This window comes from Aliikangiella coralliicola (assembly GCF_007004725.1).
GTDB lineage: Bacteria > Pseudomonadota > Gammaproteobacteria > Enterobacterales > Kangiellaceae > Aliikangiella > Aliikangiella coralliicola.
In genome coordinates this window covers 638,820-696,490 of sequence record NZ_ML660161.1, presented here as the reverse complement: position 1 = coordinate 696,490, position 57,671 = coordinate 638,820, and the positions used below count along the sequence as shown (strand labels likewise).

Genomic DNA, 57,671 nt, shown 5'->3' with positions numbered 1-57,671 from the left:
CAAACAACATGAGAAAGAACTAAAGCGGCTTAGCCATATCGATAAGCTCACCAATATAGCTAATCGGCGCTCGCTGGATGAGTATCTAAAAAAGGAATGGCAACGAGCAACGAGGTGTAAAACGGAGATTTCGATTCTTTTTGTCGACATTGATTATTTCAAGAAATACAACGATCACTATGGGCATAAAGCTGGCGACGAATGTCTGAAACGTGTTGCTCGAGTTCTCAATAAAACGGTTTCACGCCCAACAGACATTGTGGCGCGCTATGGCGGGGAAGAATTTGTTGTCGTATTACCAGAAACCAATCAGCCAGGTGCGGAGAAAGTCGCAGAAGACTTAAGGTGTGAAATTGAGCAGTTAGCAATAGAACACATTCACTCTAGCTTAAGTCAATATGTGACTGTCAGTATTGGAGTCAGTAACGTATTACCAGAACAAGATATGACAAGCGAGCAACTACTCGTTGCCGCTGACAAAGCACTGTACAAAGCCAAGCAAACCGGCCGCAATACTATCGCAAGCGAACCGGTAACAGATTGAAAGTAAAGCCATACAACTAATGATGATGCCCGGCGTGAGAAGAATGAGCTTTCATAAATTTATGATTGAGCATTTTGCTCACCATTGGGTCAGACTCGCTATCACCAACATCGGCATAGTCAATCGTTTGATATTTCTCCCTCAATGTAAACGCTTTTTTAATCAAAGTTGAATCTGTAATGATTTTTTTAGCTTCCCAGGTAACAACAATATTATTAGCAGAAGTTTTGATTTTTTTAGGAAGTTGATAACTACTCAGCCATTCTAGTGCTGCCTGATACTTTGCCTTCTTTGATTCAGTTTCTGTTTGCTTAACTTTGTCCTGTTTATAACGCACGACTTTGTCACAACCAAAACCGAATGCTCGCCCCTTAACTAACTTATCACGAAAAGAATTACTGACAATATTATTTTTCGCACTCCAGTCACGATCACTATTCATTTCCATCGGTTGATACTCAATACCGTGTTGATACTCATCAAAATAACGTACTGGTCGCATTTGTCCGTTGGACACCAGATTCCATATTTCGGTCACTTGTCTTTCGGCATATTCATAAGCCACTTGATCATTTAGACGCCAGAAATTGAGTGCCTCCTGAGAAATGACTTCACCGCTTAACGCATTTTTTTTGCTAACGACATAGTTAACACCCACAATATTAGCAGAATGGCTGCATTCATTAGCGATTGTGAAAGTTGGCCATAATGACAGGATAGACAAGATAATTTTTTTCACTCCGTACTCCCAAAAAAACGAATATAACTTAGTTAATCTAAACGCCATAACCTTACAATATTTAGGGTTATGAATGTTTAGTTTTGCTAGTCTACATTCGTTTAATGACAGTTTTTTAACATTAGGAAAACATCCCTGTTTATTTTTCCCTATTTATTTTAGAACCACATTCGCCTTAGCAACCAGGTCACCGGCAAAGTCCATCACATGAAAGATCAGACTTTGCTCATTGGTGCCGGAAACCAGGTGCGCTCCGGGACCAGAAGCATAAATACCAACGTCCTCCCCCGCATGAGTTTCACCCCATTTAAATGGCACCAATGCTTCCTGGTGAAAACCAGGTGCCGTGGTATCCACATTAGTCAGGTCAACTCGGCCCGTCACTGAAGTCCCATAAGATACGTCTGCATCAGTTTCCAAACCTAAATCTCGAAACCCTGGACCGTTGGTATAACCAACCGTGGTATAAGGCATACCATCAGAAGCTAGCGAGTAGTCCGGCGCAGACTTTCCAACAGCAACGACTTTCCCGAGAATTGGATTGCCACGTTTAGGATAACCTGCGATGGTAAATACGTGACTGTGGTCAGCAGTTACAATAATTAGTGTTTCTTCAGGATTGGTCATCTCTAGTGCTTTTTGAACCGCTTCTGAGAACTCAATGGTGTCAGTTAATGCATTGTATGCACTACCTGCATGATGGCCATGGTCGATACGCCCCGACTCCACCATCAGGAAGAAACCTTCTTGATTATTATCAAGTACCTGAATCGCTTTTTCGGTCATTTCAGTCAGTGAAGGTTCACCTGCCACATCATTCGCTCTGTCTGCTTCATACTGCATGTGAGATTCGTTGAACAAACCGAAAACACGTTCTGTAGATTCTGGGTCGATGGCGTCAAAACCGTTCTGGTCGTAAACGTATACACCGTTTGCGTATTTTGCTTCCCATTCGGTAATCAAGTTACGATTGTCAGTGCGATCTCCTTCAATGGCACTGACTGCATCCGGGCTATTAGCTGCGGGATCATTAGGAAGGAAATGACGACGCCCTCCTCCCATCACCACTTCAATTCCGTCGACATCCAAACCGGCGTAGCGCGCTTCGAGATTGTCTTCAAAATTAACCAATTGGTCGGCAATATCTTTACAACCACCGGTCACGTCTTTCATGTCGGAAACATCTTCCCAGTTTCGGTGCGCAGATTTCGCGTAAGTTGCAGCGGGAGTCGCGTGCGTGATCCGCGCTGTTGAAATTATTCCGGTAGACTTGCCTGCAATTTCAGCCAATTCTAAAGCAGTCGCCAGTTCAATTCCTGAAGCACTGCCACAATCGCCTCTAACCACTGCTTCATTCAAACCAACCACACCAACATCAGTTTTAATGCCAGACATCATCGCCGTCATAGTACCTGCAGAGTCAGGCGTTTGTGCATCGACGTTATAAGTTTTAGCTAAACCTGAAAATGGAAAAGCGTCAAAACTCAAATTATTTTCTTCGCCCTGCATGCCTTTATTCTGACCATCCAGAATTCTCGCAGCAGTAACCGTTGACGCACCCATTCCGTCGCCGACAAATAAAATAATGTTTTTCGCCCCACCACGCTGTTTAATCACTTCCTGTAAACTTTCTTCAGCCAACTCAACTTTTTGCGCAGAATCGATATACCAGGAATTGTTGGTATTATTTAATACTTCCTGTTGAGACAATTGGGTAATCGGCGGATTACAAACCAGATTCGTGTCATCAATTTCGGTCGCATCCAGTTGATTATTGTTGTTATCATCAAGGCCAGAATCAATTTTAAGGCCTCCGTTCCGGCAATCAGCATCGCCGATCGCTAGTACAGTTTGTGACACCAAACTATTCAAACCGTTTACACCATTAGTGCCATCGTCACCATCATCAACACAACCACCCAGGCTTAGCGCAGCAGATACAGCAACTACTGAAGTCATTAACTTATTCATTTTTAAATTCCTCTTTACTCTGCAATTAGCCCGAGAGCTCGGTTAATTACGTGGAAAACAACACTTTGCTCAACGACACCTTGAACACGGTGCGCCCCGGGACCAATCGCGTGAATGGTAATATCTTCACCGGCATGAGTTTCAGATCCTTTTGGAACTGTTGTTTCCTGGTGAAATCCAGGTTGCTGAGTATCAACACCGGTCAAATCAACTCGACCTGCAACAGGATCTTCACTGTAGCTAGCATCACCATTGGTCTCTGCACCAAGGTCTCGAAAACCACGGCCATTGGTGTAACCCAAAGTCGTGTAGGGCAGTCCATCATCAGCTAATGACGGCTCTGTTTTCCCAACCGCAACTACTTTACCCAAAATAGGGTTGCCGCGTTTTGGATAACCACCGATCGTCATTACGTGGCTGTGATCCGCAGTGACGATAATGAGTGTTTCTTCTGGGTTGGTGTTATCAACTGCAGTCTGAACCGCTTTGGCAAATTCAATCGTATCGGTTAGCGCAGTTGACGCACTACCAGCATGGTGTCCATGGTCAATACGACCGCTCTCAACCATCAAGAAAAAACCTTTTTCATTGTTATCGAGAAGCTTAACCGCTTTTTCAGTCATTTCGCTAAGAGAAGGCTCACCAGCAACGTCGTTGGCACGATCCGCTTCGTATTGCATGTGAGACTCATTAAACAAGCCGAAAACTCTTTCTGTGGTTTCCGGGTCGATTGCATCAAAGCCCGTTTGATCAATGATATAAACGCCATTTTCATATTTTTCTTGCCACTCAGCAGTCAGGTCTCTCTCATCCGTTCTGTCACCTTCGGTACTACTGACCGCATCGGCTGAGTTAAAAGCGGGATCTTTAGGTAAGAAATTACGGCGTCCGCCACCCATAGCAACTTCTATTCCGTCGACATCGATACCAACAAAACGCGCTTCCAGATTGGCTTCAAAATTAACAAACTGATCGGCAATATCTTTACAACCTCCTGTCACATCTTGCATGTCGTCATTGTCTTCCCAACCACGCTCAACGCTCTTGGCGTAAGTAGCAGCCGGCGTCGCATGAGTAAGGCGAGCAGTTGATATGATGCCTGTGGACAGCCCTTTAATTTCGGCCAGCTCAAGCGCAGTCACAACTTCGTTTCCGGCAGATGTGGAACAGTCACGACGCACCACATCTTCATCGACACCGATAACACCAACATCGGTTTTAATACCAGACATCATCGCTGTCATAGTTCCTGCAGAATCAGGCGTTTGGGCATCAACATTGTATGTTTTTACCAGTGCTGTGTAGGGGAATTTTTCAAAACTTAATAAATTTTCTTCACCTGAATTTCCGGCTAATTGGCCTTCTAATATTCGTGAGGCAGTTAAAGTTGAAATCCCCATTCCGTCCCCGACAAACAAGATGACATTCTTAGCACGGTTGGATGGTTGTTGCTGCTGTTTTTGGTTAATAATATTTTGCGAATCAACATACCAATTACTCTGCTGTTGATAGTCAGGCAAAACACTCGCGTATGAACCGGATGCAACAGCAAATGTCACAAGACCAGACATAACGGTTCTAGTAAATTTCATGGGTTCACTCCAATGTGAATGATTAAAGTTAGGAAATCGAACAACCGAACAAGGACTCCGCAATTGAGCTTTGTAATAATTTTAATTGTGGAAGTTCGATGATTTATTTGTGAACGAAGAGCAGGATAGTTGAGATTTGTTTCGACAATATGTCGATTTTTTTACAGTAATATTTCAAATTGGAATAGGAGATAATAGGTAATTAAGGCTCGTTGAAATTATTTGGATTAACACGCCCTGAATATTTTTAAAAGTCCAACTTTATGCAAAGTTGATCAGGTTACGTTTAACATTATTTAACTTGAATTCGATATTCAACAACCCTATCAACTTCCTCAAAGCCAAGCATGCTATAAAACTTTTGAGCCTTGGTGTTGGTTAATTCGGTATCAGTGGCTAACTCTGAAAAACCATTTGATTTACTCCACTGAAGAACAAGCTGAATCACTTGTCGACCGATTCCTTTCGCTCGATATTCTGGCAGTAAGTACAAACCTTCAAGGTAGGCAACAGGGCTACTTAAACATCCATCAACAACATTTCGAGAAGATAACTCGACCATTCCAATCATTTCTCCATAGACGTCTTTGATCAGATAACAAAACCAGTCTGAACGCTGGTTAATTTTAATGAGTTCATCTTCAAGAAAATCTTCATCACAACTTTGATATAACGCTTTGCGCATATCTTGCCAAATTTTAAAGTCGTCGGGTTCAATAGGTGAAAGTATCATAGTTTAGCCCTCAAAATAGAAAATTCATGTGGCATAAGAATAGTTTATTTTCGAAACATCCTATTTTTCACTTCATTGTATTGTCAAAAACAAAATCCTTCAAACTACTGCCAGTCGTAAAAAACTATTCAAAATAATTTTAGAACTTTAGATGATCTTACAACTTAAAATATGGGCGTATGATTTATGAAAACTTCGAACAGAAAAGATGAAGGAGTCAATTGACTCCTTCATAATGAACAACGTCTGTCAATTAAGGCAACCTAAAGTAGGCTAATTACTTGGGACATCATCAGAACAGTTTGAAGTTCCTGCTTCGCACACTTTGAACGTAGAGTTAACAGTTCCGATCCGCCACTCGGACCATGCTCCATCATTAGCCGTCGTGGTATATAAAGAGCCATTTTCATAGATATCAATGTTTGTTCCAGTCGCCCCATTCCAATTTAAACTGACCTGAGTAAATATCCAGATAGAAACCGTTGAAACCGTCAAATTAATGTTTGCTGGAGGCGCAGTCACAGTCACTTGTTGGCTCGTTGAACTTTGAGCACCATCATCGTCGGTAACAGTTAACGTCACGGTATAAGTTCCGGCAGTAGCATAGGAATGATTTGGGTTTTGAGAAGAAGCGTTGTTACTGTCACCAAAATCCCAGCTCCATCCAACAATGTTTCCATCGGCGTCAGAACTTTGATCAGTAAACGATATGTCAAGGTTATTAGCGCTGTAAGTAAACGCTGCTTGAGGTGGTTGGTTGCTTGAATCACTGACCGTCACATTTTGCGTGGTTGAATCTTGCGCACCTTCATTATCAGTGACGGTTAACGTGACGCTATAAGTACCGGCACTGGCATAGCTGTGCACCGGGTTTTGGGTTGACGCGCTGTTTGTATCGCCAAAATCCCAACTCCAGCTAACGATACTTCCGTCAGAATCCGAACTACCATCTGTAAAACTGACACTGAGCAAGTTGGCTGCAAAACTGAAAGCAGCATTCGGTGGCTGATTGGTTCCATTTAATGACGCAAGCGCTGCGGCCGCGTCGATAATTCCTGCGCCGCAACCGCTACAACTAGCGGGGAAGCTTCGCGCAGTATCAATGAGTGTTTGATTAACCTGGGCAGGTGTTATCGTCGATTGATGACTATATAAAAGTGCCGCGACACCTGCGGCATGAGGCGATGCCATACTGGTTCCCTGGTAAAACTCATAGTTATCATTTTCAGGTGTTTGCGTACCAGTATTGAGTGTTGATAAAACGCCATTGGAAGCGCCGGAAGCTGTTTCTCCGCCTGGAGCAGCCACTTCTACGACACTACCGAAATTGGAATAGCTGGCACGACCGCCACTTCGATTAGTGGCCGCGATGGTCACCACATTATTACAGCTGGCGGGGGTAAATCCCGAAGCATCAGCACTACTATTACCCGCAGCTGCTACCACGGTTGTTCCTGCTGCAACAACCTGGTTAACCACGTCCTGCATTGAAGCATCACAGGCAGACTGTCCACCTAAACTCAAATTGATAACCTGTGCAGGATTGGGATTGGCGGGAATTCCTGGTACCGAGAGCCCTGCAGCCCAAAGCATTCCGTCTTGAATATCATCCAGTGTCCCGCCACACTTGCCCAAAACACGCACGGGCAAAACTTTTGCTTTCGGCGCAATTCCTGCCACACCAAGACTGTTATTAGTGACTGCGCTGATTGTTCCTGCTACGTGAGTGCCATGCCAACTACTATCCATCTGGAAAAATAGTGCTCCGGGGCACTCAAAAAGCCCAAACCAATCACCTTCGTCACTGGCGTCGGAATCTCTACCATCACCATCTCTTGCAGTGCCGCTATCTGAAATAAAATCGTAGCCGCCGACGATATTGGCCACCAGATCAACGTGTGGGCGGTAACCAGTATCAATAACTGCCACAATGACTCCGTTACCCTCGTTAATATCCCATGCAGGTGGCATATTAATGCCACCGGTTGCCTCATAATAATGCCACTGTTCGTTATAACGGGTGTCATTTGGCGTTGCCATCGTGTACAGCCGGATGTTGGGCACGGCGTATTCTATGTCACTACGCTTCGAGAGCTGAGTAATGACATTATCCATACTAATATTATTTATTGAACTTGTGTCTAAGGTAAATAATTGCGCACCAGATCCCATGGTTCGTTTTAATTCTAAAGAAATACTCAGCTCCTGGTTAATGGCTTGAACCCTGTTAAGGATTTGGGCCTGGCTGAATGTCCCAGAGTTTGCGTTGTTTTTAAACTTAACAATCAACTGATTGGCGTTTGATAATTGAGAGAATGCAGCTGGTTGAAAATTGATTGGCGTTTCTTTTACATCTGCACTAACGGTTAAAACGTGAGCGAATAGTAATATTGCTAACGAAACCCATCTGCTTAATTGGCGGTACAACCTACTGCTATAACGTGCTGTCGTTTTCATTATAATCTCCTGTGTAGGTAACCTGAGTTCGGGATAAGAACAGCCATCCAGCACAAGGATTTAATCGGCTCTCAGCGTTGAGTTTGCTGCCAATAGCTCGCTATTACCACGCAACCTCACCTTGATATCCGCTCAGCTCCTCGCACTGACCGAATTTTTTAGATTGTTCTACCAACAATATTGAGCGGTATTTTAATGATGCTTTAAAATTTAAAGACTTTCTGGCTTTTCTTATCCCGAACTCAGGTTAGGTATATTTTCCATTTGAAGTTAACTGGTCAAAAAAACAGCAACCAGTAAATTTATTATGCAAAGAAAACTTTCTTTGGGAAGATTGATCAGCGAGATTTTCGATTAAAATCGCAACATGCGAAGAGAAGCAATTTTTGTACAAGTGTACTTAATTATTTGAGATTTTATTTTTGAAATATCTCAAAAATTCATAAGCATTAGGCGATTGTAAATCGAATTTTTTAGCAGGCAAAAATAGCAACAGAATTCAAACGCCATGAAGAAGGTAAATAGAGAGTCAGCCCGGGGGATATAACTATCCCCCGTGGAAAAGCGATAATCTACGAATCAATAAATGTATTTGGAGACACGTTAAATCTTTTAGATAGTTCGCGCACATGACGTAAAGTCAAAGAGCGTTTACCATTCAGGATTTCAGAGACAACGCCCTGACTACCAATTTCCTTCAAGTCCGACTGTTTAATATTGTGCAACTTAATCAAATATCTCAGTGCAAGCAGTGCTCCACCCTGTTGCTCATACAGAAATGATCCTTCATATTCTTGTGCTGCTCGTGACATTGCCTTAATCAGTCCAGCCAATGGACTATTCGGGCGATTTTCTACTAATTCCATTGTTGACTTAAGATTAGACAATAGTGTTTCATAATCTTCGGGGGTTTTTGGAGTGTCAACCACTGGAGCAACCATATTCCAGTGTTGTACTGCTCTTTCCAGTGCTTCTTGCATTTCGATATTCCTCTAATGGTTTCCGGGCTTTATCGTTTCGATAAAGGCGACTTGTGATTCAAAATTAATAAGTGTATGGACGAGTAACGTTGTTCCTGGAACGGGAAACTTGTACTGATAGCTGAATCCACGCATGTCTCCAAATGTTGCTCGTAAAGCTCGGTCTGAGTAAAAATTCCCCTCGTGGAGAATTTGATACCAGCCTTCAAGTTGCTTATGAGCAGCCGGGTAACGCAGCTGAGCATCCTTAATCTTATTGGTGGCGACAACTTTCAACTTAATCCTCCAACCGTGTTTGTGCTTTAAAAAAGTGAATAAAGTGTTCTTTCATCGCCTCTCTAGATGAGAATTGGCGAGAACAGTATCGACAATACCGCTTGGGATACCGGAAATCGAATAAATTGAGATAAATTCGACTAACCTATTGATATTAAAGGATATAAATCCACATAAATATTTGAGATTTCGCTCATAAAATTAGGTAAAAATCTTTTTTGCGTGAATTTAACGCAGGATTTCACATTGGATTCATAAATGGGGATTACAGTTTGGGGAGATTTTATTTACTAGTGGGAATTCGGCTAGACTACTCCTGTGGTCGGGCCAGCACCATACTGGAGCATTTAACACAAACAATTGGCAGGTATTGTCAAAACAGATGTAAAGTTAGTGGTGATAAAGATTCCAAAAGTGATAGCAAGAAGGTCTGATAACATCGGTTATCAGACCTTGTGAAATAGGCTTTACTACATTTGATAAATTTATTTACTTCGTTCTTATTCAGGGTTGTTAGTATTCTTATCTCGGTCTTCTTCTGAATCTGAATAGCTTTCGGCTTCGTGAGTTTTTTCTAAACTATAATCTTCTGCCTCAGTCGTATTACTACAGTGGGGATAATTCGGACAACCGTAGGTGGTTTCATCAAACAGTTTCTCAAGTAAACTTCTATCTATAGTTTCAGGTAATTCTTCAGATGCCTCTTCATTAGCTGAGACCGAAGTAGACAATGAAATCGATAGCGCCAATACAGCAAACAATTTATACATGATTTATTCCTCTTACTTAAATTAGTGTTTTTGCAAAGTCACTTTAATAATGAATAGTAAGAAGGAAAAAAACGAATAAATACGTAATAAATATTCATAAACCTCATATAAATATCAAATCCGTTCATTTTTTAACTAATTTATTATTTAGGACTCAGCGTGAATAGATATTTTTACACACAATTTAAGCTAAAATCACAATAATTTATTTACTAGTTTCGCTTAATATGATAACCACAAAAACTCCTTAAGAGATTTTTTAAAGAATTTCCTATGTTAGCATTCAAGTTAATTTTTACAGACTCTATATAAAAGTCCTTGGCTCATCTAACGATTGAAATACATAATATCAATGTTGCCTTCAGACACTATATTTGTATATATAAGTTTTTTAACTTTATCAAAACTAAAATTTTTAACTTTCGACTCTAATAGAATAACCTTATCTCCTGATTGAATATTAAGTTTTATGATTCGATTAATTGATTCATTTTTTTCAAGATAAAGTATATGGTTTTCATCATAAACATCCCATTCATCAACCTTTCTTAATGCACCAACATTAGCTACTTGAATGCTAGAATTATTTTTTGGGATATATTTATAAATATAAGGGTCTCTTTCTTTAAAGTAAAAAAGACAGTCTTCATTGATACAAGGTCTAGCGGCAATTCCCTTAAATAAAGTAGCTCGCTCTCCTAGAGAACTTAACTTTCTAGATTCAATACTCCATTCACCTTCATATTGAATCGAATATATAAAACGGTCGTTTTTCACATCAAAAACAGGGTTATTGTGAACTTGGCTCGAATAGTTTTCAGAATTGAAAATCACGTTACCCAACTTATCAATAATATTAGTCGTCCCGCTCTTGTTATACATAATCAGATCACCATTAGGTGAAGCAGACAACCACTTAATCTCAAATGAGTCGTCGTATTGTGTCAGTTGAATATCACTACCTTTAGCATTCCTCATCCATATTTGAGGCTCGCCAGAACGATTCGAAATAAAAGTAACGAAATCATTGCCACCAGCAGCTAAATAATCATTAAAGCTAGAGCTAATTAATGTCTCACTTGTTCCGGCTTCAATATCAAAAACACCGACATCTATGACGAAATACTCACCAATAACAACTCCTATTTTGTCTTCACTAACTAAAAATGGCGTATAAATATTTAATAAAAATTTGGTTAATATTTTCTCGCTGGATCCATCTGCAGATATTTTCGAAATCTCTTTATTACCAGACTGAAAAAATAACGCACCATCCGCGTCCCAATCCAAACCATCCAAAAGCCAGGGCATGGACTTTATTATCTTGTGAGTTCCAGTTGATACGTCATAGATCCAAATTTCTGAAGATGACCAGCCTATATCTCGAATATAAGCCAACTTATTAAACTTTTTAGAATATTTAAAAGCATAATCACCAAAGCCTTTTGAATCTGGTTTCGAAATAAGGGATTGTTGTTTGTTATTCAGGTTATAGTGGTAAATACTCGCGGGAGAATCCATATCTTCATTGATTGCGATAAAAATTTCATCTTCATCTTTCCATTCAGCTCTTAGTCTTTGAGCTCCACCTCGACATAGCTTGATTGGAGTTTCTTCCCCAAGTTTAACAGCTTCGAGATCAATATCTCTGATATATAATCCGCACTTATCCGCACCGTATAAATAATAAATTAGTTTTGTACCACTCGGAGAAAGTACAGGAAACATCTCATTCTGCTCAGAGTTAACTACCGCATAATATGACTCTTGATTAAGCGGTTTCAAATAAATATCCCACGAACTTCTATTTTTATGGCTAAATAAAAGAAACTTATTATCAGAAGATACTTCGGGATGATGTTCCAAACCTTTTAGTGTTGTTAAAGGATAAAGCTCTCTTATTGTCTGTTGTTCACTTTCCTTGTTCGCCAGATAAATAGCAGTACCGATCAATACAAAAATTAGTAAAACATAAAAATAATTAACTTTAAGGTTTAAAGCCTGTCCACCAAATGGCACAGCCTTATACTCCTCGGAATTCGCAACAAACCGAAACCCTTCCCCGGTAACTGTCTCAATGTACTTAGGATCAGAAGCTGAATCTCCTAACGTATCTCTTAACTTTTTAATATTTTGATTAACATTCGCATCAACAACCGTTTTTCCTTTCCAGACATGAGTAATAATCATGTCTTTGGTTAAAACACTGTTTTGATGATCGATAAAGAATTTTAATAATGTGTACAAGGTAGGAGACAACGAAACTTCTTTGTTTTCGCTGTCAAATAGTTTACGGCTGCTGGTGTTGAGAACAAAATCCCCAACTTTCAACAAATGAGCGCCTGTTTCCACTTACAACCCTTACCCTTAATAAAAGTAATTTCGAATATTATTTATAGTTTATTTGCGATAGTTTATCGTTATTATTTTGTTAACGCGTTATTTAAGTTTTGTATCCAATAATAGCAATAATTAATCTCGATCAGCCCCTAAAACACGTAAACCACCCAGCCTATCGCCTATTTATACCAATGACAAGCGCCTGATAGTTCTTATCGAAATATTAAATATTGAATCTTTCTACTTACTGATGAAACTCAAGGCTTCTGCCTAATTTAATTTCATTAACGGAAATATCGGTATTATAAACAAGCACCTCAACCCCGGCGCTTATCGCTTCGGCCAATACTTGAGAATAATCAGGGTCAATATGTGCCGCTGCAGACACACTATTAATACCGGTATGCTGCACCAGGAAAAATAAAACTGCGCGATGACCTTGTTTAACACAATGCATTAATTCACGCAGATGCTTTTGCCCCCTGGTGGTGACTGCATCAGGAAAATAGCCTTTGTCATCATCTTCCAGCAATGTAACGCTTTTAACTTCAACAAATGTTTTTTGATCACTTTCGTCGGTCAACAATATGTCAATTCGGCTATTCTCTTCACCATATTTCACTTCTTTTTTTACATCGGCAAATCCAACCAGTTCTTTAACTTTGCCTGCAACTATCGCCTCATAGACAATATTGTTAGCAAAATGGGTATTAATGCCGATTAAATCGCCTTTGTCATTTTCTGACAGCACCCAAGTATACTGGTATTTCCGTTTAGGATTTTGACTATCTAAAATCCACGCGGTCCAACCAGGTTGCCAACAGTTTTTCATAGAACCGGTATTCGGACAATGAACCGTCATTTCTCCCTCATTCGGGTGAATAACGTCAGTAAGAAATCGTTTGTAGCGCTTAACCAGCTGTGTTGGTTCAAGCGATTGATGAAATTCCATACAAGAATTTGATAATAATAGAGCAAGATTAATCTGGAGCAGAACTTTACCATTCTTGGGGCAAAATGAGAATCACTCAATTATCTCATATAGTATTAGGTAATAAGGCTTATCTCATTTCCTTCCTACGCCATAACCTACATTCAATCCACTAATTACGTTCGAAATTTTTTCGGCGCTCAACCGTTAAACAAGAAACTAACATGAAAAAGAACTCGAATGAAAAATTACCGGCTTGTCTATTCCGACTTTTCTAACAAGATTATCGACTTAAACTACGCGATTCGAAGTATCTGGATTTGTTTCGCCGGGTTATGCCTAATCATTATCAATGCAACGGAAACAGGCTCAGGATTTAGCGGCCGCTTATCCCTTGAGGGTTACCTTATCTTTTCAACTATTAGCACATTCTTTTTTGTAAACTACCTGACACGCAATCATCCCCTGATGGAGCTAGTACTTGGATTTCTCACGATAATAAGTAGTGGGGTTAGCGGATGGTTAATAATGATGGCATACTCGAATGCCAAAAACATCAGTCACTCTTTAACATTTTTGATGGTTTATTCACTGGGAACAGTCATTATTTTACTCGTGCTAAAACCAACAAAAGCATTAAATTAGTCATACAAAACCAAGTCTTTACCGGCTTCCTGTGCTCGACTAATTAACTCGTCACAATCCTCCAACATCTGCCGTAATGTTAGCTCTCCCGAATGAGAAAGCCCTACACTCACACTTAAATATTGTTCGCCGCTATCGGTGTCGATAGACAACTCTTTAATCCTTTCACGCAAATCATTCATATGATGATGACAATCGTCTAACGAAATCCCCCATAAAAATGCCACTAACTGACTACCATTTAACCTCGCCGTAATAAACTGCGAAAACTTCTCATGTAGTTCCTTGGCAAATTTAATTAATACGGTATCTCCATATTCGCTAAATACATTATTAAATTCTCTGAAATCATCAATTTCAATAATTGCCATCGAATACTCATCGCCAGACTCCTGACATCGACCGATTTTTGCGTTGGCCAGTTGATAAAAATGCTGTCGATTATAAAGGCCGGTTAAGTAATCACGATTGGCTGCATCCTTGATGGTTTCAATTGCCTCCAGCGACTCAATATTATGCATAACTCGGCAATAAAACTCTTCCTGGTTAAACGGTTTCCTCAAAAAATCATTGGCGCCATTTTTGATAAATCTGGCAGATAGCGATGCGTCACCTTCTCCTGAAAGCCCAATAATTGTCAGATCGTGTTTATCGTACTTTCCTCTTAGCAATTTAACCAACTCAAAGCCATCCACATCAGGCATATGATAGTCAGTAATCACTAACTTAATATCGGGCTCATCAATTAGCGCCCTTATAGCTTGCTTAGCTCCGTCCGCCTCAACCACTTGAAACAGGTATTTTTTTAGCAAGTTCGACGCTTGCTTGCGAGCAACCAGAGAGTCATCAACAACCATCACTTTAATGGCATGGTTTCGGCTCAGCCTGATAATCAGCTTCATCGCATAATCGTATGAATAGCGATTTTCTTTGACAACATAATCGACAATGCCTTTTTTGTAGAGCTCGTTTCTTTTGTTTTCATCATAGGTCGCGGTCAATACCAAGGTAGGTATTTTGTTGCTTAAAACCAGGTCAACAACCTCCCCCTTAGGCGCATCTGGCAAGTTTAAATCAACCACAGCGGCAAAATATTGCTGAGGATTATTACCGATAAATGTCTCTGCCTGAGCATAGGATTCTGCAAAATCGGCCTTAAATTCCGCTGCATTAACAACTAGACGACGCATTACTTTAAGTACTAAAGCACTGTCTTCAACAAAAAGCAGCTTCTTAGCCATTTTATAACCCTTTGATAATTCTTGAAATTACACTTATTGACTGCAAGTATAGGCGAAATTACGAGTTTTCACTCAGATCTCATAACTCGATGACGAGTTTGCAGTGTCAGGAAATAAGTAACGCGTTTTACATCATAAAAAGAGATATAGAACAGATAACTGACAGGAATAGGTTATAAACTTTAAATATCGTGAAAAATATGGTTTTTATATGTACAATTGCGCTCTATTTGACGCTCTGTAACCCGATGATTGGCATGAATTAATGCCTTCTATTCGCTCACGGAGAATTTCAACCGAATTAAACAATGAGGTTTACCACGAATGGCAGAATACTCTCTTTTTACTTCTGAGTCTGTTTCAGAAGGACATCCTGACAAGATTGCCGATCAGATATCTGACGCAGTGCTAGACGAACTACTCCGCCAGGATGACAATGCCCGAGTGGCCGTGGAGACTATGGTAAAAACAGGCATGGCAATTGTTGCAGGAGAAGTCACCACATCAGCATGGGTCGACCTTGAAGATATTGTTCGTTCAACAATTTGCGATATCGGTTATACCAGTTCTGACGTTGGTTTTGATGGAAATACCTGTGCGGTGATCAATGCCATCGGTAAACAATCTCCCGATATTAACCAAGGTGTCGACCGCTCTACCAAAGAAGAGCAAGGCGCCGGTGATCAAGGGCTCATGTTCGGGTATGCAACCAATGAAACGAGTGTTTTGATGCCTGCAGCAATCACTTATTCTCATCAGTTGGTGGAACGTCAGGCTCATGTGCGCAAACACGGCACATTGTCCTGGTTACGCCCAGATGCAAAAAGTCAGGTAACCCTTCGATACGAAAACGGCAAACCTGTCGCTATTGATGCAGTGGTCTTATCCACTCAACATAACCCTGACGTTAGCCAGAGCGATATTCAAGAAGCAGTTCGCGAGCTTATTATCAAGCCGGTGCTTCCAGCCGATCTAATCCATGCTGATACCAAATTCCATATTAACCCGACTGGTAATTTCGTGATTGGTGGCCCTGTTGGCGATTGTGGTTTAACTGGTCGAAAAATTATCGTTGATACTTACGGTGGTTCTGCACATCACGGTGGAGGAGCTTTCTCAGGAAAAGATCCTTCAAAAGTTGATCGTTCTGCAGCTTATGCTGGTCGTTATGTTGCTAAAAATATTGTTGCTGCAGGATTGGCTGATCGCTGTGAAATCCAGGTTTCTTATGCCATAGGGGTCGCGCAGCCAACTAGTATTAGTCTCAATACATTTGGCACGGCTAAGGTTAGCGAAGATAAGTTAGCGGAATTGGTACGAAATCATTTCGACTTGACGCCTTATGGAATCATTCAGATGCTAGACCTCATTCGACCAATCTATAAGAAGACAGCGGCATACGGTCACTTCGGTCGAGAAATTGAAGAGTTTACCTGGGAAAAAACCGATAAAGCCGAGGCCCTACGCGCAGACGCAGGAATATAGAGATAGGGTATTTAGAGAAATTAACACGCTCATTTGATTGAGCGAGTTAGGCTAAATAGGCTTTAATTCAATTTCATACCGCTTTATCATAACGACTTTATTAGAAACGGCTAAAATTACCTTTTAGCCGTTTTTATTTGACTAGTTGAGGGGCGCTGCAGCGGACGTTAATTTTACAAATTAATCCATCCGTCACGCTCAATTAGTTTTATCTTTCATTCAAAGGGCGCTCTATTTAACTGGAGAGCAAATATGACAAACCAAAATGACTTTTATGTCAAAGATATGTCTCTGGCTGATTGGGGCCGCAAAGAAATCGCAATAGCCGAAACGGAAATGCCAGGCCTGATGGCAATGCGCGAAGAGTTCGGCGACAGCAAACCACTAAAAGGCGCAAGAATTGCCGGTTCATTACATATGACCATTCAAACGGCTGTTCTGATTGAGACCTTAACCGCGTTAGGCGCAGATGTTCGTTGGGCTTCTTGTAATATTTATTCCACTCAAGACCACGCAGCTGCTGCTATTGCCGCGACGGGCGTACCTGTGTTCGCTTATAAAGGTGAAACTTTGGAAGAGTATTGGCAATTCACCCACAATATTCTTGATTGGGGCAACGGCGAAACGGCCAACATGATTCTGGACGACGGTGGTGATGCAACATTAGCAGTCATTTTAGGTGCACAGGCAGCTAAAGATGCAAGTTTGTTGGATAACCCCGGTAGTGAAGAAGAAACTTTTCTTTATGCCTCTATCAAAAAGCAATTAGAAAAAGATGCTGGATTCTATGAGCGCGTTGGCGCCAATATCCAGGGTGTTACTGAAGAAACCACAACTGGCGTTAACCGACTCAACCAAATGGCGAAAGAAGGAACACTTCCTTTCCCTGCGATTAATGTGAATGACTCAGTCACCAAGTCTAAATTCGACAATTTATATGGATGTCGAGAATCACTGTTAGACGGAATCAAGCGTGCAACAGACGTCATGATCGCTGGTAAAATTGCATTGGTATGTGGTTATGGTGACGTTGGTAAAGGCTGTGCTCAGTCACTACGCGGTCAGGGTGCGACGGTATTTATCACTGAAATTGACCCTATCTGTGCACTGCAGGCGGCAATGGAAGGATATCGAGTAGTTACCATAGAAGATGTTGTTGATCAGGTCGATATTTTCGTTACCACAACGGGTAACTACGATATCATTCGTCACGATCATATGCTGGCGATGAAAGATCAAGCTATTGTTTGCAACATCGGTCATTTCGATAACGAGATTCAGGTTGCTTCACTGAAAGAATATCAATGGGAAAACATCAAGCCTCAGGTCGACCACATCATTTTCCCTGACGGAAAGCGTATTATCCTGTTAGCCGAAGGAAGATTAGTCAACCTGGGTTGCGCAACCGGGCATCCGAGTTTTGTTATGTCTAACTCATTTACTAACCAGACTTTGGCACAAATTGAGCTTTGGACTAATGGTGAAAAATACGAAAATCAGGTTTATGTTTTACCTAAACACCTGGACGAAAAGGTTGCCAGGTTACACCTGCAAAAGATCGGTGCGAAACTGACCGTTCTTACTCAGGAACAAGCCGACTATATTAATGTGAATGTTGACGGACCATACAAGCCCGATCATTATCGTTACTAGCGCTTAATTGCGGCGGAGGCTAACTAGCTTCTGCCGCACACGTTTTATAACATACTTCAACTTTCTCAAATATGCGTAGCCACCGATTCTATTCCCCCATTGAGTTAATCGTAGGACAATCAATCCAGCTGCCAAAAGAAGCAAACCACCACTGCATTCAAGTATTACGATATCGCGTCGGCTCTGAAGTCACGCTGTTCAATGGTGATGGATTCGACTATCACGCACAAATTTCCGAGATAAACGGAAAACAGGGAACTGTCACCGTTACATCGAAGGAAAACCCGGCAAACGAATCTCCCCTCAGCATTCATTTATTTCAAGGTATAGCCCGCGGTGAAAAAATGGACTTGATCATTCAGAAAGCAGTAGAACTCGGAATTAGCCAATTCACGCCTATTTTTACTGAAAGATGTAATGTCAAACTAGACAATAAACGATTAGAAAAAAAACAAACCCATTGGCAAAAAGTTGCCACCAGTGCCAGTGAACAATCGGGTCGCGCTATCATCCCGGTGGTAAATTCAGCGGTTAATATTAACAAACTTAAACAAGATCATGAATGTCTTAACTTATATTTAGAACCTAAAGCCACTAGCCGAGTACAAGATTTACCAAAAATTACTTCACTCAATCTTTTTGTCGGACCTGAAGGTGGTTTTTCAAACGCTGATTTACAAGCACTGGAATCCCTTGAGATCAGGGGAATTCAACTAGGGCCGAGGATACTGCGTACAGAAACAGCCGGGCTCGCCAGTATTGCTGTACTACAATCACATTTTGGTGACTTTTGAGTGTTGCTTTGATAAATATTTTTTAAAAAACGTGATTAACTCCGCTTTTCCTTCTTCAGTAATTGTTAATATTCACAAATAGTTATCGCTTTATTTTCTCAAACTAACAAAAATTGTCGATTTTTTGACAGCTTTTAGTTGAAAGGAAACTAGGGAAATCTCAAGATTTAATACAAAATTCAATAAGTTATTGCTATTTCATAACCTATCTTTGACAAAAGTGACAAAAATCGGCACCTTAACAGACAATTAATGTCACTTTTTTATCCTTTCAAATCAACAAGTTATATCTTTTTTTTATTGTATTACTTTAATAAGTTGGTTAATATTAATACTGATGGTAAAAGTCAGTCTAAGGAGCGGCGCAGTAAACAGGGTGTTTGAGGGTACTGAGGTTGAAAAAAGTCAGATCAATCTCTAGTTCGTTTTTTGATGTGATGACAAAAAAGGTAATAAAATGAAATATGCTCGATTAGTAAAAGCTTCAATTTTCGCATTAGGAGTTGCCTCCACCTCAGCGATGGCAGCAACTCAAGGTACGTTAGGCGCCACTTCAACTGGTGACCTGATTATTTCTCTAGATATCGACAATCTAGTCCGTGTAAGCAATCTTAACGATATCAACCTGGGCAATTTCAACGGCGGCGCTGGTGATTTATCTGGTTCAGATACATTTTGTGTTTATCGAAATGGCGCAGGAAACTACAACATCAATATGAGTGGCAGCGGCGCGGCCAACGCATACACTTTAGCAAGTGGTGCAAACACTCTTCCTTACGCTGTAGAATTTGTTAACGGCGCAACGACTACCGCGATGGCGACAGGAACAGCATTGACCGGTCAAACAGGTGCAAATACAACCAGTGACACTTGCGGTGGAGCAGATAATGTTTCGCTAAACGTAACCGTTGCAAACGGCGATCTAGCAGCAGCTCCAGCAGGAACCTATACTGGCACCTTAACAATTGTTGTAGCGCCAGAATAAGTTACTCAATTTATTGATAAGATGAATTGTTTTCCAGGCCAGAACTTGTTTCTGGCCTGGTTTTGTTATTTGCTCGTCCCTGTCATGAATGTATTCCAATGAATGTGATAAACACAAAATTCATAAAAACATTCTTAGCTTCCAGTCTTTTTGGTCTATTTTCGCCGTGTCTGTTTGGCGATGCTAAAATATCTAATCTCGACGATTTTAACTTCGGTTTATACAGTGGATTCGGCAATTTAAGAAACAACGATAATATCTGCATTAATGCAATTCCCCTCGAAAATTACCAGGTGACTTTTTGGGGAAGCGGTGCAGGAGGTGCTTTCGAAGTAAGCAATGGTGTTGATACGTTAGCCTATCGTGTCAGATTCAATGATCGACCGCGACGACGTGGTGGGACAACAGCGTCTCCCGGAATACCAATCGCCAATCAAAATAATGCAAGTGATGATCTCGACTGTCCTGGTGGACTGAACGCCAATATTGATATTCGATTTCGGCGTAGAGATTTACAAGCTGCAAATCCAGGAAGGTACATCGGACTGTTAACAGTGACGGTGATCCCAGAGTAGAGCGGATTTATTTCTCGTCAGCCCATAAAAAATCAATAACAAAAACAGTTACAATAACAATCTAACAAACTAGAATCAGAAAAACTATTGACAGTTTTTAACACCTAAAAAATTCACCGTTTCACTGAGTTCACTCTGCTCAATCACGACTCGACATTCTCGCTCTTCCCCGTCAATAAATAGCAACTCAGCAGTACCTGACACTTCCATCTGAACCCAACCAAGATCATCAGTGCGCGCATAGTTCTTAGTATCTCTGAGTTTCGCGTTGGCGAAAGAATTATCGTTCTTATCTATCAGTTGCATGACGATGACTCTAACTTGCTTAATTTGCCAACTTAGGTTCTCAACATTTCCTGGGTATAGGGTAAATTTACGTGGCGCATTGTCAAACTGAACGAGTGTCTCACCAATGGGTGTCAGCACCAGTTCATAAGATTGATAAGGTGAAAGCGCGACGAAAGAGCTGGTCCCTGCTTTCACCCGAGTTCGCTCCACCTCATTAATGATAACCGCAAACGAAAGGCCGGGCGCTTTAATCGATTTTAGATCAATCATAACACCGGCTCGATTTTGACGATTGCCACCAACGGTCATTTCTCCGCCGCTGGTAACAAAATTAAATTGGCTGGACAGTGAATAACCGGTACGACTAGCATCGCCTGCAGAGCCTAACGAAGCGTTGGTTTCATCGCGCGTATGATCAATTTCCAATCTTCCATAACCGTAGTCGTTACTTATTTCAGACTGGAACGTCGCGCTACTTTGTTCAATTGTCTGATTCAATTCAAGTGAGTGGTTAACACTGCCAAAACTTGATTGAGGGTTACGATAAGCGACACGAACATTTTTATCGAGATGGTTGGTAGAAAGCTGTGCTCGCTTTTGCTGTTGATAAATCAAGCTGGAATCAACATTAAGCCGATTGCTCAAAAAGCGCAACGTTAAACCCGTTGCAATTCTTCGATCGTCAATCTCTTTGGTGGCGTCGACTGTCCAATCAAGCAATAGTTTTCCGGATCGAAATATATTTTTGCGCCAGCTAACGCCTAGTGCTCGATAATTCTCCTGACCTTGTTGTTCAGTTGTCCTGGCAAAAACATTTAAAATAGAATCAGCGAGCGGAACACCTAGATTAATTAAAGTCTGTCTGGAATTGGGCGCAATCAAACGCAAGTCGTCGTCCAGTCCAGGCAACTCTTCACTATAAGTTCGACGATAACTTGCTGAAAGAAAAAAGTCAGGGTGACGCAAACTCAACAAATAATAATTAGCATGTTCATCGTCACCAGTGAAAGCGTGGTTAGTTTGGAGTTCAATCTGATTACCTAACCAATAGCTCCCGATTTCGATACTTTCCTGCTCCGGATTTTTTACTAGGCTCCCACTAAATCCAGCATACTCAGTAGGACGAGTCACAAATCCTAATCGCGCGAGCCCGTCATCTTTCGCGACAGGGTAAGACTCTGTTTTGTCATCTTCGGGATAGCCAACTTCAACAAAATAAAGAGTCTCATCAGTCGGCGGTAATTGTAATGATTTAGAATAAAAATGTTCCTCAGTTCTTTCTCGGCCACTCGCCCCAATGATTTTAAGCTCAACGGTGTATGCGCCCTGTGGAAAGTCTCGGGTATCGAGTTCAATATTTCCTGCAGAATAAATTCGGCTGTCGATGAGTTGTCCATCTTTATAAACTTCAACGCGAGAACGCTCGTTTAAAAAAACAAATATGCTAGTACCGGAAACTTGCTCTAAATCGGTCCTGCTCGCGAGCGTTGATTGCATCCGAAAACCGAGAAAATCACGTTGCCCGAAAAAACCACTGCTTTGAGTCATGGTTCTAAACGAACCAACCTGGTAAGCCATATCGCGATGTTCATAGATCATAGATAATTGATCCAGACGGGTGTCATCTTGATTATCCGACTCAATATTCGCCAGCACGCGATAATTATCGTAACTGAAGATACTACTTAACTGGGCGGTATAGATTTCCTCTCTGGCTTCTCCGCCGGACGCAATCAAAGAAAAGTGATTAATCATTGAAGCACCGGTAGTTGAAACAGGCAAGTAGCGATCAACAGACAGACGAGTTTTTTCTAACAAACTAGGATTAACGAAGATATCAACTCGTAAACGACTTTCATCAAAAATAACGCCGACTTCACGGGGCGTCAAAACACCGCAACCCGGTTGCCCCTGATAAAAACATACATATGATTGATTGGTGGCAAGCGGCAATGACAACCCAGCTAAAACAATCTCAGAATCACGAATGTTGCTGAGTAAGCTAACAACCTCTTGCGGCGACTCAAAAGTGATGGTTTCGGGCGAGTAGCTCGCCATACTAGAACCGACAAAATTGCCATTGTAAAAAATATCAACTAGCGTTAATTGGGGCTCTAAAAGATCATCATAACCTTCCGGCGCAGTTGTCGTTATCACGGGTTGTTGCGGCTGCTGATTTTCGTTTTGCTGAGCTTGAGATTGCTGGGTCTCAATCTCAGGGCTTTCGCTAGTGTTCGCCTGTTGCGCGCTGGCGCAGCTTAATCCTATCAGATTAATCAAAATAGCTATCAGGCTACGCATTAAAACGGAAGTCATAGAGTTATTAGAATAAATTAATTGTTATTTTTAGAATTCGTGTTATCTAATTGATTAGTTTTAATTTGAGTGTTTTTGTCTGGCTCAAAAGTAACTAGCGAATTATCCAGTCCGGTAGAAATTTGATAAGTAACCGGCGTGGTAAATGGAACTTCAACCTGCCAGGTGTTAGTAGAGTATATTCGTTTACCAACGAGTTCTACACATTGATTGTCAGCATCCTCGGTCGACTGTCCCTCAGGACATTGAAAACCTTTTTGAAGTAACACGTTGGTGTTGCCGAGATTAGATACCGTTAAAGTTTTTTTAGTGAAATCAAAACTGGATTTTAACTGAGGCTTCGCATTGTCAGGCTGAGACAAAACTAATACCTCATAAGCCACTATCACTTTCACCGCCGTTTGATTGGCTTTGACTTCACCAACTTCAGGTTTAACCAAAACACGAAATACTTTATCAATTGACGCAGACTTTGGATTATCAAGGCGCACAAAACGCAAACGCTTGCGCGCTCCCGGCGCCACCACCAATCTTTGTGGAGTGACCAGCAAACCAGCTGCTTTAGGGTCACGATAAACTTCACGCTTTTCGTTTTCTGTCCCGGCATTAATGATCACACTCGGTTCGACACGAACATAAAGTGTTTCTTGCCCCTGATTGAAAACCTCAACATCTTCGCTACGTTTACCATCGTCTTCAAAATGAATGATAGCTTGGCTAAGAGATAACCCGGCATTTGCATATTGCGAAAAAAGAATCCCAAAAATAATAATTAAATAACGCACAAATTGACTCTGATTTTTTATTGAATTGATAGCCTGACGAATAAGCGCAGTCACTGATGCAGGGTACATACCTACGCGACTTTAAAATATCTTTATATTTCACCAGGCGATTGCTGCAGTTTCCTATTACACGAGGATACTGACTAAATGTCAATCGCTTTAGCCGCGTTCGGAATTAGCGTGTAGGGGTAAAAAAGGTAAGGTTGTCTGGCGAGAAAACACTAAAATCAGTTTGCGTACAGCACCGCAGATCACTCAGCAGCAATAGTTAGCGTCAAAACGCCGGAGTATACTGAACTGCTCTGTTTTTGTTTGGGATCAAGGGAAACTTTTACCCGGTTTGCCGAAGCATTAAGACATGCATCTGCCCCGGATTGTATATTTTTTAAATTAGTTGATGATTGATGGGCTTTGAGGTGATGAAACTGGCTATTTTCATGTTGAAAGGCGACCTGATACTCAAGCTGATTTTGCTGATTATCCGTTAATACAAACCCGCCATTCTTACCAGAACCACTGGCAGTCACACGGTAAATATCAACCCCCAGATCACTGGTACAAATACCTTCACTCAGTTGACTTGGCTTATCACCATCAAATTTCATGTTGCCAGAACTGTTTGCCAGTGTTTTAGGCAAAATCGTAACGCTGATTTCGCTGGTCGCGGTTGAACTACTCCCCAAATTACCTTGACTAGATGCGAACGCGGGGCTAAATGGCGCGAGAACCAAGGCAACACCAGCCGTAATCGACCGCAACCAGCTTTGGCGTCTCAATGCCCTTTTTAACTGCTTTTCATCAATAAAACCTAACTCTAACAACGCTTCACCAAGGCGCATTTCATGTTGCTGCTGAAACTTAAGCGCCAGCTGCAATTGCTGCTCAGTAATATATTGACGTTTAATCAAAATAAGACCTAATCGCGATTTTTGCTGCAAGTTTTGTTGGTCTAGCATTGAGTTTAGTGTCCTGCTTTATTGTCTTTATTGATGTTTGTTTAACCTGCACAGCGCCGACTGTTAGTCGGAGGAATAGATTCAGGTTATCAAACCCACTCTTCATGGTATCGGCGAAAAACGATAATTCTTGAGCAAAAAAAGTGGATTCTTTTCAGGTGATTCAGACCGATTAATGACCTTTTATGAAAACTGACTCAACCCCATTTAATTTCTTTAAATTCATAGTGTTAGCGAACATTTAACGCTAGTGTTGAGGCAAGAGGTTGTGGATTACAGATTTAACTCAAGGATGTTGATTAAGAATGCTAAGACGTAACTTTGCCTTTTCTCCTGACTCCAGGCGAATTTTTTGGTTTTCTACCTGGATCCCAAGGGAATCAAATGCACGCAAATAATCAGGGAATTTCTTACCGTTGGCGACTTCTCGATATAAGCGGCTGAAAATTCTGGTTTGCGATAACTCATCAAGCTTGTCAGCAAAATCAATTCCGTCCCACTCCTGAGAGCTTCCGGCACAACATTGATTAAATTTTAATAATACGTCGGAGAGTCCTTGCTGATTATCGGACCGCATTCTCAGTTGCCAATCGGCAATAAGAAAATAAGCTGCGCCACTCCAATAAATTCGCATTATTCTTCCTGACCGTCCCCAGCCGCCACGCTCTCGATTTTCCACAGTTTCTGACAGTGACTCATCCCAGTTCGATTTTGCGCCTTTTACCCCCCTTTCTAACCCCTCATACAGTCTTTGCCAGGCTTGTTGCTCAGTTAGATGTCCGGCTCGGGCCATTAATAAATATTGGAGATATGATGCCAACCCTTCCGACATCCAGATATCTCTGTAGTTAACTTTAGGGATAAGAATATGGCTAAATTCGTGAGTAGCCGTCCAATCTTCATAAAAAGCAGCAATCGGCTTATTGCTGTCGACGACAAAGCGGATCCCAAAGCCACCTCCCCGATTAACATCGCCCCAGGGAACCGGGCCTTTTTTATATCGCTCGTTTTCAATCAAGATAATCTGCGTTTGTTCAACGGGATAACGTCCCAAATACCCGCCTAAAGTCTCCGCTGTATTTTTGACCCATGAAACCAGCGCCTGCTTTTTCTTAAGATGCTTAAGAATCGCAATATTAAGCTGCCCTCCCTGATTGAGGCGCGTTTGCACCAGGTCAAACTCTCCAATCATTAAGGTAAATCCCCAATCATGCGGCGTACCACCAACTTCAAAGCTGGTTCCATCATCATTAAGTGATTGCCAAGGTGTTGAAACTTTAATTTTTGGTGGCAGGTTAAAATGAACAACGGTTCGTTCGTCTTCGCGGATGGTTTCTGGCAGCCAAAGCCAGGTATTGTCGCTTTGGAAACTGAGTTTAGTCGCTTTAGGTAACCCTTTGTTCGCTTTTCTGAGATGTCCGGAGATATCAGAAACATAATCAATACAGGCATTTTTGCCTAATCGTTCAGTTTTCCAGTAGCGGCCTTGAAATTCAATATGTCCTTTATCGGCACTTGGAAACTTGATTAGCTTTTTGGTCGCCTTTCGATAATCAACGGCAAGATACTTTGGCGCCTTTCCTTCAAAACATACTTTAACTTCTGCTTTAGTCAATTGCGGGTTGATATTCACCTGATAGTGATGACTACGGATGGGCGTTTTGGCGTCTGATTGCGCTTGAGTGAAAGAAGTAGTTTGTTGAGTTGAGGGCTGTATATAGCGAGTTGAAGACTGTAACTGCTGAGTTGAGGACTCTGTTTGGGTTGAGGACTCCGTTTGGGTATATCGCACATCAAAGTGAGCAAGAGGATTAGCCGCAACCTTCCATGACAGCATAGAACTCGATGCTATCCACAACACGACTGTTAATACAAACCGGAAGAACCCTGTCAATCTGTACCTCATTTTGATTAATGACCTGTCTGCTTTTTAACACTCCTTGTATCACCAACCCATCAATATCACTCAACCGCTCATTATCACCGCTCAACAATATCCACTAACCAGTAATATTGAACGAATTTGCGACAAGCTTCTAGTTTATGAACGGTATCCCAAGTTCAGTTTATCTATCCATAGATTAGAAAAATCGACGAAAAGAGTCGACATGATAATTGTAAAAGAATCCTTCTGAGAAACGCTAAGCCGGCACCAACTCAAAGATTCCCGGCCTGCTAATCCGATCAAAACAGCGCCAACAGGATATTGGCCAGGTCATCAACGGTTTTTTGTTTAACGAGTTTATCGCAGGCCTGATGTAGTGCTTTCTGCGAGGATTTTTCCAGGGTCATTACCTTTTGTTGAAAATCGGTGGCCAAAACTTCAAGTCGACCTCGTTTGGCATGGTTTCGATCGCTAACCTGGTTGTAAATATGAATAAAACGTCCAATCACAACATAAGGAAAATTCTTATTTTTAACCGGCCCATAACAAGCCTCAAAGCCGCCCAAAGGGAGACCTTTTAGCTTCACATCAACCAATTTTCCGGCACCAAACCAGGCGCTACCAAAACCAACCAGTCCGCCACCAATAGCCCCCAACATAAAACTATGCCCTGCAACAGCTAAATCTACAGCCGCTCCGGCAGCGGCCCCGGCAACAGCAGATGCAGTCGCAAGTTGCTGTTTGTCTAGCCCCCACATATACCATTGGTCACAATCAAAAAGATCAGGCGGTAAACTCAGATCATCGATGCTGAAATCTACTTGAAAATGCGCGTAGTTTGCCATCAGTTCGCGTATTCCTTTCTCCTCTCTGGCAACCATCCAGGCCTTATATTTTTGTTCTAAAAGCGGCTGAGCCACCTTAGCTTGCTGCTCAGTAAGGACTTTTTGACTTTCACGATAAAAGCATAAATCTTCTACCAATCTGGCTAACAATAATGCCGCCTTATTTTTTTGCGCCAACCTTTGTTGTTGTAAATCATCGGTAAGGGCATTGAGAGTGGCCGCCCAATTCGGGTTCAAATGAGAGAATACTTTTAGCAACTCTATTTGCTTGCTAAAGTCGGCCTCCATTGGGTTAAAAATGCGCACGGTCTTAAAGTATTGAGCGAGTGCCTGGCTCCAACTATCAACATGTTTTTCATTTTCAATCGGATTAATTAGCGCCATACTGGGTTGACCGGTCCAACGCAAGATTTCCATTTCTGCATCATATTCCGCATCGTAAGGCCTGGAACCATCAACAACGTAGAGAATAGCAGCTCCCTTAACAATTGGGCTCAATAATTCAACTTCATCAGGAAAGTTTTGGCGACACTGCGGATCTTCAATAAATTCCGCAATCGTTTTAGCACGTTGGTCGGCGCCGGGAGAATTTTTATTCAGCCAGGCAAGGACCTTTCTGGGTCTCTGAAAACCAGGCGTGTCGACAAGTTCATAGCCTGAATGCGCCGTCTCAACCCGATACCGGCCAGAATGACTGGTGGTGCCGCTACGTGTGGATATTTCAATAGAATCGTTGCGTGAAAGGGTCGAGACAATCGAAGATTTGCCTTTGTTGGGATGACCGACGACTGCGAAAATTGCTCGTTTCATTTCTGGCTACATTTTTCTTTAAATCTAAAATGATTCAATGTTACAGGTTTAAGCATTATTTCAATTTTTGGTTGAGAGTTTTTCAGGAACATAAACTTGCCAATGCTTAAGTTTTTTAGCAAACCGCTGCCACTCTTGCACATGACTCTCTCTTGGACTAATCAGTCGCTGCTCTTCCCAATCTAACGGTAAGAGATATCCTTTACTATTTTGTAAAAAATCTGCCAGCTCACCTAGCGGAGGTTCCCAGGACTTCACCAGCACCAGTTGCTCACCTCGCCATCTTTCTGCAACAGTTTGCTCTGCAAAGGAAGCATTTGGCCCTGCACAAATGACATTATCAGAACTCAGGTTAAGCTCATCCAATATTGATAACATATTAAGATCGAGTCCCCCCCAATTATTAACGACAATTTGATTGTTGGGTAACTGATGAACAACAGGCGATATTTCAAAAGTCTCGGGCGCTCTGGGCGAATGTCGGTTAATTTCAGACTGCAATTGTTGCTCAAAATCGGTTTTAATTAACTTTAAATACCAACCCCTTGTCGCTATTAACAAAATGCTTCTGGGCAACAGACTATAAACGAGCTGCGTCGCAAAAATGAATGGCCACCAGCCAGCGTAAGCCGCAGCGTTCATGTCAGCCTGTACCAACCGGGAATCCTGTGTTGCTTGTAACAATGAAATTGTCGGTTGAGCTTCGGACCAGAACGACCATGGTGTTGCAATCACTTTTAATACTGGCAACAAGTCCGAAGACTGCAGTAGTGTGCTGCGCCATACAAAATTAACATCTGTCGCTACTAATAATAAAAAGAATGAGAATAGACTCGCCACCGAAAAAGCTAAAGCGGCAGCCTGACTTTGTAGAAAAAACCAATGCTTATCAACGCTAAGCTGATGAAACTTTCTAAACGTCGACTTTTTTTGCTGCGACCAAATTGGCAATGCCACCAATAGGCGAGCCAGGTTAATCCCGTCACCTTTGATTAATGAGACGAGCGAGATAATTAAGCTGGAAATCGGAATAACCAGGTAAACCAACAGCAGGTATAAAAGATTTACTCGGCCTTGATAGTCGCCGGACAAGACACTCCAACTGAGCACAAACCCAATCCCCGCGCCAATCGCAACAATTGGCCAGGAAATGATGTTAGAAGTGTTGTGGTTATTTTTATCAGGCGGCACTCTGCACGGCCACTATCAATTCTTCGAGCTTGTCCAAATCAGGAATCGAAGCACCAATATTGTCAACCGTAACGCGCATTTTCTCTGCGTCTGAAAGCTCTTCTTCTTGCAAGTACTTAATGTTTTGCGGGGTGACATGTGACAAACGAGGAATTCCTTGTACCACAATCGCGATATAGGGTAATTCTCGATTAGCATTTAATGTGTGCGCGACAGCTACACGCGAACGCTTATTTGCTTGAGGATCCGGCTCGCCACGAATAACATCAATTGAAATCAATGGAATATTCTGACCACGCCACAAAAGATACCCCAAAAACCATTGCGGCATCTCAGGCGCATCAGCCTGTTCTTCAAATAATTCAACATTACTGAACGGAACAATTTCAGCAACGCTAGAGTTTGGCAACAATATATTTCCCTTTACGGTAGGGATCATCAAGCTATAAACTTCTTTATTCTCTGTCGCCATAATATTTTCTCAACCTCTAATTGTTAAAACTGCATTCCCAATACACTGATTGAAAATTGAATCTATCATTCAACAATGCAATGCTAATCAATGTAATACTTTTAATACCACAATACTATCAGCAGTTGATGACATTGAATAATTTGTTATCTATTCAAGTAATCGACCAGCTTTTCCGCCAGTTGTTCCGGCGATCCAACAAAGTCAACTTCACCATTGTCAATAACAGCTTCAGGCATCGAAGAGTTAGCACAAGTGTCTGTAGACTGAGCCCAGACGACCCCACCTCTTTCACGCATTTTTTTTGCGCCGATTAATCCATCTTCACCCATCCCACTAAAAATAATCGCACCGGAAAGTTCACCATACGCATGACTGACCGAATCAATCACATCATCAATACAAGGCGAATAAGGGCTACTCCACTTTTGTGAGTGGTCGACTAACATCGAGCCATCCTGAAGAAAAACGGTTTTACCTTTAAGTGGTGCCAGAAAAACTTTTCCTGACAGCATTTCATTACTGCCATTAGCAACGACTACTTCAAACTGGCTATTGTTAGTTAAAATTTCAGCCAGGACCGGTAAGAAGTTCTCGTCAATATGCTGCGCAATCACAAAACTCGCCGGAATATCTTTCGGTAAGCACTGCATAAATCGTTTTACCGCTGCTGGCCCGCCAAGCGACGCACCGATCACCCAACAAGGTGCCTTTTTAGATGCAACTTGCGCAACCGTATTTTCTTCAAATTCAATTCCTGAGGCGGTTTCATCAAGCATCGGAATTTCAAATTCATCGGAAGCAGAGTCTTCTAATTCAAGCTTATCCGAAGAAGGTTCCTCTAAAGCGCTCTCTAATACCGCCTCATCAGAAATTGTCTCTTCGGGATTCGTCTCTTCAGAAACAGCATGGTCAGAAACTATCTGTTCTGAGTCGGAAACTTCCGCTTGGTACTCCGCTTCTTCAGTGGCTTGTTCAGCAACAGGCGCATCACCAATTGCACTCTGGGCAATTTCTGAAATTGCGGCAGGATCCAATTCTAAACCGGCAGCTACTTCAATTTCACCAGTATCGTGAGCCTGCTCAATTGCTAAGGAAACGTCTTGATCAGCGCTATCAGAATCTGAGTCATAATCTTCTAATGTTAAATCTTCTTTATCCAGGTCCTGAACCAGATTTTCTTGAACCTGACTTTCTTTAACCTGGCTATCTTCGACTTCACTTAAAAACGCTTCTTCAGACTCTTCACCAGTTTCTAGCTCAAACGACTCTAGAGAAATATCAAACTCTTCATCAACGGGATCGCTTTCCGATTCCAAACTTGTTACGACATCTTGAGTAGCGAGCTGCTCAGCGTCTTTTTGACTTAACCACTCAGGTTCATCACCTTCAATCTCAGTCAGCTGAAGCTCAGTTTCATTTTTCGGCTCTGATAACTCTGTCGACTCATGCTGCTCTATAATTTGGTCTTCAGGCTCATTCCCAGCGCTCAATTGTTCTGGTTCAGCGTCTTGCTCTGAATCAGACAAATCTCCCAGAAAGTTCGCTCGCCCTGTAGTACTTTCCTGCCCGACGGGTTCAAGTGATAGCCCACCAAAATCTTCTTTAGGTTCAGGTTCTTTTTCCTGTTCCTGATTATTTGCTTTATCCTCGGGTAACTCACCTATTTCATCGATGACATATTGAGCTTTGCCGGTTATCTTTTGTTGTTCTTCGACATCTTCTAATTCCAGGCTCAGTTCCCCAACAGAAGATGTTACTTCTTCTGTATTAGATTCTAGCGCTTCATCATGGGTTTCCGCTGGTGATTCCAACTCGTGAGCGTCGAAGCTGATTTCGGTTTGAGCGTCTAGCACCGAAGGTTCTTGGCCCAACTCTAATGAAACTTCAACATCTTCCAAATCCGACAACTCATTTGATTCGCCGGGTTCTTCCAGTGATAAAACCCCAGAGTCATCCGATGTTTCAGTTGCTTCCGACTCAAGGTCAGAATCAAAATCCGCTAATTCAATTTCAAAATCAAGTGATTCATCATCTGTGGACTCAATTTCCAGCTCATCCAATTCATCAGATGCACTTTCGACCTCAGGTATTTGCGGCTCTTCTAAGGTAGGCAGATCAATTTCAATCGCCAGCTCGGCTTCGCCCTGCTCGGTCGTTTCATCTTCTTGACTGTCAAAGTCTTCTAACTCAAAGTCGCCTAGCTGCTCCAGCTCAAAATCGGTTTCTGTTCCATCGATGTTGGAATCATCGTCAAGATTGATGCTCTCTTCTTCAGTTTGTGTGTCTTCATCAATTTGTAAATTCTGTTCTTCAAACTCAGGGATTTCTATATGTACAGTCGTGCCAATCCTGCCGGCACTTGGCGAACTTTCACTAGTCTCTGGCGTTTTTTCTTCGGTGGTAGGATCTTCACCAATCAGCTCTTCACCAATTTGATTTTCATCGATCGAGTCTTCGCTAGCTGTTACGCCAGCAACAGGCTCTACCTTGGGAAGTTCTTCGGTTAGTACCGGCGAAATTGTTTCCAGCTCAGATACTAGCTCAGCAGCTATGTCACTGGGAATTCCAATGGTCGACATCTCCAGCTCATCTAACGATGAAGACAAAGAAGAATCACTTTGGAGCTCTGTTTCAGTTGAAGGTTTTTCTTCGCTAACCGCGGCTTCTAGCGTTTCCTTTGATATGACTTCCGCCGAAGGTTCGGTTTCTTCAACGGTTTTTTCTAATCCAGTAATTTCATACAGACGCTCAATTAAATTACCACACCAATACTCAGGGTGCGTCTGTTTCGCGATAGTACCTGGTTCACTGAAATAAACAGGGGTTTCCGACTCATCTAACAGATGATCAATTGCATCATGCCAAGAGTCATCATCCACATTCAGCAGCCAGACATGCAATTCAGTGTCTTCAACATGCTGATTAGAAATTTCTTCTGGAGTGATGTTGTAAACTATTTCAGCGTTCCGCGCGTGCAACAATTGGACGAGCTGCTCACCCTCGTCACTGGCGGACGTCACCAATCCTATTTTTAAACCGCTCACTTTCTTCCTCAAGTTCTCGTTGGTAACAGTGCTGAAATTGAATCCAATAAATCGACTTCATTATAAGGTTTACCCATATACTGATTAACGCCAATTTGTTCGGCTCGCTCACGGTGTTTTTCCCCGGTTCGCGATGTAATCATTATGATAGGTAAATCTTTCAATGCGTCATCATGACGGATAATTGTTGCAAGCTCAAAACCATCCATTCGCGGCATCTCAATATCTAATAACATAACATCTGGTTTTTGATCGCCAAGAACCGTCAAGGCGTCAACACCGTCTTTTGCGGTAATCACTTCAAAGTCGTGTCGCTCAAGTAATCGCGTGGTTACTTTACGAACTGTAATCGAGTCATCGACAACCATCACCACTGGTGCACGATCATCCTCAACCTGCACGACTTCTTCTCTATCAAGCGCAACGGTTGCGTCAATTCGGCGAATAAGTGCCGGCATATCCAAAATTAATACAACTCGGCCATCACCAAGAATTGTCGCACCAGATAAGCCACTAATTAAGCTCAGCTGGCTACCCAAAGACTTCACAACTATTTCTCGACTTCCTAACAAATCATCAACTTGCAGCGCCGTTGGGTGATCTGCGCCATGTAATAATAATACCGGTAAGGGTTGTGTAACCCCTTGCAAGTTAGCCGACCGATTATGATCGAGTAACTGCCCAAGGTAATACATGGAATAATCAATTCCTGCGTATTCAAAAGAGACGTCTTCGTTAGAGTAATATTCTTCAAGCTCAAACGGACTTACTCGTACAATACCTTCAATATTTGCTAGCGGAATGGCAAACACTTCTTCGCCTAACTGCACCATCAACGCATGATTAACCGATACAGTAAATGGAAGCTTAACGGTAAATATTGAGCCGACTCCCTGGGTAGAATCAATTTCAATCACACCGCCCATCTGCTTAATTTCACTACTCACAACGTCCATTCCAACACCACGCCCAGATATTTGCGTGACTTTTTCAGCGGTACTAAAACCAGCTTCAAGAATGAGCTGTTGCAATTCGTGGTCGGACAAATCCGATGACTCGCTAATCAAACCTTTTTCTTGCGCTTTCTGTCGAATAGCTTTCAGATTCAAGCCGCGGCCATCATCCTGAATTTTGATAAAGACTTCACTACCCTCTCGGAATAAAGAAATCTTGATACTGCCCTTCTCAGGTTTTTGATTCGCGCGCCGTTCGTCTGGCGATTCAATTCCGTGGTCCATCGCATTACGCAACATGTGCTCAATCGGCGCAATCATTCGCTCCAATACGTTGCGATCCATTTCGCCTTCAGCACTAATCGATAATTCGATTGTTTTACCCAATTCGGTACTAATTTGGCGGATCATTCGACGCAATCTTGGCACCAGACTTTCAAACGGAATCATGCGAGTTCGCATCAAGCTTTCTTGCATTTCTGTATTGACTCGCCCTTGCTGTAACAACAAAGTTTCCGAGTCAGAAGTCAGTGAGTCCAAACTTTCTTTTAAGCTCATCAAATCCACCGCACTTTCGCCAAGACCACGAGTCAACTCCTGCTGTCGTGTATACCGGTCCATTTCTAGTGGATCAAAATCTTCATATTCTGCACCGCCGGAAATTTCTCGACGATATAAAATTTGTGCTTCCGTCTCGATATCAAGATTTCGTAGTTGATCTCGTAAACGTTCGATTGTCGCGCTCATTTCCTCAAGGTTATATTTAAGCACCGACATCTGTTGTTCCAGACGTGATCTGAAAATACTGGTTTCACCAGCCAGGTTAACCAATCCTTCCAACTGTTCGGATGGCACCCTGATAACTTCTGTGCTTTGTTGAACTTTAGCTTTGCTCTCTGCCTGTTGCTGTTTTTTCTTCTCAAATGAAACAACTTCAGCAACGACCTGATCGGCTTCGGCAGCTTCTTCCGGTTCTTCGACCTCTTCAACCGGAACCTCAGCCACGGGTTCAAGCACCGGAGATTCACCTTTAATCAGCGCTTCCAACGACTTCATGTAGGTTTCGGGAACAGTCATCTGGCGCTTAGTCTCAACTTCTTTAACAAGCGCTGCGATAACATCATATCCCTGCAACATGAAATCAACATCTTCATCTCTGGCAGTCAACTGACCACTATTGACCCGTTCGAAATAAGTTTCCATCTCATGGGTAAGGTCACCCAGAATGATCAAATCAGATAAACGCGCGCCCCCTTTCATTGTGTGAAGGGTTCGCTGTAGCAAATCAATTGCGTTTTTATTGTCTAGTGACTCAGACCATTCATGCAACGCTTCATCAAGCGTAACTAATAACTCATCAGCTTCTTCAAGATAGATTTCTAGAACTTCTTCACCATCTTCATCCAGATCAACCTTGTGTATATTTCCAGTGACAACAATGGGAGCCGCTGGACTGATTGTATCTTCAACAAAAGTTTCGCTAGTGGTTGGTTCATCAGGTTTAATATCAACAACATTTTCGCCGGCGAAAGCATGGGCTTCTTCTTCCTCTTCCCAAGTATCGACCTGCTCGACGGTTTCGTCTTCTGATATCAGCTCTTCTAATTCAGCATCTTCTGATACGATACTCTCTTGCTCAGCTTCTTCTTGTGCAATTTCTTCTTGCTCAGCTTCACCGGCTTCAAGCGCTTCTAGCTCGGCAGTTTCCGACTCAAGCTCAACATCTTCTGTCTGAAGCGCTTCTGTTTCAGTCGCAACCGGTTCAATTATTTCAAGCTCTTCCTCTGAGACAGGCGCTTCTAATGGTTCATCCTGAACGGTTTCAATCTCTTCTAATTCTGAATATTCCGAATCATCAAACTCGCTACTATCAAAATCAGATGCTTCCAACGAAGTCGCTTCTTCAAGTGTTTCTATTTCTTCCGCTTCTACAGCTTCAACTGCTTCAATTTCTACTTCTGGCTCTTCTAGTTCTTCTTCCGTTACTTCTTGTTCAGAAATTTCTTGTTCCGCGACATCTTCTAAAGTCGGAATCAACTCAGCATCATCGCCACTGGACTCCACTTCGAAAGTTTCTTCGTCGGCTTCAATTAACTCTGAGTCAAAGGTAAGCGACTCATCAGTAATCTCAGCTTCCTCAGCTGCAGGTTCTGAATCGAGCGATATTTCTGACAATTCCTCAACCGACTCTGAAGCGGGAAGTTCTGTTTCAAGTAATTCTTCTTCAACAAGAATTTCTGCATCATGCTCAGTTTCTACTTCGTTTGCGACTATCTCGTTTTGTTCTACTTCGCTATCCAGAACAAATTCGTCGGCATCTGAAACCTCATCAACAATTGTCGGTACTTCTAGCTCAAAATCAATCTCAGCTTCTGTTTCAACTTCAGCCTGCGGTTCGACTTCTAACTCAGCCTCGACTTCTGGCTCAGTTTCAACTTCAGGTTCCACAACCACTTCTGCAACTTCAGTTTCAGGTGACAGATGGTCGCGAATAATTTTTACATCTTGAGAAGCGTCTCCAGGCCAACGTAGCGTTTTCAACTCTGCGATCATGGCTTCTAATTTATCTGTAGTTGCAATGGTGATATCGTAATCGACTGGCGATAACTCTCGACCAAAATCAACAACAGTATTAAATAAGTCTTCTGCAGCATAGCCTAGTTCGCCGACATTCATTGCGCCGGCCATACGAGAGCTGCCTTTAAGCGTGTGGAAGATTCTTCGTAATTCAACAATGATATCTTTGTTGTTTAAGTTATCTTTCCAGCGAGATAATAGATCTCTGGCTGCTTCAATTAGCTCTTCACCTTCCTCGACGAATAATTCAACTAGCTCGACATCCATATCTTCAGGTACCGATTCAGTCCCGGAACCTTCAATCCATTCATCGATCTTGGCAACAATATTTTGCGGTGATTCGATATCTTCTTCCGAAGCAATTTTGTTTAACATTGCGGTGAGTTTTTCGATGGTCTCTACCAGCAGTAAGTTGTAGCTTTCGGAGATAGAATCTCGATTTGCTGCAAAAGTCGCTAACTTTTCCGAAGCTGAGGCAAGTTGCTCAAGCTCATCAATTGCAACCAACTCTGCACCACGATGAAAAGTGTGTAATTCAAATCGAATCGACTCTTTAAGCTCAGCATTCGAAAAGTCTTTTTCAAGCGAATCATTTAATTTAGACACTTCATGTAAAATATCTAAACCTTCGGTCAAGAAGATTGAAACAAATTGCTGATCACGTTGTTTTACACTTGATCCCGTTGCTGTCGCATAGTCAGTTTTGAGCTGGGAAATATTGTCGAGTATTTCCGTCAGCTGGTCGTTATCTAATGGCAATGAATTAGTCAGATTATCGAGCGACTGTTTCAAATAGTCATGAGTATCCTGAAGTAACGCGATGACATTTTGTTCGAAGCGATGTCCGCTTCCCTTGATTAACCGAGAATACTTTTCCCATGGGCCGGTTAATTTGGCAATTGTTCCTACACCGGCCATATTCGCGCTTCCCTTAAGGGTATGCAGCGCGCGTATCATATCGTCAGTGACAGCAACGCTACCTTCTCTAGGTGCACCGCTTAAGTAATCTGCGATTGTTTCTAAATGGCTTTGGGCTTCTGTTGAGAAAATTTCCAGCAATACGGGATCAATGGCTTCCGGTTGACTCGCCGCAACGTCGGCAGCTTTTTCTTCAACTTCACCCTCTGGCTCAGCAAAGTCAAAGTCAGCTAGCTGCTTGCCTTTTGCAATATGCTCAGCTTTAGCAACTAATTGCTGATAGTTACACTCAATTGGTTTTTGGTGGGCAAAAGCATCCACTAACTGAGGCATCATAGCCTGTGATTCGTTAAGCACAGTGATCACTTGAGTCTCAGCAGGAATCGACTCTTCAATGACTTTGTTGAGCATGTCTTCAACAGCCCAACTGACTTCACCAATGACCTTAGCGCCAACTAATCGGCCGCTGCCTTTTAACGTGTGAAAAGAGCGGCGTAATGTTGTGAGCGCTTCATCATCTTGTAAGCTATTAGTCCATCTTGGAAGCATGTCATTGATTGTTTGAATTTCTTCTTCAGCTTCCTCAAGAAAAATCTCGAGCACTTCTTCATCAATCAGCGTTTCATCAACTTGCTTTTCCGCAGATGAAACAAGTGGAATCACATCGGCCTTTTCTGTTTTCACAGGTTCTGGCACTTCTTCCATTTGATGTTCTTCAACCTGAGCCTTTTCAGGCACAGGTACGCTAACAATTTCAGCTTGTGGGGCAGCTTCACTCAGTGCACTTTCGAGTGACTCCACACTTTTTTGTGCACCTTTCAGGATTGAATTAACACCGCGATGTTTTCCTTCTTCAGATGCTTCTAGGAAATATTCAACACTAGTGATCACATCGGCCAACGCATCCAGGCGCTCTTCTTTTGGCTGAACTTCTACTGCAATAATCCGCTGTTCAACAAAATCTTTCGCTATTTTTAATATTCGCGCTGCATTATCAAATTGAACAATTCGCACCCCGCCTAATACTTCCTCGAGCAAGTTCGGCACATCGGCAAGTGCCTCTCGCTCAAATCCTGAGGCAATGTAATTGATCATCTTATCTTTCGCAGCCTGCATACTCTTACGCGCCACTTTGATAAGTGCCTCAGTCGCATCATCAACTTGCGATTCTTTCGCTTGAGTTTGACTTAATTCGCTGGACTCAACTTCATCACTAGTCTGGCTACTAGCTTCCAAGTTAATATTTTTCAGATTCGCTTCAACAAATAACAATGCACCAGCGATGTCCATTACCGTGGAGTCATCAGGCATCTTGCCTAAATCAATAAGTTTCTGGATCTGTTTAACTTGCTGACGAATAACATCGCGAGGAATCGCGAGTTCAAGTAAAGTTAAGGTATCGCTAATTCTTACTAACGAATCAACAAGATTTTGCAGTTGCGAAGGATCTTTAGCCTGAGCCCGCACAAACAGATCGAGCTGATCTTTTACAGTGGCAAGTTCTTCATTAATGGCACCGGCAACATTTGAAACTGCTGTTGAATCTGGTTTCGCCAGACGCGCCTGGCGCTTTTTAATTTGCTCACTATCAGCTAAAACGCTTTCCAGGTTAAACTCTTCTTTTAGCGCATTGATTCGCGCGTTTTTCGATTTCGAGCGAGCCACAAAATAAAGTAATTGTGACAATAATTTTTCAGGAATAACGTCATCTAATGCCGATTTGCCCTGATCAGATAAACGCTTAATTTGCTTATCAACCTGAGAAAGAAGCAAATGCACTTCTTTTCTTTTGTACAAGCCACCTTCTGTTATCGAAAAAATAAAACCATCAGCAACCCACCATAATCGAGAAACAGGATGACCTTCAGTTAAAGCCTCTAGACGCAACAACACCTTGTGAATTCTTGCCAAAGATTCTTTGATCTTTTCGAGACGGATAACCCCCGTCAAACCTTTTTGAAAATGCGCGCGAAGTTTTTTGGCATTATCTTGAAACGCTGTTGTTTTATCTTTCTCAGTAACTTTTTCAACGGCTTTGGGCGGTAGCACGCCCTGAGTGTCAGCGCTAAACAACTCTCTTTCTGAAATCGGTGTCTGATTGCCGGCTGCACGAAGTTCGTTAATAAGCGGTAATAAAATGACAGGAATATCTTTCTGGCCTTCTTCAACACGCTCAAGGTAACCGGGCATTTGTAACAATGCTCGCATCAAAACCTCGAATGCCGCTTCTACAGCAAAGGTGTTGTCTGATGCCATTTTTTCAGCCAGAATTTCCATTTCGGACGCCAATTTTGCGGCACCAGAAAACTCCAACATTTGCAAAGTACCCTGGACTTGATGCAGACAATTGATACAAAACTGTATCTGAGTCTGGTCCTGGTTATCTTCAGCAAAATTTTCCAACCCTTGTCTAGCTTGATCAAGGGTATTATTAATTTCTTTTCTGACCCAGCTTAGTGCTAATTGGTCGTAGTTGTCGGTCATGACCACTCCGATATTTACTTTATTTAGTTATCTTTACGCAAATACGCAAGACAATGCTTATTATCAACTCTGGTTAACTCATCGCCACTGACGTTAGTAATTTCTCCGTGCCCTAAAACCAGAATTCCACCAGGTTTAAGCCTGGTTATTAATTGGTTAATGACTTTCTTTTTTCGTTCATCTCGAAAATAAATCAGTACATTTTGGCAATAAATAACGTCATATTCCTGTTTGTTTTTGCTCCCAAGGTCGAGTACATTGCTTTGAATAAAACATGTTCTCTGTCTTATTTGATCTTTTATTTGGTAGTAATCATCGGCCAGCCGATTAAAATAAAAGTTTTTAGTCGTTTGAGGAACAAAATCTAACTGCCTGCCTACGTAGATTCCTTCACGAGCAACAGCCAATGATGGATAACTAATATCAACCGCAGTTACACCAAAATAAACCGTTTTATCACAAGCTTCTTTAAGCCCGATGTTCAGCTTGTCCATTTCAATAGCGAGACTATATGCCTCTTCTCCAGTGGAGCATCCAACGCTCCAAATCTGGACATGTTGTGGTTTAGAAGAGTCTTTTTGAAACCCTTCCAACGCTTTATTTCGACAATAACTAGTTACTACTTTTAGCGATGGTATATCTCGATAAAAACAAGTTTCATGAACTGTCAAAGAGTCAACTAAACTGGCCCAATCAAGTACCGATATCGCTCCTGCATCTAATTTTGAGTAAAGCTCTTTATACTCGTTAACACCTTTGTCTTTCATAAAACGAGTAAGCGCTGCAATCAAAAATGCTTTGCGGCTTTCAGGCAGCCACATTCCGGTTCGCTTTTCCAAAAGAGTTTGCCACAATGCAAACTCTTTTGATTCCATTTCTGGAAGATTAAAAGCAGCCATTAAAATTCCGCTTTATTAAGCTTCGTCTGGCAGTTTGAAACCGGCAATTGAGTTGTTCAGCTCATCCGCCAGTTCAGCCAACTTACCAATGGAACTCGCAGTATTTTGTGTACCTTCAGATGTCTGATTGGTGATTTCCTGGATAACATTCATCGTATTGGAAACATGTCCCGCAGACGCTGCTTGTTGGCGGGCCGCGTTAGATATGTTCTGGATCAAGTCTGCCAAACTTTTAGATACCCTTTCGATTTCTTCCAGTGCAACACCCGCGTCTTGTGCAAGTCGTGCTCCATGGACCACCTCTGCGGTACTGGCTTCCATTGATATAACCGCTTCGTTTGTATCGGTTTGGATTGTTTTTACCAGCGCTTCTATCTGCTTGGTTGCATTACCGGAACGCTCCGCCAGTCGTTGTACCTCATCCGCAACAACCGCGAAACCACGACCAGCTTCCCCTGCCATCGATGCCTGGATTGCCGCGTTAAGTGCCAGTATGTTTGTTTGGTCAGATATATCATTAATCAAAGATACGATATCACCGATTTCCTGGGACGATTCACCCAGACGTTTAATTCGTTTTGATGTTTCCTGAATTTGCTCACGGATTGTATCCATCCCCTGGATGGTATTTCGTACAACCTCACCACCTTTTTTCGCTATGTCCACCGACTTTTCCGCAACCGTCGCTGACTCCGATGCGTTTGCAGATACTTGCTCGATGGAAACCGCCATTTCGTTAATCGCAGCAGAGGCCCCGGTAATTTCTTGCGCTTGATTGCGAGATGCTTGTGCCAGTTCCATCGAGATATTTTGCGTTGCGTCTGTCGCATTAGCCAGTTTGACAACCGAGTCTTTAATCGTCGATACCAGACTTCTCAATTGGTCAATGGTAAAGTTCATCGCATCGGCTATCGCTCCAGTGAAGTCCTCTGTTACCGTCGCGTTGGTTGTCAGGTCACCATCTGCCAGTCCTTCCATTTCATCCAGAAGTCGGATGATAGCTTGCTGGTTTCTCTCGTTCTGTAATTTTTCCTGGTCGGCGGTTAGTCTTGCACGTTCGGTACGACTTCGGTCATCGGTTCTTTGACGCGCATAAAGCAAGATGATGAAGAGTAAAATAAATGCACCGGCTGCAGCGGAGTAATATGGATGCCCTATCTGTTTTAAATCTTCAGAATGGAATTCATAAGCGCTCTGTAACTTTTCGGTGAGTGACAGCATGTCACTTGCCTGGGTAAATATCGTATCTGATGCTTCGTGTACTTTAAATAGCTCTTCTGTAGAGCGAATTACAAAGTCCACATTTTGTTTAACACCAACGTACTGATTAGCAATTTCTTCAAGGGCTTGCCTTGCTTCCGCGTTGTTGACTCTGGCAATTCCCATCATGGCATCGCCTTCAAGCATGCCGGTCAGTACTTCACCAAAAACATCCACGTCATGTCCGAAATTCTGCGCAGCAATTTCAGCGTCGTCTCCACCGGCAAGTACCTTCTGGAAACTTCTGAGAATTCTTTCCGCATAAGTTGTTTGACGAGTTGCAAACATCACCTGCTCAGCAGTTGCCCTTGAGTCGAGCAAAATATCTTGTACATTCTGGTAAAGAAACTGCATTTGCGGAATCGTTGCGGATAACTCTCCGGCAATATCATAAAGACCAATTACCGTATCTTGTCCTTGCGATACGACATCCGCTTCTCGATTCATGTTGGTCCATAAATCACCAACATCTTTTACTTCTTTGTTACGAATGACTTCGTTAGAAGGCGGGAGTCCTTTCGAATCATCCCCTTTATCGAGATGATTAAACTGGGCCTGAAATTCCTTGGTGGAAGATGTTAGCTGCCTAAAAGCCTCAGCATTTCCTCGCGATGCCTCAGACGCGTTTTTCGCAACCTGCTGTGACAGTACCCTCAGGTTACCTGCTTTGGTCAATCTGGATTGGTTGAATTGGCTTTCCCTTTGCCCCATGAAAAGATTGAAGCCCCCAATCACAATAAATAGCAATAACAACCAAATGTATATGCCAGTGTTCGACCCCGATTCTAATTGGCCTTTCTTATCGTCTGCTGCGCTCATAATAAAATTCCTGAATGCAAAAATGTTTCAAAAGCAATAATTGTTTAAATAAACAGGCCCGTCTTTTATATTAGTGCAACCTGGCGAAACGACGGTGTCTCGGCCAAGGTGTTCAGACTAAAAACTGTCCACAGTTTTTCGCCCGAATAAAAACCTCCATTTAAAAAAGGTTGCATGGCATCATCATGCACGGGAATTTCCTGCACCCAATCCTCATCCTCGAAGTGATTCAACCCCAATACTTCATCGACAATCACTCCGCAGTGAACCCCATCATGATTCACAACTAATAATCGCTGACGGCGCAAAGCATGCGGTGCTTTACGCCCTAAAAAACTGTGTAGATCCATGATAGGTAACAAGGTACCGCGAATATTGGCCAAACCTTTAACCCAATTTTTTGCGCCAGGTACTTTGGTATGACGTGGAATCGAGATGATCTCAGCAACTTCATTCAGCCTGACAACATAATCATTGCCAGAAATGCGAAACCCAACGCCTGTCCAAAATCGACTTAAATCTTCTTCGCGTGTTGACACAGATGCACTTTCAAAACTTCGCTGCTCAATGCTTTGAAGAAACTCGAACGCTTGTATATCAGTGATTTCGCTCATGTGAAATTCTAGCGTCCTAAAATCGCTTGAATAGTGTTAATTAAATTACCTTCTTCGACTGGCTTGGTTAGGTAATCTTTAGCACCTTGTCGCATTCCCCAGATTTTGTCGGTTTCCTGATCTTTGGTAGTTACTATAACAACTGGAATATGCGCTGTAGCTGGATCTTTTTTGAGCTGTCTGGTTGCCTGAAACCCGTTGAGTCCGGGCATAACAACATCCATCAGTACAAGATCGGGCAATTCCTGTTTTGCAACTTCAACACCAGCTTCGCCACTCTCTGCAGTAACGACTTCATATCCGTTTGATTCTAGAATGGTTGATAGAACGTGAATTTCTGTCGGTGAGTCATCCACAATTAAAATCTTAGACATTTACTTTTTTCCCCCGCGTAGCTTTTTGTGTTGATTAAAAAGCTTACAAATCTGAAATACATGAACAGCTTTACACGTGACTAACGTGCTCCGTTATCGCGCCGAGCAATTCATCTCTACTAAAAGGTTTGGTCAGATACTGATCGGACCCCACAATACGTCCTTTTGCCCGGTCAAACAAGCCATCTTTGCTAGAGAGCATAATGACCGGCGTATCTTGAAAGTCCTTATTATTCTTGATTAATGCACAAGTTTGGTAACCATCTAACCGAGGCATCATAATATCGACAAATATTATGTTCGGTTTATGATCAGCTATTTTTGCCAGTGCATCAAAGCCGTCAACTGCAGTCACCACTTCACAGCCAACTTTTTTAAGCAAGGTTTCAGCAGTCCGACGAATCGTCTTACTGTCATCAATAACCATTGCTTTTAGACCCTGAAAATTATTTTCCATCGAACATTTCCTCATCAAGTGACCGCTATTGTCACTCGTAATTCAAGTCCAAACCACGCATGTTGAACTTATACATATAAGCCTGCGTAACTTTTAACACAAAAAACCGCGCTATTCCACACAGTTTTACGGGATTTGCGAGTTGGTCGTAAAGACTTTTCAATATGTTAGCTTAAAAAAGAAAACTATTAGAATCAAGCTTTTAAAAGACATGAGAGTCATACAACTTTAAAAACGCTTTGTAACCCACTGATAAGTATAGGCAATCTATTGAATTTTAAATATAACTTTCTATAATGGGGTACTAATAGTACCCTTCCCCAGTCCTCAATTATAGTCGAGAATTGAAATGTCGCTGAAAATCGCAATTCTGATGGATCCTATCTCTCAGATCAATATTAAAAAAGACAGTAGTTTCGCGATGCTTCTTGAAGCACAAAGTCGCGGCCATCAATTATTTTATCTCGAACAACATGATTTGATTTTGTCAGAAAATCAAGTCATTTCTCATTCACGATCACTTAAGGTGATGCCTGACCCCGACCAATGGTTTGAGTTGGGTGAACAATCTAGCGTACCAGTTACAAACTTCGACGTCATTCTAATGCGCAAAGATCCACCATTTGACATGGAATTTGTTTACAGCACTTACTTACTTCAACTTGCTCGAGAGCAAGGTGTACTGGTTGTAAACGACCCGCAAAGTATTCGAGATGCTAATGAAAAACTTTACACGGCGTGGTTTCCCCAATGCTCTCCCGGCGTACTTGTGAGCCGAAACGAAACAGACTTTAGAGAGTTTTTATCGAAGTATGGGGATATTATCTTAAAACCGTTAGATGGGATGGGCGGTAGTTCAATATTTCGAGTGAGAAATGACGATCCGAACATCGGCGTTATCATCGAAACTCTCACTCAATTAGGCACTCAATCAGCAATGGCGCAAGAATTTATTCCCGATATTGTTCGTGGTGATAAGCGCATATTGATGGTTGATGGTGAACCTATTCCTTACTGTCTGGCACGTATTCCGGCAAAAGGCGAAACCCGCGGAAATTTGGCTGCCGGTGGTCGAGGTGAGGCGCAACCTCTGTCTGAGCGCGATCGCTGGATAGCATCCCAGGTTGGTCCGACACTTAAGGAAAAGGGGCTCATGTTCGTTGGTTTAGACGTTATTGGGGATTACCTAACTGAAATAAATGTCACCAGCCCGACTTGTATTTGTGAAATAGACGCTGCCTTTGATACTAATATTGCTGGTACACTATTTGACGCAATAGAAAAAAGGTTTGAGTAATAGAACCTTACTGCAGAACAAACACGGTGCTATCTTAATGCAAAATTATGAGGGGACGATCGATAGTCAGGATCACCCCAAAATCAGTCAGTCAGATAAATTGTTATTTTGCGCATTTCTTGCGCTGGCTTTTCACGCATTGGTCTTTTTTGGCGTTGGCTTTAAGTTGCCAGAACTATCTGATAGCAAGTATGAAAAGACGTTCAACGTGATTCTCGCTCAATTTGAAGCTGAGAAAAAACCAGAAACAGCGGATTTCATCGGCCAGGCTAATCAAGAAGGTGGTGGTGAAAGCGAAGAAAAACTGATGCCCAGCACCACGGAAATGGCGCAGTTTAATGATCCTGATAAAATCGCCAACGAACCTCAGCAAATGAGAGCATCGTCAGCGAACTCCCAGCCTACACCTGAAATTATCAATAGTCTGGGCGAACTATCAGCTGCGCACAACCCGCAAGAAAATAGCGAGAAAAGTCAGCAACAAGTACCCGACGCGGCAGCTTTAATCGACAAAAGCTACCAGTTGTCGGGCCTTATCGCTAACTTAGATAATCGTGATATCAATCAAGCTCGTAAAGGACGCCGCAGGGCGATATCAGCTTCGGTTCACAGGTCGTCAGATGCCCTTTATCTGGATAGCTGGCGCCGAAAAATTGAGCAGGTTGGCAACCAAAATTACCCCCAAAAAGCCAAAATTAATAAAGTTTATGGAAATTTGACCCTCAAAGTGGCCATAAACCGTGACGGTACCATCAATCAATTGTCAATTATGAAGAGTTCGGGTGAGAAAATTCTCGATAATGCAGCACTGAGAATAGTCCGATTGGCAGCGCCTTTCAGGCCATTAACCAAAGAAATGACTAAAGATACCGACATTCTCGAAATTATCCGTGTCTGGCAATTTCAACCTGATTACAAGCTGAGAACAAATTAATCTAGGTTTATCCAAGATTGAGACTTGTAATTTACCCCAATTGCACCAACAATAATATTATGAGCAAGTTTCCAAGTCTGAAAAATCATCTGTTAATTGCGATGCCGTCCCTAAAAGACCTTCACTTTAGCCGCAGCGTCACTTTACTCTGTGAGCACAATGAAGACGGCGCGATGGGGATAGTCATCAATCACCCGCTAGACTTTTCCACTTCAGAATTACTTGAACATATGGAAATTCCCTGCGTGCAAAGCCACAACATTAACCCCGTATTTGCTGGTGGCCCGGTTCAGGTCGATAGAGGTTTTGTCCTTCATCGTGCCGAAAAACTCTGGAATTCAAGTATTCAACTAAAAAACAACATATCGATAACTACGTCAGCCGATATTCTTCACGCCATCGGTCGCCATGAAGTCAGTAACGAGGCTTTTATTGCGCTCGGATACGCAGGCTGGGAAGCTGGTCAGTTAGAAACAGAAATAATGGAGAACTCATGGCTGACAGTCCCTGTTGATCCAGAAATTGTCTTCTCTACCGAAATTGATAAACGCTGGGAGAAATCAGTTCAGCTTCTGGGTGTTGATATCGAAAACCTGAGTAATATGTCCGGACACGCATGAGTCAAGTTATAGCATTCGATTTTGGATTGGCCAGAATCGGCGTGGCAGTAGGACAAGCCATCACTCAAACCGCCTCTCCACTGGATACCCTGAAAGCCAATGATGGTGTACCTAATTGGACGCAGGTAGAAATATTATTAAAGCACTGGCAGCCGAAGAAAGTTTTAGTGGGCGAGCCCTTTAACATGGACGGAACCGATCAAGAGATAACACTTCGCGCCAGAAAGTTTGCTAATCGAGTTCACGGCCGTTTTGGCGTCCAGGTAGAAATGGTCGATGAAAGACTATCAAGCGCCGCCGCCAGAGATGAATTATTTGAGTTTGGCGGTTATCAAAAAATTAAGAAATCCCAAGTTGATAGTATTGCAGCAGCACTGATTCTGGAGTCCTGGTTTAGCAATCAAAATTCGTAGTGCCTGGCCACTTTCACTTAATTGGCTGGTGTTTACTCCTCTTTGAGCAGAGTCGCCTTTTTTAAAACAATCTGTTTTATCGGCACTTCATCCCAGCCAAGTTCAGGGTTGGTATGTGTTTGCGCCCTTGCAATTAAGTCGAGCACCTCGCCACCTTCCATCACCATTCCAAATACGGTGTATCCCCAATCTTTTCCAGGGTTAAGGCTCTCATTATCAGCCATATTAAAATAGAATTGGTTGGTCGCAGAGTGAGGATCACTTTCTCTTGCCATGGCAATAGAATACATTTCATTTTTTAACCCATTGCCAGACTCGTTAAAAATCGGCTCTCGCTGATCCCGAGGATTGTACAAGATATCGTAACCACCACCTTGAACGACAAAATCCCTTACGACACGATGAAACACAGTCCCATCGTAGCTACCGGCAACGACGTAAGCTAAAAAATTATTCACGGTAATCGGCGCACGATCACGATCCAGCTCAATTAAAACTTTCCCTACGGCAGTTTCTAATAACACTCTGGGAAACAAATTATCCGGTTGAACGTCAGCCCCGTTTTGCTTTTTGTTTGCTGGAGCTTCTTGCGCCTGGCTAACAAAAGTGCCAATCATCAGACACAAAATAATAGTACGAAGAGTTGATTTCAAAATAATATTCTCATGTGATTAAAACTGAAGGGAATCGCCCTGCTGGCCCCTAAGTTTAATTAGACTAAAGTTACTCTTCAACACCAATCGAATGATTGTTAGCTTCATCAATACCAATCGGACGAGTTTTAACTGGTTCAACATGAATTGATATATCCGTAACATTAAATTCTTGTTCGACAACTATTTCCACCTCGTCACAAATCTTATGAGACTCTTCAGTTGTCAGGTGGGAAGCCACATGGATGATCATATCGACGGAAGCAAGGTTTCCGATCCAACGAGATCTCACTCTAGAAACCGCGTAAACACCTTCGACCTTAGCAACTGACTTTGTCAAAAGTTCTGGATCGATGGCAAACTCATCAACTAACACTGGCGCAGCTTTTTTAAATAATTGAATTGCCAGATATAAAATAAATCCAGCAATTGCCAGTGCACATAATTTATCCAACCACACATAACCCATCGCTGACAATTGCCAGCCTCCGATGACAACAACAGTCGTTAATACATCAGAAAAAGTATGGCTCGCGTCGGCATGCAAAATATCCGAATCAAGTCGTTTTGCCCACATTCTCTGCCAAGACGCCAACACGATATTGATGATTAGTACAAAAAGCATAATCGCCAACTCCCAACCAGAACTGAAAATCTCTGGGGTTTCTCGACGAAATGCGTGAATAACCAATTCAAAGGCAAGCACCAACAATAATACAGCGAGCCCTAATACCGCCAGGGTTTCAAATTTACGGTGCCCATATGGGTGTTCTTTATCAGCTGGTTTACTGGCGTGTTTTACCACACTCCAGGCCACCACATTGTTGGTAACATCGGTTAACGAATGAATAGCGTCGCCAATAATAGCCAGTGAGCCGGTCGAAAAACCAACAAAAGCTTTGGCTATCAAAACCAGCAAATTAGCACTGCCTTCGACAAAAATAATCTGTTGAACTTTTTGGTCTTTATCTTCAGACGAAATGGCGTCTTGCGACGGTAATGACATTTCACAAAATCCTGGCTAAGCACTCACAGTCATAGTAACACTAAGCTTATTAGCGCCAAAGTTTATTGGCGATAGAATTAATTGATTTTGGTAAACAAAAAATACACTGTGAAACTCAACGCGAGTTTATTACTCGCGCTTTTAGCGCAGAAAAAAACCGTTTCGAAGTTTATCATTTGGATTGATAATTAATTGGTTTACACCACAAACAAAAGCGTTACCTGAAACTTTGGGAATCACCGCCTGATAAGAGCCAAACTCTTCTACCCGCTGTACCGAAGTGATAAATTGTGAGCCGAGAATACTCTCAATTTTCATGGATTCGCCTATTTTGATTTCTCCTTTAGCATAATGTAATGCCATGCGACCAGAAACCCCTGAACCAGTTGGTGAACGGTCTACTTCCCCATCTGCGAATATGCAAACATTTCTGCTATCAACGCCAGCCGAAATAGGCCCGCCAATGAAAATAGTCCCATAAAGAAAGCTAAGTTCCGGTTCGTAAGGATGGAGGATTTTTTCACTGCTACCAAGTACCGCATTTTTGATTTCAGTTCCCAACTCAATTAACTGTCGATTATTTTCTGGTACTAAATCTAAGCCAAGTTGTTCTGCATCAACATAAGCATAAAACGCTCCACCGTAAGCCAGATCATATCGAATATTTTGAGAAAGACTTTCGATATGAACGCTTTCATTTAACCCAGTGACAAAGGAAGGAACACATTCAAACGAAGCCGTTATATCGCTTAGGTCTCCATTATTCACACAACCCCGTGCTTTAATTAGCCCACATGGCGCTTCAATGGTTAGCTCCGCGATATCGTTGTGAACTTCCACCCAATTCATTTGAATAGCTAAAGTCATAATACCGATAACGGCATGGCCACACATGCTGCTGTAACCCTCATTGTGCATAAAAATGGCACTGCAATCTGCTTGACTATTAAACGGTGGTAATAACAAACAACCATACATATCCGCATGGCCTCGCGGCTCAAACATAATGGCCGTTCTAAAATGATCAAAATTCTGTTTTAGCTGTTTTCGATACTCAAGCAACGAATCAGCCTGAACTTGCGGATAACCATTAATAACCACCCTTAATGGTTCTCCGCCCGTATGCATATCGATCACATCAATGATATGGCTGTCAGATAAAGGTCGAAATGCAGTTTGGGTCTTAAACCGGTTAATAAAATCACTCGACATAAATCAAAAGCACCTCAACATATTGGTATTTCACAGTAATAAACCTTAATCCTGGTGAGTACTAGCAGGCAGCTAATTCACTTTAAATAAACTCAAAGATTAACTTTTTCTGCGATTAGAGTCGCGGCAACAAGGTCTTCTAACGCATGACCAACTGATTTAAAAAAAGTAATCTCTTCGCTATGTTCTCGCCCGGTCGCAGCTTCTTTGCACAACTCGAAAAGCTCGGCTTTGATGTCGGCTCTCTGGATAATCCCCTGCTGCATAGGTATCACGATATCACCGGTTTCTTTGAGTGCGCCAGCGTAGTGATCCACAAAAATGGAACTCCTGAGCAAACATTGGTCATCGGCCTCTCTCATATCTGGTCGATAGGCTCCAACCATGTCTAGATGTTGACCTGGTTTGAGTAATTCACCGTTAATCAAAGGCGTTTCGCTTAAAGTTGCGCAACTAATGATATCCGCATTTTTGATACCACTTTCAATAGTTTCCACAACCTCAATTTCAAATGGTTCGTCAACAAGTGTCTTTTTCAATGCTTCAGCTTTTAATGGATCTCTGCCCCAAATGATAACTTTATCTATCGGACGGACCGCCGCGTGCGCTTTGATTAGCACTGATGATAAGGCTCCTGTGCCAATCATCATCAGGCAACGACTATTCTCTCTAGAAAGATAACTGGATGCCAATGCCGATGTTGCAGCGGTTCGGTATGCGGTCAGCGACTTAGCATCTAATAATGTCTTGCAGCTACCTTTATGGGCATCAAATAATAAGTAAATACCCTGAATTGAAGGTAAATTATAGTCACCGTTATTGGGCGAAACAGTTACCATTTTTACCCCTAAATCTTTACCGGGATCCCATGCAGGCATCAATAAAAGTGTTGATTCTCTGTCCTCAGGAGGGTTGGCATAGTCATGATGGTGCCGCATTGGCACCTCGACATTTGATTGAGCAAACGCGCTTCTTAAACGCTCAATTAACTCAGGAAAATCAAAGTGGCTCTCTATTGTTTGTTTATCAATAAATGTAATCATCAGTTAAATATAAATTAAAAAGCAAATGTATAAAGGCTAAGATTAACACTTTAACTTTGCACACAAAAGCACTTTATTAGGTAAACAGAGCACATCTTATCGCTGTGGTATGCCCGCGACTCAGCTTAGCTTTTGTTAGTCAGGAAATAAATTGACGGAACTAATCAGATCGAAAGTATTCATTGGAAAGAAAGGCTGTCAGCGACTTAAATCACTGAAAGCTGACAACTCAACTCAGTTTATCTAATCTTAGCGCCTCAGCATAAGCGATAACATCTTCCTCACTGGCGCCGTATCCTTTAAGTGTGAACATTGCATTATTGTTAACAATCAGAATAACTTCGATATCTCCGTCTTCAACGCGTAACATCGCTTTAATCCCCTGCACGGAGATTAATTTTGCCCCACTCATGGTAATCATTGAAGGATTACTAAACATCGATAACATTGACTGTAGCATCGGGGAATCCATCATTAGTTCAATTTCGACTTCCTGCCTTTCACCAAGAGAATATATTCTGTTGGCGGTAATACCACCGCCGAGCGTTAATTCACTACTAGAGTCGCTACCAGCAACCTCCGCTTTCCACCCAGTTAATGGTTCAGGAAAAACGGTAATCACTCGTCCAATTTTTTGTTGCCTGATTAAAGCGGCAGCGTAATCCAATTGCGAGGTAGCCGCAGAAAATTCTCCTTTTTGATATTGGCGTAACCCTTCATTAATTGCGTTGGTTACTTCGTCTGCATTGGATAGATAAGGTAAGCAAAATAAGATAAGAAAAAAGATACTCTTACTCATTAATTTGATAATTGATTTCATTAATTTTTTCCTTTTTCTTGATCGTAAAATCAAGTGGAAAAGCTGATAAAAACTGCGCCCAAACTGAAAACCCTATTAATTTCAGCCTTCGGGCGCCATTGTATTTACCTGATTAATAAAATCGACAAAGAATAGTAAATTTGTGGATTGGTACACACATTTATTTTAACCAAATACGCTGACGAGTTTATTGAGTGCCTCATCAAGAATCGAGCGTGGACAAGCAAAATTTAATCGAAAAAAACCTCGACCATTCTTGCCAAACTCAAGACCGTTGTACAACCCCACGCCAGCTTTTTGGATCAACATTTGCTCGATAACTTTATTTTCCAATTCCAGCTTTCTAAAATCTAGCCAGGCTAGATAGGTTCCTTGTGCAGGCACCACGCTAACATCAACGAAATCTTCACTGACTCGATGACATAAGTAATCTCGGTTTGCCTTAAGATACTCTAATAGTCCATCAAGCCATTCACCGCCGCTTTGGTAGCCAGCTGTTGTTGCAACTGCAGAAAATATTCCATCGAGATTAAGCTGAGAAGTGTCTATAATAAACTGAATTTTCCGTTTTAAACTTTCATCATCACAAATTAATGTTGACTGAGGCAAACCAGCAATATTAAAAGTTTTGCATGACGATATAATTGAAATACTCGACGGTCTTTGATTTCTGTCAAGACGATTAAAATGCCAATGTTTTGTATTTGAAAAGATTAAATCGGCATGGACTTCATCACTAATTACAGTGACATTATTTTCCTTACAAAGCTCGGCTAGCTTCAACAGCTCATTTTTTTCCCAAACTCTTCCGGTTGGGTTGTGTGGGCTACACAATATCAGTAATTTTGTTTTTCGAGTAAAACATCTTTCCAAGTGTTCAAAGTCCATCTGATAACCTTCTTCCGCTGCAATTAATGGGTTTTCGACTAGAACGCGATTGTTCTTAGCTACTACTTTCATTAAAGGCGGATAAGAAGGCACCTGTACAATCACCTCATCGCCGGGTTCGGTCAATAGCCTGACTAACATATCAAGCGCAGGAACGGTGCCTGGAGGATAAAACAACAGATCGGAAGCTTTGACTTGCCAGCCGTGACGTGACAGCAACCAATTGATGATTGAGTCGACATATTCAGAGGCACGAAAACTATAACCAAACACAGGGTGTTCAAGTCTTTGTGAAAGAGCATTCGTGATGACTTGCGGTGTCGCAAAATCCATATCCGCAATCCATAAGGGAATAACATCTTTTTTCCCAAATTTATTTAAGTTCTTTTCCCACTTGATACTAAGAGTACCTATTCGAGATAGAGAATTATCGAAATCAGTTTTCATTATTTTTGACTGTATACCTGGCTAACATCAGTAATGGAACCTATCGGCTTTTAGCCCCTACTTATCAGACCACACCGCATATTCATTGCCGTTTAAATCGGAGAAATGAAAACGCCTTCCACCGGGAAATGAGAAAATTGGCTTGGTAATCTGTCCATTCGCTTCTAATATTTTTTGGTGAGTTTGCTCCAACTGTTCGCTGTAAATAACAATTAGCGCACTACCATTTGATGTAGTCATAATCTGATCAGACTGAAAAAAGCCGGCGTCCAGCGCTGCATTAGAAACAGCACAATAATCATCGCCATAATCAACAAACTGCCACTCAAAAACTTGAGCGAAGAATGCCTTAGTTTCTGGAATATTTTTTACAGGAAATTCGATGTAATTAATTTTATGGTGTTTTTCCATGACTCGCTTCCTAAATAAGCTTTTTTGTATTTAACAGACAAGCTACTTTATCGTCTAGCCGACCTTATTACCAGCACAACTCTGTGCAATTTTTATAATTAGTACTTTCTAACGCGCAGCAGCTCAACTCTAGATTATAGTATTCAGCTTAAATTCAGATGAAAACCGTATTATAACCTCAAACTTACCCGTCAATAATTAATGATATTTGAAAGGAAATAACGATGAAGAAGCTTGTTATGATAACCGTCGCTCTTAGTTTAACTGCCTGTCAGGCGATCAAGCTCTCCCCAGGCGCTCGACTAGTAAAGTTGACTCATAATGAACCCGGAAAAGAGTGTCAGTTTTTAGGTGACATTACTGGCAATCAGGGTGACTTTTTTACAGGTGGATTTACCTCTAATAAAGATCTGGAAACCGGCGCTCGGAATGATCTCAAAAACAAGGCATATGCCATGGGTGGCAATACCATTTATATCCTGACTCAACGAGCAGGCCAAACGGGAAGCTATGACCATGAATATGGCGGCGGCTCATCCCAAACAAATGTTACGCTAAGTGGAAATGTTTATAAGTGTCCAACACAACAGGCATACATGAAAAACACTTAATCAACGCTTAACTAGCCAGCATGGCTAAAAATCTTACGTTACTAAGTATAAAAATCACACACAGTGATAACATTGTGTGTGAAGTACTTTTGACGTATTAATTTTTACCGGTGTGGTTTTTCACTTCATTATTTCTAAACTGGCTATTTTCACGAGAGTTATAATAAAAAGGAATGGTGCCATTATGGGAGAGCTGCTTACTGTATATTCTCTTAAACAATCCGTTCTTAACCTGTGAATGACTCACAGACTGATTACTATTAATCAATTTCTCCAGCTGTTTGAACTCACTCTTGCGAAGTTCAAAATCGTCACCACATTTTTCACAAAAAATAAAATACTCTTTCTTAAATGAAATGGCTTTCAAAGAAAGTAACTTTATCCATTGTGTGAGGCGGCCAAACTCCCAAATAGTCCTCTGCTTACACTGATGACAGTAGGACGAACAAACTTTTCCCATGTTCTCGGCATCTCTCTCGAGTCCTAACATACTTCCCATAACTTACCCAATTTTTTTATTGTTATGTATTACTTATTGTTATATTCAATGAGTCCTATTTTTTCTTCGCATAAGGCTAATATGATTTCACTTTAACTGCAAGCGAAACACCTTATTACATCTTAATAATCTCAGACAAAACAAAAAAAATAGTAGTACTTAGTCATATTATTAAGAATACTGATATCTTAAAACTTTAGGTTCTAAAAGTACGGTACTTTCATAAATATAATCATTTCTAATTTTAATCTCCGATCACGAATAAGACTCAATTAGATTGATTTCAATTATTATTACAGATTACTTTTTTTCGAATACTCAAATAATTGACAAGTGGTGAAAAAGTTATTACCTTACATCATCAATATCGCGAAACTAAATAATACTTATTCAATGAGTTTATATTCAATCCTTCATCGTCTGTTACCAAGTGTCTGGTATGTTCTGGACGACAAGCTCGTGTTTGATTTTCCACAAAAGTAGCCATTTTTCCTTCAGTAATATTTTTTACTAGTCATTAACTTTTTAAAATTATTTTCTGTTATTTCAGGAGAAATGCTCATGCGTAAAATCCCAGAACCTTTCCGAATAAAAATGGTTGAAACCATTAAAATGACAAGCTATGACGATAGAAAAAGATCGCTTAACGAAGCGGGATTGAACCCTTTTTTATTGAAAAGTGAAGATGTGTATATCGATCTACTTACCGATAGCGGTACCGGTGCAATGAGCCAAGAGCAATGGGCGGGTTTGATGGTCGGAGACGAATCTTATGCAGGTAGTCGTAATTATTATCATTTAGATTCCGTTGTTAAGGAGCTTTTTAATTATCAACACACCTTACCTGTTCATCAAGGTCGAGGTGCCGAACAAATCTTATTTCCGAGTTTGGTTCAGCGTTGCAATAGCCAAAACCCAATTTTTCTTTCTAACTATCACTTCGACACAACAGCCGCACACGTCGAGATGAGTGGAGCAACTCCCATAAACATTGTTTGTGAGGAAGCCTTCGACACACAAACCTATCATGACTGGAAAGGAAATTTTGATCTTGAAAAATTACGTCAGGCTATTTGGCAGTATGGTGCAGAAAATATCGCGGGTATCGTTACAACAATTACCTGCAACAGTAGCGGTGGACAGCCTGTTTCAATGAAAAATATGCGAGAAGTTTATAGTATTGCTAAAAAAAATAATATTCCTGTCATCATTGATTCAGCGCGATTTTGTGAGAACGCCTGGTTTATTAAACAAAGAGAGTTGGAATATAAAAACGCAACTATTCGAGAAATTATTCGAGAAATGTACCAATACGGCGATATGCTAACCATGTCAGCTAAAAAAGATCCAATGGTCAATATCGGTGGTCTTCTGTGCATACGAGAAGACGAAGATTTATTTAGAGAAGTACAAACGCGATGCGTTCCAATGGAGGGCTTTGTGACTTATGGTGGAATGGCCGGTCGTGATATGGAAGCTTTATCAATTGGATTAATGGAAGCTTCTGATGAAGAGTTTTTACACTACAGAATCAAACAGGTAGAGTATCTAGGATACCGGCTGAATCAATCAGGAATCCCCATTCAATATCCAACCGGCGGGCATGCAGTTTTCGTTGACGCAGCCAAAATGCTACCGCACATTGCACCCGATCAATTTCCAGCGCATGCTTTGGCGAATGAACTCTATCTTGAAGGAGGGATCCGCGGTGTAGAAATAGGTTCGTTACTTCTAGGGCGGGATCCTAAAACAGGATTGCAAAAATCATCTCCACTGGAGTTACTGCGGTTAACAATTCCACGAAGAGTTTATACGAATGATCATATGGATTATGTCGCTGATTGTTTAAGTGCAGTAAAACAAAGGGCTGAAAAAATCAGGGGGGTTAAGTTCAACTACGAGCCGCAGATGTTACGCCATTTTACCGCAAGATTTTGTAATGCAGCTTAATAACCACCTTTGGTCTTTTTAATTTATTTAACAACCACTTTATGCTTTTCTAGATAAATCTCTGGTTGCATTTTTTGTAACCAGAGAGCATCAAACTTTGTACAAATGTTTTTAGCGGCAACCGAAACTAAAAGCCCTCCTGAACTACTTCAAAACCAACTTTTCAGAACTAACTTTCAAATTAACCATATCACCATATTCTATGC

At 41.7% G+C, this 57,671-nt stretch carries 47 protein-coding genes and 1 riboswitch (2 of these 48 cut by a window edge); of the genes, 13 read left to right on the top strand and 34 right to left on the bottom strand.

What is annotated here, in order from left to right:
• Nucleotides 1–544, top strand: partial view of a diguanylate cyclase gene (locus FLL46_RS05845; protein ID WP_142892536.1) — the 3' end only. Its footprint begins 788 nt before the window's first position; the window shows 544 of its 1,332 coding nt (coding positions 789–1,332); its start codon lies off the left edge, out of view; its stop codon occupies nucleotides 542–544.
• 16 nt (nucleotides 545–560) lie between these two features.
• On the opposite strand, the gene FLL46_RS05840 is transcribed toward FLL46_RS05845, so the two are convergent.
• The 10 genes from FLL46_RS05840 to sfsA all read right to left on the bottom strand — a co-directional run bounded on the left by FLL46_RS05840 (nucleotide 561) and on the right by sfsA (nucleotide 13,354).
• Complete coding sequence (locus tag FLL46_RS05840; RefSeq protein WP_142892535.1) at nucleotides 561–1,283, bottom strand: hypothetical protein; 723 nt, start codon at nucleotides 1,281–1,283, stop codon at nucleotides 561–563.
• A 153-nt stretch (nucleotides 1,284–1,436) separates the two neighbouring features.
• The gene (locus FLL46_RS05835) at nucleotides 1,437–3,254 is read right to left on the bottom strand and encodes an alkaline phosphatase (protein ID WP_142892534.1); all 1,818 of its coding nucleotides are present in this window, start codon (nucleotides 3,252–3,254) and stop codon (nucleotides 1,437–1,439) included.
• Nucleotides 3,255–3,268: 14 nt separating this feature from the next.
• The gene (locus FLL46_RS05830; protein WP_142892533.1) at nucleotides 3,269–4,846 is read right to left on the bottom strand and encodes an alkaline phosphatase; all 1,578 of its coding nucleotides are present in this window, start codon (nucleotides 4,844–4,846) and stop codon (nucleotides 3,269–3,271) included.
• 292 nt (nucleotides 4,847–5,138) lie between these two features.
• Complete coding sequence (locus FLL46_RS05825) at nucleotides 5,139–5,579, bottom strand: GNAT family N-acetyltransferase (RefSeq protein ID WP_142892532.1); 441 nt, start codon at nucleotides 5,577–5,579, stop codon at nucleotides 5,139–5,141.
• 273 nt (nucleotides 5,580–5,852) lie between these two features.
• Nucleotides 5,853–8,036: a S8 family serine peptidase gene (locus FLL46_RS05820; protein ID WP_142892531.1), complete on the bottom strand. Its 2,184-nt coding sequence runs from the start codon at nucleotides 8,034–8,036 to the stop codon at nucleotides 5,853–5,855.
• 572 nt (nucleotides 8,037–8,608) lie between these two features.
• Nucleotides 8,609–9,016 (bottom strand): helix-turn-helix domain-containing protein, encoded by a 408-nt coding sequence (locus FLL46_RS05815; protein WP_142892530.1) that lies wholly within the window; start codon nucleotides 9,014–9,016, stop codon nucleotides 8,609–8,611.
• Between the two features lie 12 nt (nucleotides 9,017–9,028).
• On the bottom strand, nucleotides 9,029–9,292 hold the full coding sequence (locus tag FLL46_RS05810; protein ID WP_168204064.1) for a type II toxin-antitoxin system HigB family toxin: 264 nt from the start codon (nucleotides 9,290–9,292) through the stop codon (nucleotides 9,029–9,031).
• 500 nt (nucleotides 9,293–9,792) lie between these two features.
• Nucleotides 9,793–10,062, bottom strand: a complete 270-nt coding sequence (locus FLL46_RS05800) for a hypothetical protein (RefSeq protein ID WP_142892528.1) — start codon at nucleotides 10,060–10,062, stop codon at nucleotides 9,793–9,795.
• Between the two features lie 327 nt (nucleotides 10,063–10,389).
• Entirely contained in the window at nucleotides 10,390–12,414 is a 2,025-nt protein-coding gene (locus FLL46_RS05795) for a winged helix-turn-helix domain-containing protein (protein WP_142892527.1), read from the bottom strand.
• 232 nt (nucleotides 12,415–12,646) lie between these two features.
• A complete protein-coding gene (gene sfsA, locus FLL46_RS05790; RefSeq protein WP_142892526.1) occupies nucleotides 12,647–13,354 on the bottom strand; it encodes a DNA/RNA nuclease SfsA in 708 nt (235 codons plus the stop codon).
• Nucleotides 13,355–13,573: 219 nt separating this feature from the next.
• On the opposite strand from sfsA, the gene FLL46_RS05785 reads away from it, so the two are divergent.
• Nucleotides 13,574–13,978, top strand: a complete 405-nt coding sequence (locus tag FLL46_RS05785; RefSeq protein ID WP_142892525.1) for a hypothetical protein — start codon at nucleotides 13,574–13,576, stop codon at nucleotides 13,976–13,978.
• Here the strand turns inward: FLL46_RS05785 and FLL46_RS05780 are convergent.
• Nucleotides 13,975–15,219, bottom strand: coding sequence for a response regulator (locus FLL46_RS05780; RefSeq protein WP_142892524.1), 1,245 nt, complete (start codon nucleotides 15,217–15,219; stop codon nucleotides 13,975–13,977). The genes FLL46_RS05785 and FLL46_RS05780 overlap by 4 nt on opposite strands.
• Nucleotides 15,220–15,543: 324 nt before the next feature.
• Here FLL46_RS05780 and metK point away from each other — a divergent pair, with 324 nt between their 5' ends.
• From metK to FLL46_RS05755, 5 genes are all read left to right on the top strand, one after another.
• A complete protein-coding gene (gene metK / locus FLL46_RS05775; protein WP_142892523.1) occupies nucleotides 15,544–16,704 on the top strand; it encodes a methionine adenosyltransferase in 1,161 nt (386 codons plus the stop codon).
• 141 nt (nucleotides 16,705–16,845) lie between these two features.
• Nucleotides 16,846–16,943, top strand: a riboswitch (S-adenosyl-L-homocysteine riboswitch).
• Between the two features lie 13 nt (nucleotides 16,944–16,956).
• A complete protein-coding gene (ahcY, locus tag FLL46_RS05770; protein ID WP_142892522.1) occupies nucleotides 16,957–18,357 on the top strand; it encodes an adenosylhomocysteinase in 1,401 nt (466 codons plus the stop codon).
• Between the two features lie 71 nt (nucleotides 18,358–18,428).
• Entirely contained in the window at nucleotides 18,429–19,151 is a 723-nt protein-coding gene (locus tag FLL46_RS05765; RefSeq protein ID WP_142892521.1) for a 16S rRNA (uracil(1498)-N(3))-methyltransferase, read from the top strand.
• Nucleotides 19,152–19,608: 457 nt separating this feature from the next.
• Nucleotides 19,609–20,136: a hypothetical protein gene (locus FLL46_RS05760; RefSeq protein ID WP_142892520.1), complete on the top strand. Its 528-nt coding sequence runs from the start codon at nucleotides 19,609–19,611 to the stop codon at nucleotides 20,134–20,136.
• A gap of 98 nt (nucleotides 20,137–20,234) precedes the next feature.
• Nucleotides 20,235–20,711 carry a hypothetical protein gene (locus FLL46_RS05755; RefSeq protein WP_142892519.1) on the top strand — a complete coding sequence of 159 codons (477 nt, stop codon included), beginning with the start codon at nucleotides 20,235–20,237 and terminating at the stop codon, nucleotides 20,709–20,711.
• Nucleotides 20,712–20,795: 84 nt separating this feature from the next.
• Here the strand turns inward: FLL46_RS05755 and FLL46_RS05750 are convergent, their stop codons facing one another.
• The 14 genes from FLL46_RS05750 to pilG all read right to left on the bottom strand — a co-directional run bounded on the left by FLL46_RS05750 (nucleotide 20,796) and on the right by pilG (nucleotide 44,661).
• On the bottom strand, nucleotides 20,796–23,300 hold the full coding sequence (locus FLL46_RS05750) for a TcfC E-set like domain-containing protein (protein ID WP_168204063.1): 2,505 nt from the start codon (nucleotides 23,298–23,300) through the stop codon (nucleotides 20,796–20,798).
• 32 nt (nucleotides 23,301–23,332) lie between these two features.
• Nucleotides 23,333–24,169 (bottom strand): fimbrial biogenesis chaperone, encoded by an 837-nt coding sequence (locus tag FLL46_RS05745; protein ID WP_142892517.1) that lies wholly within the window; start codon nucleotides 24,167–24,169, stop codon nucleotides 23,333–23,335.
• 182 nt (nucleotides 24,170–24,351) lie between these two features.
• Nucleotides 24,352–25,056, bottom strand: coding sequence for a cyclic di-GMP-binding domain-containing protein, MshE-related (locus tag FLL46_RS05740; RefSeq protein WP_142892516.1), 705 nt, complete (start codon nucleotides 25,054–25,056; stop codon nucleotides 24,352–24,354).
• 286 nt (nucleotides 25,057–25,342) lie between these two features.
• Nucleotides 25,343–26,962 carry a hypothetical protein gene (locus FLL46_RS05735; protein ID WP_142892515.1) on the bottom strand — a complete coding sequence of 540 codons (1,620 nt, stop codon included), beginning with the start codon at nucleotides 26,960–26,962 and terminating at the stop codon, nucleotides 25,343–25,345.
• A 278-nt stretch (nucleotides 26,963–27,240) separates the two neighbouring features.
• Nucleotides 27,241–28,596 (bottom strand): GTPase/DUF3482 domain-containing protein, encoded by a 1,356-nt coding sequence (locus FLL46_RS05730; protein ID WP_142892514.1) that lies wholly within the window; start codon nucleotides 28,594–28,596, stop codon nucleotides 27,241–27,243.
• Nucleotides 28,597–28,656: 60 nt separating this feature from the next.
• Nucleotides 28,657–29,787, bottom strand: coding sequence for a DUF2868 domain-containing protein (locus tag FLL46_RS05725; protein ID WP_142892513.1), 1,131 nt, complete (start codon nucleotides 29,785–29,787; stop codon nucleotides 28,657–28,659).
• On the bottom strand, nucleotides 29,777–30,259 hold the full coding sequence (locus FLL46_RS05720) for a chemotaxis protein CheW (protein WP_142892512.1): 483 nt from the start codon (nucleotides 30,257–30,259) through the stop codon (nucleotides 29,777–29,779). Before FLL46_RS05720 ends, FLL46_RS05725 begins: the two co-directional genes overlap by 11 nt.
• A gap of 146 nt (nucleotides 30,260–30,405) precedes the next feature.
• Complete coding sequence (locus tag FLL46_RS05715; RefSeq protein WP_142892511.1) at nucleotides 30,406–33,306, bottom strand: chemotaxis protein CheB; 2,901 nt, start codon at nucleotides 33,304–33,306, stop codon at nucleotides 30,406–30,408.
• An 8-nt stretch (nucleotides 33,307–33,314) separates the two neighbouring features.
• Nucleotides 33,315–40,238, bottom strand: a complete 6,924-nt coding sequence (locus FLL46_RS05710; RefSeq protein ID WP_142892510.1) for a hybrid sensor histidine kinase/response regulator — start codon at nucleotides 40,236–40,238, stop codon at nucleotides 33,315–33,317.
• A 23-nt stretch (nucleotides 40,239–40,261) separates the two neighbouring features.
• Entirely contained in the window at nucleotides 40,262–41,137 is an 876-nt protein-coding gene (locus tag FLL46_RS05705; RefSeq protein ID WP_142892509.1) for a CheR family methyltransferase, read from the bottom strand.
• 15 nt (nucleotides 41,138–41,152) lie between these two features.
• Nucleotides 41,153–43,216, bottom strand: coding sequence for a methyl-accepting chemotaxis protein (locus FLL46_RS05700; protein ID WP_142892508.1), 2,064 nt, complete (start codon nucleotides 43,214–43,216; stop codon nucleotides 41,153–41,155).
• A 65-nt stretch (nucleotides 43,217–43,281) separates the two neighbouring features.
• Nucleotides 43,282–43,830, bottom strand: a complete 549-nt coding sequence (locus FLL46_RS05695) for a chemotaxis protein CheW (protein WP_142892507.1) — start codon at nucleotides 43,828–43,830, stop codon at nucleotides 43,282–43,284.
• 8 nt (nucleotides 43,831–43,838) lie between these two features.
• Entirely contained in the window at nucleotides 43,839–44,204 is a 366-nt protein-coding gene (locus FLL46_RS05690) for a response regulator (RefSeq protein ID WP_142892506.1), read from the bottom strand.
• A 70-nt stretch (nucleotides 44,205–44,274) separates the two neighbouring features.
• Nucleotides 44,275–44,661: a twitching motility response regulator PilG gene (gene pilG / locus FLL46_RS05685; protein ID WP_142892505.1), complete on the bottom strand. Its 387-nt coding sequence runs from the start codon at nucleotides 44,659–44,661 to the stop codon at nucleotides 44,275–44,277.
• A gap of 349 nt (nucleotides 44,662–45,010) precedes the next feature.
• Here pilG and gshB point away from each other — a divergent pair, with 349 nt between their 5' ends.
• The 4 genes from gshB to ruvX are packed head-to-tail and all read left to right on the top strand — an operon-like array spanning nucleotide 45,011 to nucleotide 47,925.
• Entirely contained in the window at nucleotides 45,011–45,958 is a 948-nt protein-coding gene (gene gshB, locus FLL46_RS05680; RefSeq protein ID WP_142892504.1) for a glutathione synthase, read from the top strand.
• 37 nt (nucleotides 45,959–45,995) lie between these two features.
• Entirely contained in the window at nucleotides 45,996–46,892 is an 897-nt protein-coding gene (locus FLL46_RS05675) for an energy transducer TonB (protein WP_142892503.1), read from the top strand.
• Between the two features lie 59 nt (nucleotides 46,893–46,951).
• Nucleotides 46,952–47,512, top strand: a complete 561-nt coding sequence (locus tag FLL46_RS05670; protein ID WP_142892502.1) for a YqgE/AlgH family protein — start codon at nucleotides 46,952–46,954, stop codon at nucleotides 47,510–47,512.
• Nucleotides 47,509–47,925 (top strand): Holliday junction resolvase RuvX, encoded by a 417-nt coding sequence (gene ruvX / locus FLL46_RS05665; protein WP_142892501.1) that lies wholly within the window; start codon nucleotides 47,509–47,511, stop codon nucleotides 47,923–47,925. Before FLL46_RS05670 ends, ruvX begins: the two co-directional genes overlap by 4 nt.
• Before the next feature lie 32 nt (nucleotides 47,926–47,957).
• Here ruvX and FLL46_RS05660 read toward each other — a convergent pair whose 3' ends face one another.
• The 7 genes from FLL46_RS05660 to FLL46_RS05630 all read right to left on the bottom strand — a co-directional run bounded on the left by FLL46_RS05660 (nucleotide 47,958) and on the right by FLL46_RS05630 (nucleotide 54,405).
• Nucleotides 47,958–48,578 (bottom strand): peptidylprolyl isomerase, encoded by a 621-nt coding sequence (locus FLL46_RS05660; RefSeq protein ID WP_246119270.1) that lies wholly within the window; start codon nucleotides 48,576–48,578, stop codon nucleotides 47,958–47,960.
• A 70-nt stretch (nucleotides 48,579–48,648) separates the two neighbouring features.
• Nucleotides 48,649–49,584, bottom strand: a complete 936-nt coding sequence (locus FLL46_RS05655) for a cation diffusion facilitator family transporter (RefSeq protein WP_142892500.1) — start codon at nucleotides 49,582–49,584, stop codon at nucleotides 48,649–48,651.
• A 141-nt stretch (nucleotides 49,585–49,725) separates the two neighbouring features.
• On the bottom strand, nucleotides 49,726–50,796 hold the full coding sequence (locus tag FLL46_RS05650) for a proline racemase family protein (protein WP_142892499.1): 1,071 nt from the start codon (nucleotides 50,794–50,796) through the stop codon (nucleotides 49,726–49,728).
• A gap of 92 nt (nucleotides 50,797–50,888) precedes the next feature.
• Nucleotides 50,889–51,839: a bifunctional Delta(1)-pyrroline-2-carboxylate/Delta(1)-piperideine-2-carboxylate reductase gene (gene lhpI, locus FLL46_RS05645; RefSeq protein WP_142892498.1), complete on the bottom strand. Its 951-nt coding sequence runs from the start codon at nucleotides 51,837–51,839 to the stop codon at nucleotides 50,889–50,891.
• Between the two features lie 229 nt (nucleotides 51,840–52,068).
• Nucleotides 52,069–52,659, bottom strand: coding sequence for a hypothetical protein (locus FLL46_RS05640; RefSeq protein ID WP_142892497.1), 591 nt, complete (start codon nucleotides 52,657–52,659; stop codon nucleotides 52,069–52,071).
• A gap of 165 nt (nucleotides 52,660–52,824) precedes the next feature.
• Nucleotides 52,825–53,994, bottom strand: a complete 1,170-nt coding sequence (locus FLL46_RS05635) for a MalY/PatB family protein (protein ID WP_142892496.1) — start codon at nucleotides 53,992–53,994, stop codon at nucleotides 52,825–52,827.
• A gap of 57 nt (nucleotides 53,995–54,051) precedes the next feature.
• Nucleotides 54,052–54,405, bottom strand: a complete 354-nt coding sequence (locus FLL46_RS05630) for a VOC family protein (RefSeq protein WP_142892495.1) — start codon at nucleotides 54,403–54,405, stop codon at nucleotides 54,052–54,054.
• Nucleotides 54,406–54,629: 224 nt separating this feature from the next.
• Here FLL46_RS05630 and FLL46_RS05625 point away from each other — a divergent pair, with 224 nt between their 5' ends.
• Nucleotides 54,630–55,016 (top strand): DUF4156 domain-containing protein, encoded by a 387-nt coding sequence (locus FLL46_RS05625; protein WP_142892494.1) that lies wholly within the window; start codon nucleotides 54,630–54,632, stop codon nucleotides 55,014–55,016.
• 97 nt (nucleotides 55,017–55,113) lie between these two features.
• Here the strand turns inward: FLL46_RS05625 and FLL46_RS05620 are convergent, their stop codons facing one another.
• Nucleotides 55,114–55,506 (bottom strand): hypothetical protein, encoded by a 393-nt coding sequence (locus tag FLL46_RS05620; RefSeq protein ID WP_168204062.1) that lies wholly within the window; start codon nucleotides 55,504–55,506, stop codon nucleotides 55,114–55,116.
• A 570-nt stretch (nucleotides 55,507–56,076) separates the two neighbouring features.
• Here FLL46_RS05620 and FLL46_RS05615 point away from each other — a divergent pair.
• A complete protein-coding gene (locus FLL46_RS05615) occupies nucleotides 56,077–57,465 on the top strand; it encodes a tryptophanase (RefSeq protein ID WP_142892492.1) in 1,389 nt (462 codons plus the stop codon).
• Between the two features lie 144 nt (nucleotides 57,466–57,609).
• On the opposite strand, the gene FLL46_RS05610 is transcribed toward FLL46_RS05615, so the two are convergent.
• Nucleotides 57,610–57,671, bottom strand: partial view of a hypothetical protein gene (locus FLL46_RS05610; RefSeq protein WP_142892491.1) — the 3' end only. The gene runs 403 nt beyond the window's last position; the window shows 62 of its 465 coding nt (coding positions 404–465); its start codon lies off the right edge, out of view — the gene reads right to left on this strand; it ends in the stop codon at nucleotides 57,610–57,612.

Bases quoted from the DNA above. Each gene is read 5' to 3' on its own strand.
- FLL46_RS05835 (WP_142892534.1), bottom strand. From the start codon at position 3,254: ATGAATAAGTTAATGACTTCAGTAGTTGCTGTATCTGCTGCGCTAAGC.
- FLL46_RS05830 (WP_142892533.1), bottom strand. From the start codon at position 4,846: ATGAAATTTACTAGAACCGTTATGTCTGGTCTTGTGACATTTGCTGTT.
- FLL46_RS05825 (WP_142892532.1), bottom strand. From the start codon at position 5,579: ATGATACTTTCACCTATTGAACCCGACGACTTTAAAATTTGGCAAGAT.
- FLL46_RS05820 (WP_142892531.1), bottom strand. From the start codon at position 8,036: ATGAAAACGACAGCACGTTATAGCAGTAGGTTGTACCGCCAATTAAGC.
- FLL46_RS05815 (WP_142892530.1), bottom strand. From the start codon at position 9,016: ATGCAAGAAGCACTGGAAAGAGCAGTACAACACTGGAATATGGTTGCT.
- FLL46_RS05800 (WP_142892528.1), bottom strand. From the start codon at position 10,062: ATGTATAAATTGTTTGCTGTATTGGCGCTATCGATTTCATTGTCTACT.
- sfsA (WP_142892526.1), bottom strand. From the start codon at position 13,354: ATGGAATTTCATCAATCGCTTGAACCAACACAGCTGGTTAAGCGCTAC.
- FLL46_RS05785 (WP_142892525.1), top strand. From the start codon at position 13,574: ATGAAAAATTACCGGCTTGTCTATTCCGACTTTTCTAACAAGATTATC.
- FLL46_RS05780 (WP_142892524.1), bottom strand. From the start codon at position 15,219: ATGGCTAAGAAGCTGCTTTTTGTTGAAGACAGTGCTTTAGTACTTAAA.
- metK (WP_142892523.1), top strand. From the start codon at position 15,544: ATGGCAGAATACTCTCTTTTTACTTCTGAGTCTGTTTCAGAAGGACAT.
- ahcY (WP_142892522.1), top strand. From the start codon at position 16,957: ATGACAAACCAAAATGACTTTTATGTCAAAGATATGTCTCTGGCTGAT.
- FLL46_RS05765 (WP_142892521.1), top strand. From the start codon at position 18,429: ATGCGTAGCCACCGATTCTATTCCCCCATTGAGTTAATCGTAGGACAA.
- FLL46_RS05760 (WP_142892520.1), top strand. From the start codon at position 19,609: ATGAAATATGCTCGATTAGTAAAAGCTTCAATTTTCGCATTAGGAGTT.
- FLL46_RS05755 (WP_142892519.1), top strand. From the start codon at position 20,235: ATGAATGTGATAAACACAAAATTCATAAAAACATTCTTAGCTTCCAGT.
- FLL46_RS05750 (WP_168204063.1), bottom strand. From the start codon at position 23,300: ATGCGTAGCCTGATAGCTATTTTGATTAATCTGATAGGATTAAGCTGC.
- FLL46_RS05745 (WP_142892517.1), bottom strand. From the start codon at position 24,169: ATGTACCCTGCATCAGTGACTGCGCTTATTCGTCAGGCTATCAATTCA.
- FLL46_RS05740 (WP_142892516.1), bottom strand. From the start codon at position 25,056: ATGCTAGACCAACAAAACTTGCAGCAAAAATCGCGATTAGGTCTTATT.
- FLL46_RS05735 (WP_142892515.1), bottom strand. From the start codon at position 26,962: ATGAGGTACAGATTGACAGGGTTCTTCCGGTTTGTATTAACAGTCGTG.
- FLL46_RS05730 (WP_142892514.1), bottom strand. From the start codon at position 28,596: ATGAAACGAGCAATTTTCGCAGTCGTCGGTCATCCCAACAAAGGCAAA.
- FLL46_RS05720 (WP_142892512.1), bottom strand. From the start codon at position 30,259: ATGGCGACAGAGAATAAAGAAGTTTATAGCTTGATGATCCCTACCGTA.
- FLL46_RS05710 (WP_142892510.1), bottom strand. From the start codon at position 40,238: ATGACCGACAACTACGACCAATTAGCACTAAGCTGGGTCAGAAAAGAA.
- FLL46_RS05705 (WP_142892509.1), bottom strand. From the start codon at position 41,137: ATGGCTGCTTTTAATCTTCCAGAAATGGAATCAAAAGAGTTTGCATTG.
- FLL46_RS05700 (WP_142892508.1), bottom strand. From the start codon at position 43,216: ATGAGCGCAGCAGACGATAAGAAAGGCCAATTAGAATCGGGGTCGAAC.
- FLL46_RS05695 (WP_142892507.1), bottom strand. From the start codon at position 43,830: ATGAGCGAAATCACTGATATACAAGCGTTCGAGTTTCTTCAAAGCATT.
- FLL46_RS05690 (WP_142892506.1), bottom strand. From the start codon at position 44,204: ATGTCTAAGATTTTAATTGTGGATGACTCACCGACAGAAATTCACGTT.
- pilG (WP_142892505.1), bottom strand. From the start codon at position 44,661: ATGGAAAATAATTTTCAGGGTCTAAAAGCAATGGTTATTGATGACAGT.
- gshB (WP_142892504.1), top strand. From the start codon at position 45,011: ATGTCGCTGAAAATCGCAATTCTGATGGATCCTATCTCTCAGATCAAT.
- FLL46_RS05675 (WP_142892503.1), top strand. From the start codon at position 45,996: ATGCAAAATTATGAGGGGACGATCGATAGTCAGGATCACCCCAAAATC.
- FLL46_RS05670 (WP_142892502.1), top strand. From the start codon at position 46,952: ATGAGCAAGTTTCCAAGTCTGAAAAATCATCTGTTAATTGCGATGCCG.
- ruvX (WP_142892501.1), top strand. From the start codon at position 47,509: ATGAGTCAAGTTATAGCATTCGATTTTGGATTGGCCAGAATCGGCGTG.
- FLL46_RS05655 (WP_142892500.1), bottom strand. From the start codon at position 49,584: ATGTCATTACCGTCGCAAGACGCCATTTCGTCTGAAGATAAAGACCAA.
- FLL46_RS05650 (WP_142892499.1), bottom strand. From the start codon at position 50,796: ATGTCGAGTGATTTTATTAACCGGTTTAAGACCCAAACTGCATTTCGA.
- lhpI (WP_142892498.1), bottom strand. From the start codon at position 51,839: ATGATTACATTTATTGATAAACAAACAATAGAGAGCCACTTTGATTTT.
- FLL46_RS05640 (WP_142892497.1), bottom strand. From the start codon at position 52,659: ATGAAATCAATTATCAAATTAATGAGTAAGAGTATCTTTTTTCTTATC.
- FLL46_RS05635 (WP_142892496.1), bottom strand. From the start codon at position 53,994: ATGAAAACTGATTTCGATAATTCTCTATCTCGAATAGGTACTCTTAGT.
- FLL46_RS05630 (WP_142892495.1), bottom strand. From the start codon at position 54,405: ATGGAAAAACACCATAAAATTAATTACATCGAATTTCCTGTAAAAAAT.
- FLL46_RS05625 (WP_142892494.1), top strand. From the start codon at position 54,630: ATGAAGAAGCTTGTTATGATAACCGTCGCTCTTAGTTTAACTGCCTGT.
- FLL46_RS05620 (WP_168204062.1), bottom strand. From the start codon at position 55,506: ATGTTAGGACTCGAGAGAGATGCCGAGAACATGGGAAAAGTTTGTTCG.
- FLL46_RS05615 (WP_142892492.1), top strand. From the start codon at position 56,077: ATGCGTAAAATCCCAGAACCTTTCCGAATAAAAATGGTTGAAACCATT.